Source organism: Paenibacillus sp. EKM212P (assembly GCF_011066115.1).
In the GTDB taxonomy this organism is placed as follows: Bacteria; Bacillota; Bacilli; order Paenibacillales; family Paenibacillaceae; genus Paenibacillus; species Paenibacillus polymyxa_B.
This window is the reverse complement of the sequence record NZ_JAAMNR010000003.1, coordinates 115343-173013: the sequence shown is the minus strand read 5'-3', so window position 1 is coordinate 173013 and position 57671 is coordinate 115343. Positions and strand designations below refer to the sequence as shown.

General features: G+C 41.9%; 46 protein-coding genes (2 of these 46 running past the window's edge). 43 read left to right on the top strand and 3 right to left on the bottom strand.

The genetic code is table 11. The annotated features are described in order from the left end of the window. The 10 genes from G9G54_RS09935 to metK all read left to right on the top strand — a co-directional run. Nucleotides 1-707 carry the 3' portion of a WecB/TagA/CpsF family glycosyltransferase gene (locus G9G54_RS09935; protein ID WP_165177723.1) on the top strand. The gene continues 55 nt to the left of window position 1, outside the view, so the window shows 707 of its 762 coding nt (coding positions 56-762); the start codon falls outside the window, past its left edge; its stop codon occupies nt 705-707. A gap of 137 nt (nt 708-844) precedes the next feature. After that, nucleotides 845-1975, top strand: a complete 1131-nt coding sequence (locus tag G9G54_RS09930; RefSeq protein WP_013312307.1) for a glycosyltransferase family 4 protein — start codon at nt 845-847, stop codon at nt 1973-1975. Between the two features lie 190 nt (nt 1976-2165). Next, the gene (locus G9G54_RS09925; RefSeq protein WP_165177721.1) at nt 2166-6185 is read left to right on the top strand and encodes an S-layer homology domain-containing protein; all 4020 of its coding nucleotides are present in this window, start codon (nt 2166-2168) and stop codon (nt 6183-6185) included. Between the two features lie 352 nt (nt 6186-6537). Then, nucleotides 6538-9675: an efflux RND transporter permease subunit gene (locus tag G9G54_RS09920; protein ID WP_165177719.1), complete on the top strand. Its 3138-nt coding sequence runs from the start codon at nt 6538-6540 to the stop codon at nt 9673-9675. 19 nt (nt 9676-9694) lie between these two features. Continuing rightward, a complete protein-coding gene (locus tag G9G54_RS09915; RefSeq protein WP_165177717.1) occupies nt 9695-11041 on the top strand; it encodes an efflux RND transporter periplasmic adaptor subunit in 1347 nt (448 codons plus the stop codon). A gap of 543 nt (nt 11042-11584) precedes the next feature. Beyond that, a complete protein-coding gene (locus tag G9G54_RS09910) occupies nt 11585-13951 on the top strand; it encodes a copper amine oxidase N-terminal domain-containing protein (protein WP_165177715.1) in 2367 nt (788 codons plus the stop codon). Between the two features lie 99 nt (nt 13952-14050). Next, nucleotides 14051-15592 (top strand): stalk domain-containing protein, encoded by a 1542-nt coding sequence (locus G9G54_RS09905; RefSeq protein ID WP_165177712.1) that lies wholly within the window; start codon nt 14051-14053, stop codon nt 15590-15592. A gap of 47 nt (nt 15593-15639) precedes the next feature. Beyond that, the gene (locus tag G9G54_RS09900; protein WP_165177710.1) at nt 15640-16215 is read left to right on the top strand and encodes a hypothetical protein; all 576 of its coding nucleotides are present in this window, start codon (nt 15640-15642) and stop codon (nt 16213-16215) included. 143 nt (nt 16216-16358) lie between these two features. Beyond that, nucleotides 16359-16649, top strand: a complete 291-nt coding sequence (locus G9G54_RS09895) for an alpha/beta-type small acid-soluble spore protein (protein WP_165177708.1) — start codon at nt 16359-16361, stop codon at nt 16647-16649. 334 nt (nt 16650-16983) lie between these two features. Beyond that, a complete protein-coding gene (metK, locus tag G9G54_RS09890) occupies nt 16984-18186 on the top strand; it encodes a methionine adenosyltransferase (protein ID WP_013312298.1) in 1203 nt (400 codons plus the stop codon). 129 nt (nt 18187-18315) lie between these two features. Here metK and G9G54_RS09885 read toward each other — a convergent pair whose 3' ends face one another. From G9G54_RS09885 to G9G54_RS09875, 3 genes are read right to left on the bottom strand one after another with little or no spacing between them, the layout of a single operon-like run. Further along, nucleotides 18316-19218, bottom strand: coding sequence for a TetR/AcrR family transcriptional regulator (locus G9G54_RS09885; protein WP_165177706.1), 903 nt, complete (start codon nt 19216-19218; stop codon nt 18316-18318). Nucleotides 19219-19273: 55 nt separating this feature from the next. Beyond that, nucleotides 19274-22390 (bottom strand): efflux RND transporter permease subunit, encoded by a 3117-nt coding sequence (locus G9G54_RS09880; protein ID WP_165177704.1) that lies wholly within the window; start codon nt 22388-22390, stop codon nt 19274-19276. After that, nucleotides 22387-23796, bottom strand: a complete 1410-nt coding sequence (locus tag G9G54_RS09875; protein WP_165177702.1) for an efflux RND transporter periplasmic adaptor subunit — start codon at nt 23794-23796, stop codon at nt 22387-22389. The genes G9G54_RS09880 and G9G54_RS09875 overlap by 4 nt, the downstream gene beginning before the upstream one ends. Nucleotides 23797-24062: 266 nt before the next feature. Between G9G54_RS09875 and G9G54_RS09870 the strand changes: the two genes are divergently transcribed. The 33 genes from G9G54_RS09870 to rffA all read left to right on the top strand — a co-directional run. Beyond that, nucleotides 24063-26780: a stalk domain-containing protein gene (locus G9G54_RS09870; RefSeq protein ID WP_165177700.1), complete on the top strand. Its 2718-nt coding sequence runs from the start codon at nt 24063-24065 to the stop codon at nt 26778-26780. Nucleotides 26781-26827: 47 nt separating this feature from the next. Further along, entirely contained in the window at nt 26828-27988 is a 1161-nt protein-coding gene (locus tag G9G54_RS09865; protein ID WP_013312293.1) for a sensor histidine kinase, read from the top strand. Between the two features lie 4 nt (nt 27989-27992). Beyond that, nucleotides 27993-28715: a response regulator gene (locus G9G54_RS09860; protein ID WP_007432713.1), complete on the top strand. Its 723-nt coding sequence runs from the start codon at nt 27993-27995 to the stop codon at nt 28713-28715. 169 nt (nt 28716-28884) lie between these two features. Then, complete coding sequence (locus G9G54_RS09855) at nt 28885-29325, top strand: hypothetical protein (protein ID WP_061831630.1); 441 nt, start codon at nt 28885-28887, stop codon at nt 29323-29325. Between the two features lie 200 nt (nt 29326-29525). After that, complete coding sequence (locus G9G54_RS09850) at nt 29526-31640, top strand: DEAD/DEAH box helicase (RefSeq protein WP_165177698.1); 2115 nt, start codon at nt 29526-29528, stop codon at nt 31638-31640. Nucleotides 31641-32209: 569 nt separating this feature from the next. Then, a complete protein-coding gene (locus G9G54_RS25590) occupies nt 32210-32554 on the top strand; it encodes a ComF family protein (RefSeq protein WP_238807888.1) in 345 nt (114 codons plus the stop codon). 382 nt (nt 32555-32936) lie between these two features. Continuing rightward, on the top strand, nt 32937-33395 hold the full coding sequence (locus G9G54_RS09840) for a LysM peptidoglycan-binding domain-containing protein (RefSeq protein WP_165177696.1): 459 nt from the start codon (nt 32937-32939) through the stop codon (nt 33393-33395). Between the two features lie 749 nt (nt 33396-34144). After that, nucleotides 34145-34555, top strand: coding sequence for a TIGR03826 family flagellar region protein (locus tag G9G54_RS09835; RefSeq protein WP_165177694.1), 411 nt, complete (start codon nt 34145-34147; stop codon nt 34553-34555). 196 nt (nt 34556-34751) lie between these two features. Continuing rightward, nucleotides 34752-35027 carry a flagellar biosynthesis anti-sigma factor FlgM gene (flgM, locus tag G9G54_RS09830; protein ID WP_013312286.1) on the top strand — a complete coding sequence of 92 codons (276 nt, stop codon included), beginning with the start codon at nt 34752-34754 and terminating at the stop codon, nt 35025-35027. Between the two features lie 10 nt (nt 35028-35037). Further along, nucleotides 35038-35538, top strand: coding sequence for a flagellar protein FlgN (locus G9G54_RS09825; protein WP_165177692.1), 501 nt, complete (start codon nt 35038-35040; stop codon nt 35536-35538). 15 nt (nt 35539-35553) lie between these two features. Further along, on the top strand, nt 35554-37134 hold the full coding sequence (gene flgK / locus G9G54_RS09820) for a flagellar hook-associated protein FlgK (RefSeq protein WP_165177690.1): 1581 nt from the start codon (nt 35554-35556) through the stop codon (nt 37132-37134). Between the two features lie 24 nt (nt 37135-37158). Then, nucleotides 37159-38067 carry a flagellar hook-associated protein FlgL gene (flgL, locus tag G9G54_RS09815; RefSeq protein WP_076294043.1) on the top strand — a complete coding sequence of 303 codons (909 nt, stop codon included), beginning with the start codon at nt 37159-37161 and terminating at the stop codon, nt 38065-38067. Between the two features lie 83 nt (nt 38068-38150). Beyond that, nucleotides 38151-38597, top strand: a complete 447-nt coding sequence (locus tag G9G54_RS09810; protein WP_165177688.1) for a flagellar assembly protein FliW — start codon at nt 38151-38153, stop codon at nt 38595-38597. Beyond that, complete coding sequence (gene csrA, locus G9G54_RS09805; RefSeq protein ID WP_165177686.1) at nt 38597-38830, top strand: carbon storage regulator CsrA; 234 nt, start codon at nt 38597-38599, stop codon at nt 38828-38830. Before G9G54_RS09810 ends, csrA begins: the two co-directional genes overlap by 1 nt. Before the next feature lie 420 nt (nt 38831-39250). Continuing rightward, nucleotides 39251-40024 carry a flagellin N-terminal helical domain-containing protein gene (locus G9G54_RS09800; RefSeq protein WP_104497781.1) on the top strand — a complete coding sequence of 258 codons (774 nt, stop codon included), beginning with the start codon at nt 39251-39253 and terminating at the stop codon, nt 40022-40024. A gap of 173 nt (nt 40025-40197) precedes the next feature. Then, nucleotides 40198-40581 (top strand): flagellar protein FlaG, encoded by a 384-nt coding sequence (locus G9G54_RS09795; protein ID WP_104497782.1) that lies wholly within the window; start codon nt 40198-40200, stop codon nt 40579-40581. 14 nt (nt 40582-40595) lie between these two features. Beyond that, nucleotides 40596-42065 (top strand): flagellar filament capping protein FliD, encoded by a 1470-nt coding sequence (fliD, locus tag G9G54_RS09790; RefSeq protein ID WP_165177684.1) that lies wholly within the window; start codon nt 40596-40598, stop codon nt 42063-42065. Between the two features lie 14 nt (nt 42066-42079). After that, entirely contained in the window at nt 42080-42463 is a 384-nt protein-coding gene (gene fliS, locus G9G54_RS09785; RefSeq protein WP_028542149.1) for a flagellar export chaperone FliS, read from the top strand. Between the two features lie 134 nt (nt 42464-42597). After that, nucleotides 42598-42807 (top strand): hypothetical protein, encoded by a 210-nt coding sequence (locus G9G54_RS25585; protein ID WP_238807886.1) that lies wholly within the window; start codon nt 42598-42600, stop codon nt 42805-42807. A 227-nt stretch (nt 42808-43034) separates the two neighbouring features. Further along, nucleotides 43035-44744, top strand: coding sequence for a motility associated factor glycosyltransferase family protein (locus G9G54_RS09775; protein WP_238807884.1), 1710 nt, complete (start codon nt 43035-43037; stop codon nt 44742-44744). 29 nt (nt 44745-44773) lie between these two features. After that, nucleotides 44774-45793, top strand: a complete 1020-nt coding sequence (locus G9G54_RS09770) for a UDP-N-acetylglucosamine 4,6-dehydratase family protein (RefSeq protein WP_165177678.1) — start codon at nt 44774-44776, stop codon at nt 45791-45793. Then, nucleotides 45793-46509, top strand: a complete 717-nt coding sequence (locus tag G9G54_RS09765) for an acylneuraminate cytidylyltransferase family protein (protein ID WP_165177676.1) — start codon at nt 45793-45795, stop codon at nt 46507-46509. Before G9G54_RS09770 ends, G9G54_RS09765 begins: the two co-directional genes overlap by 1 nt. A 16-nt stretch (nt 46510-46525) precedes the next feature. Continuing rightward, nucleotides 46526-47554 (top strand): N-acetylneuraminate synthase, encoded by a 1029-nt coding sequence (gene neuB, locus G9G54_RS09760; protein WP_165177674.1) that lies wholly within the window; start codon nt 46526-46528, stop codon nt 47552-47554. After that, complete coding sequence (neuC, locus tag G9G54_RS09755; RefSeq protein WP_165177672.1) at nt 47551-48690, top strand: UDP-N-acetylglucosamine 2-epimerase; 1140 nt, start codon at nt 47551-47553, stop codon at nt 48688-48690. Before neuB ends, neuC begins: the two co-directional genes overlap by 4 nt. Nucleotides 48691-48702: 12 nt before the next feature. Further along, nucleotides 48703-49341: an acetyltransferase gene (locus G9G54_RS09750; RefSeq protein WP_165177670.1), complete on the top strand. Its 639-nt coding sequence runs from the start codon at nt 48703-48705 to the stop codon at nt 49339-49341. A 6-nt stretch (nt 49342-49347) separates the two neighbouring features. Then, on the top strand, nt 49348-50493 hold the full coding sequence (locus G9G54_RS09745) for a DegT/DnrJ/EryC1/StrS family aminotransferase (protein WP_165177668.1): 1146 nt from the start codon (nt 49348-49350) through the stop codon (nt 50491-50493). Nucleotides 50494-50593: 100 nt separating this feature from the next. Then, nucleotides 50594-51439: a TylF/MycF/NovP-related O-methyltransferase gene (locus tag G9G54_RS09740; protein WP_165177666.1), complete on the top strand. Its 846-nt coding sequence runs from the start codon at nt 50594-50596 to the stop codon at nt 51437-51439. A gap of 31 nt (nt 51440-51470) precedes the next feature. Next, complete coding sequence (locus G9G54_RS09735; RefSeq protein WP_028542140.1) at nt 51471-53138, top strand: HAD-IIIC family phosphatase; 1668 nt, start codon at nt 51471-51473, stop codon at nt 53136-53138. Next, on the top strand, nt 53135-53368 hold the full coding sequence (locus G9G54_RS09730; protein WP_028542139.1) for an acyl carrier protein: 234 nt from the start codon (nt 53135-53137) through the stop codon (nt 53366-53368). Before G9G54_RS09735 ends, G9G54_RS09730 begins: the two co-directional genes overlap by 4 nt. A gap of 59 nt (nt 53369-53427) precedes the next feature. Then, nucleotides 53428-54570 carry a GNAT family N-acetyltransferase gene (locus tag G9G54_RS09725; RefSeq protein ID WP_028542138.1) on the top strand — a complete coding sequence of 381 codons (1143 nt, stop codon included), beginning with the start codon at nt 53428-53430 and terminating at the stop codon, nt 54568-54570. Nucleotides 54571-54572: 2 nt separating this feature from the next. After that, the gene (locus G9G54_RS09720; protein WP_165177664.1) at nt 54573-55472 is read left to right on the top strand and encodes a polysaccharide deacetylase family protein; all 900 of its coding nucleotides are present in this window, start codon (nt 54573-54575) and stop codon (nt 55470-55472) included. 167 nt (nt 55473-55639) lie between these two features. Continuing rightward, entirely contained in the window at nt 55640-57190 is a 1551-nt protein-coding gene (locus tag G9G54_RS09715; protein ID WP_165177662.1) for a glycosyltransferase, read from the top strand. Nucleotides 57191-57235: 45 nt separating this feature from the next. After that, on the top strand, nt 57236-57671 hold the 5' end (the start) of the coding sequence (rffA, locus tag G9G54_RS09710) for a dTDP-4-amino-4,6-dideoxygalactose transaminase (RefSeq protein ID WP_165177660.1). Its footprint extends 719 nt past the window's final position; 436 of the gene's 1155 nt are visible here — the first part of the coding sequence; its start codon is at nt 57236-57238; its stop codon lies beyond the right edge, outside the window.

The window sequence follows — 57671 nt, the reverse complement described above, 5'->3', positions numbered from 1 at the left end:
TATCAAGGCTTAATATGAAAGATACATTAAATGTATTAATTCAAGCAGTGGAGTCTCGCCGGCCCCATCAAGTGATCACTGCCAATCCGATTATGGTAATGGCTGCATTGGAAGATCCAGTGTACATGGACGTGATGAAACAGGCAGAGTTGATTGTTCCAGATGGGACTGGCGTGGTCTGGGCTGCAAACTATGTAGGACATCCTGTACCTGAGCGGGTAGCGGGCTTTGACTTGTTACATGAATTACTTGCAGCTGGAGAAAACTATCATTGGAAGGTTTATTTACTGGGATCAACATCTGAGGTGATTCAAGCGACCGCAAAGCGGGTACATGAGCTTTATCCCCGGATTACGGTTTGTGGCAAGCGTGATGGCTTTTTTGGACCTAAAGAGGATGAAGCGGTGATTGCAGCCATTCGTGAAGCAAATCCCGATTTGTTGTTTGTAGCACGTGGAGCGGACACACAGGAACCCTGGATTGGTAAATATAAGGAACAACTGGGTGTACCGGTGATGATGGGGGTTGGCGGTAGCTTCGATGTTATATCAGGCAGAACCAAACGCGCACCTAAATTGTTCCAAAAGCTACGGGCTGAATGGTTATATAGACTCCTCAAAGAGCCAAGCCGATACAAAAGAATGCTTGCGCTGCCGAAATTCGCCGCGAAAGTGATGCGCGAAAAAGAAAACGTCACAAAAGTGTGATAAATAGCTTGAATCTGCCTTCAAAACCCGCTAATTTGCCAGAATATGAAGCTTGGTATTTATTTTTGATCAGAGTATAATTCAATGCGGTTACATCTGAAAAGGGATTGCTTTAAAATTGGGGGTCGAATGATCAAATGTTATTGATCTATATTATTGGGTTCATCATGGCACTAGGACTTGCGCTGTTACTGACACCGCTCGTCAAGAAATTCGCTGTGAAGGTTGGAGCCGTCGATGTACCGAATGCCCGAAAAGTACATACCCGAATTATGCCGCGTCTTGGCGGACTGGGGATTTTCTTGGCATTTCTGTTGTCCTTATTAGCGGTGTTACCTTTTGTGCCTGACGGAATGCTGTCCTCTCGGGATATTAACTTTATCGCAGCCTTTCTGATTGGCGGCACGCTGATTACACTGATTGGTGCTCTCGATGATCGTTTTGATCTCAATGCAAAATTGAAATTTTTGGCTCAAATTGCCGTTGCGTGTATGGTCGTGTTTGCTTTTGATATTCGTGTAGATTTTGTAAATGTACCTTTTCAGGATGCATACTCATCTTTGGAAAGCTGGATTTCCATTCCGCTTACGATTTTCTGGATCGTAGGTGTAACGAATGCCATCAATTTGATTGACGGTCTGGATGGACTGGCTGCAGGTGTCTCAGGAATTGCGATTGGGACTATCTTTGTGATGTCGGTATTGATGGGCAATTACATGGTAGCTATGCTTTGTCTTGTACTGCTGGGCAGTATTATCGGATTTTTATTTTTCAACTTTCATCCTGCGAAAATATTTATGGGTGATACAGGGTCATTATTTTTAGGTTTCTGTCTGGCCATGCTATCCATGCTTGGTTTCAAGCAAATTGCTATCGTATCTTTTATTACGCCATTGATTATTATCGGTGTACCTTTGTCAGATACATTCTTTGCTATCATTCGTCGCAAGTTGCAGAAAAAACCGATTTTCTCTCCGGATAAAGGTCATTTGCATCACTGCTTACGCGAACTAGGTTTCAGTCACAGACAGACGGTGTTGATTATCTACGGTATTGCGGCATTTTTCGGTGTATTGGCCGTGATTCAATCGTCTGCTGCGCTTAATGAAGCGAACTGGGTCACCTTTGTCGTGATTTGTATTATGATGTTCTTCCTACAGATTGGTGCAGAGGTTATTGGTCTTGTTGGCAAAACCAAACGCCCAGTTATAAACACACTGATTCGCTTGCTGGCTAAGCCAGATTCCCAAACGCGTTCGAAATTATAATTTTAATTTAAAAGTAAGCCTTCAAGCTTGGCGGTATACCGCGGGTTTGAAGGCTTTTTTGATGTTTGCTGTAAAAAAACTCCCTCCTTTTTTGAGAATTTACTAATTTTTTGTATGTTTACTACCGATAAAAAAAGTATTGAATGATTACGTACCCCAAGGTGCGACAGAATCAAAGGAGGACAATGATTTGAAACGATTGCTATCCATGTTGCTGACGGTTGGTCTCATCATTGGCTTGGTGCCGGCGGCCCTGGTAGGTACGGCTCATGCTGCGACGGGAACTTATTTTATTTTTCCAAGTGAAAAATATGATGTGGATTCGGCTAGAATGGTAAACACTGACCGAGTTACAGTTAACGGTACGATTAACGGAGTGAACGGAAGTACTATATCTTATAGTGTATTCCAACTCTCTAAAAATGGAACAAACCTTAACGTGGTTAATAAGAACGAGAGTCAAAAAGGCGGAATTACAGTCAGTGGCTCTACGCTTAAAGTTACAGACATTAAACTGTTTCCTGGTTTGAACCGGATTACATTTCAAAGTAGCCAAAATTCGGCTGATATGAAGGACTCCATTTACATTGAGTATCAGGATGGGCCTAAGCTTTATGATCTATCTGCTACGTTGAATGGTGAAACCGAGCAGTTGCTTGAGAATCAGACAGCGGTGCTGACAGACGCACGCAATAGCGGTACGGATGATGTGAAAGTAGTCATTCAAGGTACGGCTCCTAATGCTGACAGTGTAACGCTCACGTCTGCAAAAAGCAGTAATACGTATACAGTTAACTCTTACACTGGCTACAAACTAACGGGTAGTGTTGTACTGAGTCCGGGTAAAAATATAGTGACCATTAAAGTGAATAACGGAACTCAGGCTCTTACAGTTACACGTGAAATTACGATTTATACGGGTAAACCGGAATTTTCTGATTTGACCCTGAATAAGGATGGGAATGTTTCTGCTGATTTGGCCACTTCGCCTGACTTTACCGTATCGTCTACAAGTGGTGTGGTTTTAAAAGGTAATGTTTTGGTGCCAGGCGGTGCAACTGATCCAGGAGTGGCCACAATCAATGCACGTTTTACCGATGTGAGTAACAATGGTAGTGCTGTGGGTAGTGCGACTGGGGTTGATGCCACAATTGATACTGCAAATGTAGTTACATCAAATGGTTATAAAGTATATCCGTTTCAGGTGACTGTACCTTCGGAAGCTGTACTTGATCATTTGACCAGAGCATCCCTGGGCATAACTTATACGGATAGCAGTACACCACCGGCTCCATCGGCTGTCCAATTTACATTGCGCAGCAGCACTCAGCCGTATATTGATGATGTTAACTATCTTCCTGATTTTAATACTCAATTGTTGAACAGAACTAATGGAAGCGGGTCTGATCAGGCAGCTGCCCTAGATGAAGCTATGAAATTAACAGGTAGCTCTATGAAGAACAAGACTACAGATGCTGCATCTGTACCTGTAGGTATGGAGTTTATCGTTGTTAATGGCGCACCTTCTTCAATTAGTGAGCTTTCTGGAGTATCGGTTCATATTGTAGGATCGCCTCAAGATGTGATTCGTACAATCAATGGTAAGTCAACGCAAGTGAAGAAAATTGTTGCTTATGTAGACACTTTGCCTAAAGAAGGACAAAATGTACTGAATTTTTATCTGAATGGTGACTCGACCAAGTTAATTAAAGCAACGGTGAATCTGTTGCAGGGTCCGTTCATGAAGTACGATACGATTTATGATGGGCAACAAATTCCGTTGAATACATCCAGCTCAAACTTGAATACCTATAAATTGACTCAACTGGGCTACTTTAAAGGTAAATTGCTTGATGTGAGCAATGCAGCAGATATTCATTACACTGGAAGTAACCGAAATGTCTTCCTGTATATTAATAATGTATTGGTTGATTTGGATGGTTCAGGTGCGGACTTCAAGCTTGCTGCTTCCTCGGAGACAGCCGCAGCCAATGCCTTGGCGAACGGAAATAATGAAATCAAGTTTGTATACAAGCCAGGTATTGAGTACAGCAATACGGTAAAAGTAAACTTTACACAGACGAATATTCCAGTAATTCCTGTTCCCAACACACAAGGAATCATCCCTTTTACACCAGTTAGCGGCTTGAGCAATACGCCGAAATATAGCGAAATTGCTCCGAAATCAAAAGATGCTAATTTCACCAAAGTGGATGATACCAACTACAATACATCTCTGAAAAATATCAATGTATTTGGTACTTTCAGTATTGCTGATTTGGGTAAAGCAGATCAGGTAAATGGTTCGTTAAGTGATATTGCTAATAAAGATCAATATATTTTGGAGATTAAGGGATCGGATGACAGTGAAGTTAACTGGACACTGAGTAACGAGTTTTTCTCAGCAGAAGATGCTAAGACAACATACAATTCCGGTTCTACTACAGACAAATTTACAAATAAAGATTTAAAAGACCTGCTTGTGTACTACCATCCGGACAAAAAGTATTTCAGCTTTGTGTTGAAAAACCAAACTATTTCGCAAGATGGAACACCGGTAGCTTATAACATTACCTTGTTCAATAGCGGCAAGAGCGGACCATTTGCTACTTTCCGACTGCAAGTATCCGGTCAATCCACATCTTTTGATATTTTGCGTCCGCTCCCTGAAAAGAGAATCGTGAATCAAAACTTTGTGCAAGTTGTTGTAAATGCAGGTAATGCAGATAGTGTTACGGTAGGTAAAGAAACAGCAGTTCAAGAGGGTTTCGACTCTGATTATGATGGCACCATTGATTATCCATCAACTTACAAAGCCATCGTTACAGGTCTAAAAGCCAACAAAGATAATAAAATTGACGTAGTGGTTACTGTAGGTAAAGAAAAACTGAAACAGACCATTACTGTTAAATATGTGCCTACTAATATTCCTGGCGAGCAGTACATGGAAGCGATGAAAACATCGCACAAAGTGTTCGATGGTAATCTTACACTTGCTTTTGCAAAGGGAACGAGTCTGATTCGTCGGGACTACGATCAACCGCAACAGTTCAAAAACCAGGTTTTCTCTGGTCACAATTTGTACTTTGCAATAGCAAATAGCGAAGATGGTGTGGTTGACCGTCATGAATTTGAAACTGAAAAAGCATTGTCCGATATGCAGAGCTTGATTGCAGATGGAAGTAGATACTTCAACAGAGATTTTCCGGCCCGCTTTAATATGTCGAGTCCGGTATTCTGGATTGATCCAGGTACAGCAGATGACATTAAAACGGATGATTACGATCCAGTAACTTATGGTGCTGATCCTTATCAATTGGCTAACAAGTCGCAAAATGACAGTAGCAAGATCAAAAACTTCTACTGGCGCGACCCATCTAACGAGTTAGTACCATCCAAGCGTGCTACATTGACGCTGACGTATGATAGCAGTATTGCTCAGGATGCAGGGAAACAAATGACAGTGTTCTATTTCGATTCTGATCTTAAAGATTGGCAGAACATTGGTGGTGTGGTGGATCCGAAAAAACATACCATTAAGGTACCGTTTGATCGTTTTGGCTACTATGTAGTTGCTAAGGTTGGAGAAACGTATAGTGATGTCATTAAGCACAAATACGCTAGAGATTACATTGAGGCTATCTTGGCCAAAGGTGTCATGAACCCAATGGATCCAATTAATAGCTTTGGACCTGACAGCTACATTAAAAGAGGCGAATTCACGTCTATGATTGTCAAAGGTCTGCAAATTCCGCTTAATTTCAGTGGAGCGAAGCATTTCGACGACGTGTCTATTCCAAATACGATATCAGCAGATGCTCTATACGATTATCGTTATATTGAAACAGCTGCGCGTGCCGGTATTGTCAAAGGTTCACAACCAAGAATCTTTATGCCGGAAGATGTAATCACGCGTCAAGATGCAGCAGTCATTATTGCCAAGGCATTGAATTTGAAGCTGGAAACAGATCATGACAAAATCATGAAGAACCTGTCTAAGACCTTTAAAGATGCGGACAAGATTGATTACTATGCGCAAGCATCTATATTGGCTATCGCCAAGAAAGGCTTTATCACAGGGTCACCTGTGGATGCAAGTGATCTGAAAAAAGGATATATGTTTAATCCTACTTCCTTGACCTTGCGCGGAGATGCAGCGATTATTGTAGCTAAAGTTATGGCTGATAAAAAACTGCTTCCTAAAATCTAATCAACAAAACACCTGAATTTATTAAACATCCCTCCATGCGAAATGGTAATTCCCTTTCATATACATGTGAGGGATGTTTTTTATAAATCAGCTATTTGACTGGGATTAAGGGCCTATGCCATAATATCAATGAGATGAAAACTTTGGCTAAGCATTACAACGTTTTTTATTTTCGATTCACATTAAACGTATGTAATTAACTGTTTTTTTTTAAGCGTTTATCTCAAAATGTGTTTATTATTTTTTTATATGTTTTTTTTGCACATTTATCTGAAACTTTACGCCTATTTCATCGTAGTAGTGGATGAGTGTGCTTAAATATTACATAGAGAAGTGAGTGGGGAGTGATGAGATGTCTCAGTTTTCAATACGCCGTCCTGTAACAGTATTTATGTTAATTATTGCTTTGTTAATCGGGGGCGGTATTTTTGCGTTAAGACTTCCTGTAGAGCAAATGCCGGATATGAAGCTGCCATTCGCTGCAGTGGTGACTAGTATTCCAAATGCAACGCCTACAGAAGTTGAGGAATTGGTTACTAAACCTATTGAGAAAAGTCTGGCTTCTATTGAGAACGTGGATAAAGTCATGTCCGAGTCTTCAGAAGGAACATCTATGGTCATGATTCAATTTAACTGGGGAGTAGATATCAATCAAGCAACCCTCGACATGCGAGATAAAGTTGATGGGGTTAAAGGGTCTCTTCCCAAGGCGGCTAATTCGCCGCGTGTCCTTAAGGTGGATCTCAACGCAACGCCGGTTATTACGCTCTCTCTTACAGGAGACCAGGATATTAACAAGTTGAAGCCTATTGCTGAAGATATTATTGAGCCGCGGCTTGAAAGAATTGCGGGAGTAGCTGCAGCCAACATGTCAGGTGGGCAAGCTCGGCTTGTGAAGATTACCGTAGATCAAGCCAAACTTCAAAGCTATGGCATTACGCTAGATCAAATCAGCCAAGCGCTATCGTCTAATAACGTAGCGGGTTCTGCTGGTTCGGTGTACCGAGGCAATACAGAAATCCAACTTCGGGTTCAAGGTGAATACAAAGCTGTTTCAGAAATGGGTGAAACGCCAATTCCAGTAGGGAAGGGAAGCATTAAGCTAAAGGACATCGCGAAAGTTGAAGATTCCTTGGATGATGTTACAACCATTTCTACCTATAACGGAAAGCCAAGTATCAATATTTCTGTTACTAAAGCTACAGGGGGGAATACCCTTTCAATCGCCGATTCTGTAAAGGATAGTTTAGATTCGATACGGAAGGAATTGCCTCCGGGAACTCAATTGGAGATGGTAACAGATGCATCCAAACCCATTAGCGACTCCGTACACTCATTAGTAGAGCATGCTATATTGGGACTTATTATCGCAGCTATTGTGTTGCTATTATTTTTGAATAGTATACGTTCTACCATTATTGCTACTATCGTTATTCCAATTTCCTTCGTAGCTACGTTTATGATGATGTATTTCACCGGACAAACCATTAATATTATTTCACTGAGCGGTTTGCTTCTGGGGTTAGGATCCTTTGTCGATTTTGCGGTTGTTATTATTGAGAATATTTTTAGACAGCGACATGAAGGGAAAAGCATGCTACAAGGGGCTATTGATGGCTCCAAGCAGGTGGGTAATGCCGTTATGGCATCTGCACTTGCGCAGATCGTAGTATTTTTACCAGTTGTTTTTGTTGACGGAATTGCGGGAGTTCTATTTAAACCGTTGGCGTTAACAGTTATTTTCTCTCACATTGCAGCCTTGCTTGTATCCCTTATGATTGTGCCGATGCTGGGCTCACGTTGGCTACCTACCGTGCCAGATGAATCCATTTATTCTTCAGGTACTTATAAGGGTGTTAACCCTATTGTGTGGTTTAATATTGGCTTCGAGAAATTTAAGAGTGGGTATCGCCGTATACTGAAGTGGGGAATTAACCATAGAAAATCTGTGTTAATTATTACTTTATTAATGTTTGTGGCAGCTGGGGCTCTAGTTCCTTTCGTTAAGGCTGAATTTATCCCAGCATCCGATACTGGGGAATTCACAATTAACGTGAAACTTCCTAATGGAACGGTCTTGGAAGAAACGGAAAAGGTTGTTCAAGATATAGAAAAAGAAATTTTGAAAGTTCCGGATCTAGATAAAATGACAGTGACTGTTGGTTCTGGTGGCAATTCTGGTTATTCAGGGGCAGCTCCAACCAACTCAGCAGATCTAAGTGTAACACTGAAGGATGGACATCAGGCAACAGATGCTATAGTTGAGGGTCTTCGTAAAAAATTTGATAGCATTCCGGATGCAGAGATTACAATGGCGTCTACAACAGGCCTTTCAAGCGGAGCGGCTGTTAATATTAACTTAAAAGGTGACGATATTGACGTCCTGAGAGAACTCTCGGACAATCTCGTTGCGGACGTAAAAAACATACCAGGTACGGTCAATGTGAAAAGTACCTTGAGTGCGGTTCGCGAAGAATATGAGATTACCGTTAATCGGGAGCTTGCGAGTCGATATGGCTTATCAGCAACTCAAATTTTATCAGCAGTGAATACTTCTTTTAATGGATCAGTCGCCACAAGCTATCGTACAGGTGAGGATCAGATTGATGTGAAGATATCGTTGCCAGAGCAAAACCGCCATGATTTGTCAAATCTAAAAGCCTTACGGATTACCACTTCGCAAGGTATTGATGTACCTTTGTCTTCCGTAGTAAGTATTGATAAACGGACTGTACCCGATACTGTTACTCGTGAAGACCAAACGCGTCAAGTGCAGATTACAGCTGATATTGATGGAACAGGGGATATTCTTACTATTAATCAAAAAATAGATGCTCTTTTGAAGAGTACTCACTTCCCTGAAGGCTACAGTGCAGATACGGGTGGTGGACAAAATGAACAAATGCTGGAGTCCTTTACGAACTTGGCGATAGCTATTTTACTATCTGTCGTGCTCATTTATATGGTTATGGCAGGACAGTTCGAATCGTTGCTCACACCGTTTGTTATTATGTTTTCCGTTCCACCTACGGTAATTGGTGTGCTTATCGGTTTAGCTGTAACCGGGGCGAGTCTCAGCGTTTCAGCTTTGACGGGTTATATCATGCTCGTCGGTTTGGTCGTTAACAATGCCATAGTTATGATTGACTTTATAATTCAGCTCCGAAAAGACGGCCAAGATCGGGATGAAGCTATTATTCATGGAGCGTCTGAGCGGTTGCGTCCTATTTTGATGACCACGCTGGCTACTGTACTAGCTTTGCTCCCAATGGCATTCGCTACAGGAGAGGGTAACGAAACACAAGCACCGATGGCAGTAGTTGTTGTATTCGGGTTATCCTTCGCAGCTGTTATTACATTGATTCTAATTCCGGTAGTCTACGTCATCATGGATAATATGATACAAAAACGTAAGAATCGGAAATTAAAAAGACAAGCGAAGAGAGAATTAAAAAAAGAAGCGAAACTACAAAAAAGTGTTCATATATAAGGTGAGGTGGAGAAACATAATGAATAAAAAAAGTGCTCTGATTGCTACAACTTTGCTTTTATCAGTTGCATTAGCGGGTTGCGGTGGGGGGGAGGCCCCTGCCGCTTCAACTGCGGCGCAGCAAGCCATTCCGGTCCAAGTGGCCAAAGTGACCAAAGGTAGTATTAACGATTCAACAGGTATCATTGGTAGCTTTGCTCCTAAAGAGACGGCTCAGGTGTCTCCGAAAATTAGTGGCAAAATTCAAAGCATTAACCTCACAGTGGGGCAAAAAGTAAATAAGGGCGACACATTGTTTACTATAGACCAAAAGGACTTGCGGGACTCAATTAAGCAATCTCAGGAGTCGTACCAGGTTGCCCTGGCCAATTTAAAGCAGGCAGAGTCAGGTGCAGCGCAATCGGTGCAGCAGGCAGAATCCAGCGTGGATCAAGCCAAAAGTGCGCTTATCCAGCAAGACAACACGATCACTCAAGCTCAAACCAGTCTGGTAGATGCTCAGAGTTCTGTGCGTGATGCTCAAAATACGCTCAATCGCAACCAACAGCTGTTTAGTGCGGGTGCTCTTTCTCAATCCGAGTTAGAGCAGTCTCAAATAGCGCATAGAAGGGCTGTAACTGCGGTGGAGAATGCACAGATCACACTTCATAATGCACAAACGTCTAAGGAAAGTGCGCAAACAACATATAATAATGCTCAAAAATCATTACGTCTTGCACAACAGAAAACGGGCATTGACGTAGCTCGTGCTTCTGTCAATCAGGCTAAGTCCAGTTTAGACACAGCTCGTAGTCAATTGGTGGATACTGTAGTCAAAGCTCCAATTTCCGGCACGATATCGGTAGTAACAGGAACCCAGGGGCAAATGGTTAGTGCACAATCTGCGGTTGCTACAATAGCGAATACCAATCCTATTATTGCCAAAGTTAACGTTTCTGAATCTGAGCTTCTTAAGTTGCAGGTGGGTTCATCTGTGACTGTAGGTGTGGACTCGTTAAATAAGCGAATTGAGGCCAGAGTATCGGCCGTCAATCCGGTAATGGATAATGATCTCAAGGCATATCCTGTCGAGATTTCGGTTCCTAATGGTTCTGGTGAATTAAAATCAGGGATGGTTGTAACTGTATACATGAAATCAGAAGCTCCTAAAAACATTTTGGTATCGCAGGATGCCATTACGGAGCAGGCAGGGAAGAAGTATGCTTATGTAGTGGAGGGAACTGTTGCTAAGCGGGTAGAAGTGCAAACAGGCCAGGAAAGTGCCAAACAGGTTGAGGTAACCAAGGGGCTTGCTGAAGGACAAAATGTTGTCGTTAAGGGCGTTAGTCTGCTTACGGATGGCGCGAAGATTAATGTAGTGAAGTAATTTGTCTCGGTTATATATACCGTAAATCACTGTTACTCCGTCATTCCTACTACTTAAAGTGTATTAGAGCATTAGATTTCAAGGGAATCTATAAGACTTTATGTACTTTATATATTCTATGGATAATTCTTAACGAATATAATCCATTAAAGACCGACTTAAATGTACGAAAATGATCCTTGTACATTTAAGGTTGATAAGGTAAAAGTTGTAGGATGACGGAGGAACAGGTTCAATAGTATAATTATGACTGTTGGAAGCGGAATACATAATCAAAAAAAATAAAAATTTTTTTTGAAACGGACGCAACTTTTTGAACCCATGCTACGTCTAATTGGGTGAGTATGAAACAAAGGGGTACAAAAGCGTAAAGACAAAATTCGCTAAAAAAAATCTTTACTGCATTGTTATCACATTGTATAATACTGGAGTACGTCATAAATGGACGCTTTCTTTCAACTAGATTCCAAGCTTCTGTGATATTGTCACAGATATCATTTTATAAGGGTTCTCATAAAGCTCGGAAAGGAGGTGTAACGACTGATGAGTGACAAGATCCGACAAAAAGACAAAAATAATATTTCTGGTTATATTCAAGGAGGAGAAAAAAAGGTTATGACAAAGTTTAATAAAAAAATGATCAACGTGCTGGCAACAGCAACATTGGTTGCTGGTGTAGCAGCTCCAATCGCAGCATTGACTGCACCAACTGCAATCCATGCAGCTTCTAGCTTTACAAACCTGAACAATCCTAGTATTGGTTCTAGTGCACAATCCAATGTTGAATTGGGTAGAGCGAAAGTTAGTATTAGCCAAGCTTCCATCAGACCTGGTGCATCGTTTACAGTAACATTGCCAAAAGGTTTTGAATTTTCTGGCGCTGGAAACGGTGTTAGTCGCGTAAAAACTGCTACTGACGCTACTTATGGTTTGGGTGTATATCTTGATGCAAAAGATAACGACGACGCTGAAAACCTTGAATCTACTGGTTATAAAGATGCAGATGCAGTTGTAGTTACTAAACTGACTAACAAGTCTGCAAAAGTTGAATTGAATTTCAGTAACTCTGCTGATGCTGCTGATCTTTATCTGAACTTTGGTAAAATCAATGTTACTGGACCTAGCAATGGACCTATCAAAGTTGCTATTGATGCTGCTTCTGCAAGCGGTTTGACTAGTGGCGAAGTAGTGATTGGTAACGTGGTTTCTTCCGGTCAAATTTCTTTGAGCGCTGCTGATACTGTTTCCAGTGAAGAAAACTTTACTGCAACTTTGAAAGTTAAAGAAGAAACAGCTGGTTCATTGGGTAACAACAACATTAAGTTGAAATTGCCTAGCGGCTTTAAATGGGATTCTGCTCCTAAATCCGCAGCTACTATTCTGTTTGGTACTGATATCAAACCAGAAAATGTAAAATATTCTACTGACGGCGATACTTTGACTTTGTCTTTGGATAAAGTGAGTGGTGAGCAAACATCTTTCCAATTGCCTGTAGGATTCTATGTAGATGATGAAAACAGTGCTAAAGAAGGCGACGTAACAGTTAGTATCTCTGGTAATGCAACAACTGATGTTAGCTCCCTCGTAGTAGGTAGCTATGGCCAAATCGGTGGTGGCGTTTCCGTTGCTACTCCAACAACAATTCTTGCTGGTCATGATGAGCAAAAAATTGGTGATGTAACAATTAAAGAAACTGTTGCTGGTTCTTTCGTAAAAGGACGTACTGTAACTTTGCGTCTGCCTGAAGGTGCTCGTTGGCAGTCAACTTTTGAAAGCAATACCCCAGGAAGCAACTTCTCCGGTTCTATGGAGAACACTAACGGTTTGGGCGGAGCAGAAGTTTCCTATACTGACTCTGACAAACGTACTTTGAAATTGACTTTCAACAGCGCTAACAGCACAACTGATGCTGGTACTTTGAAACTGAAAAACGTTGAAGTTGCTACGCAACCAGGTTTCTCCGGCGATCTGAACGTTGATGTTGCTGGTAGCCAAGGTCTGAGCGGTACTGTTAAGGTTGCAACTGTGAAACAAGCAGTTACTCTGGCTGCTGCTTCCAAACCAACCCTGACAATCGGTCTGGGCGATCAACAAGTTGGCGATATCACAATCACTGAAGCTGCTAAAGAAGCTTTCGTTAAGAAAGACGGTAGCCGTGAAGTAATCTTGGAATTGCCAACAGGCGTACGTTTTGCTTCTACTCCAGAAGTAAAAGTTACAGCTGGTGACGTTAAAGTGAAGAGCGTATCTACTGATACTTACGGAGAAAGCAACAAAGGCCGTCTGAGCTTCTACATCGACAGCGAAAGTGCTACTCCAAGTACAATCACAATCTCGGCTCCTAAGTTGACTGTTGACCGTACTGTAGCTCAAGGTGACATCGTTGCTAAGCTGAAAGGTAGCGCAGTTTCTTACACTGCATACAAAGGCGCAACTGACAACACTCAAAACTGGAAAGACAACAACACTGCAGCTGCTGAAGTAGCAATCGCAACTGTTGGAACTCCAGCTCCAGGTGCTACTAAAACTAAAGCTGTCTTCACACTGGGAAGCACTTCCTACACTGTGAACGGCGAAAGTAAAACTTCTGATGTAGCTGCTTATGCTGAAAACGGACGCACTTACTTGCCAGTACGTTATGCAGCTGAAGCTTTGGGTGTATCCCCACAAAACATCCTGTTTGACAAAGCAACTTCCACAGTTACCCTGATTAAAGGTGACCGCGTTGCTCAAATCAAACTGAACACAAACCTGTTGACTATTAACGGTTCTGTGGTTCGTATGGACGTTAAAGCTGTAACTAACAAAAACCGTACTGTACTGCCTATCTTCTGGGTGAGCAGAGCGCTGGATGCATCCATCAACTATGATGCAACTGCTAAAACAGTAACTGTTGAAAACAACAACTAATTTAAGAGCAACTCTTTTGAGTTAACTGAATTAGATGAGAAGAGGGTTCCTTTTGGAGCCCTTTTCTTTTATTAGTCTTATTGACAAAGGAGAGAAATTATGAAACGTTTTGGAGTGGCAGTACTGTCCACATTGGTTCTTTTTTCTGCGTTCGCCAGTCTTGCAGGAGCTCAACCAGGTGATATAAAGGTTATTATTAACGGTGTAACTCAGCAATATACCCAGTCCCCGGTTGTTAGTCAAAATACAACCTTAGTGCCTCTCCGTGGTGTTTTTGAAAGCTTGGGTGCGAAAGTCGATTGGGACAGCAAAGCTAAAAAAGTGACAGCATCTAAAAATGACGATACGTTAACTTTAAATGTTGGTTCTAAACTTGCTTATAAAAATAGTAATCCTGTACAGCTCGATGCAGCAACTCAAATTCAAAAGGGTCAAGTACTTGTTCCTTTACGTTTTGTGAGCCAATCATTAGGCGCCAAAGTAAATTGGGATCAGGCTACACGAACAGTGACCATTTCCAATCAAGCTAATGGTAATACTACTACTGTTGATCAAACCAATAGTTTATCCAGTAAGCCTCTCACAGCTCCTGTGACCAAAGTTACTTATGATACCTATTATAATGATTCTTTGACTTATGATGATGCAGTTAAACTGGCCATAGCTGATAGTACTTCAGTTAAAACAGCAGCAACGAATATCGACCAGGCTGGGAAAATAATGAAAGAAGCTGGCAAGGATATTAACTTTGTTCCAGCAGAAGCAGGTGATGAAGGTCAAGATAAAGCTTTTAAAGGTTATGCCCAAACGAACCTTAACTATGAGGCTGCTAAAAAAAACCTAGATATGACCAAAGAAGGTATTGAGTACAATGTGAAGGATCTTTATAATAAGCTTCTTCAAAAGCAAAATGCCGTTAAGCTGGCTGCTTTGAATATTGAAGATGCAGAGCGCAAGCTTAAAGTTGCACAAATTAAAAGAGATAATCAAATGTCGAGTGATTATGAGGTCACGCAAGCAACTAATCAGTTGACTCAAAATCAAGCTGCTTTAGAGAAGGCAAAAAAAGATTTAGATAGTGCATATGTATCTTTGAACCAAGTGATTGGTTACAAACCAGAGCAACGTTATGAACTGAAGGATAAGCCTGTCTATTCTGAATTTAAAGATAATGTAGAGACAAAAGTAAGCCAAGTACTTACTAGCAGTACTGCTATTTGGTTGAGTGAGCAAAAAGTGGATTTGGCTGAATTGAGCTTGAAGCTTTACAACTTCAATACTCCAGGAAATACCCCTTATGAAGCTGAACAACTTAATGTTGAAAAAGCTCAATATGCTACAGAAGGCACAAAGAGACAACTCGAAGAAGCTGTAAGAACAATTTATAACAATATCAAAGCATTGGAAAGTCAATATTCACAGATCCAAGCTGGTTTGGTGAGTGCAAGAAGTGCGGCCGATATGGCTAAAAAGCAATTTGATGTTGGATTGGCTACAGAGCTACAGGTTTACGAAGCTAATTTGAAAGTGACTACCGCTGAACAACAAGCGGAAGATATAGTTTCAAGTATTGATACTTTGAAGCTGGCTTTCAATAAGCCTTGGGCTATGCAAGGTTCCGCTGGAGCAAGCGCGCAATAATTTATGCCTAACCTATACTTGTTATAACCTTGCAGTAGGAGGATTTCATGAAATCACGCTATAAAGTATCGCTGGCTGCTGTTTTACTTGGAGGAGGAATTGTGGCTGGCTCTTTGATGAACAATTCAGTAAATGGAGCCTCCTCCAGTTCTGGACAACCTGGAACAGCTGATGATCCAGTCGTAACCAAAAGCTATGTCGACCAAAAAATTGCTCAGGCAATTAAGGGTGGAGTACCGGCAAGTAACACAAGTAGTAAAACTTCGAATGCTCCAGCAACAAATGCTACTTCTAACACAACGGCGTCAGGAGCTTCTAGTGCAGGAAAAGCTTCCGCATCAGAGCAGACAGAGGCTTTAAAGGTTGTTGATGTAAAGCCTGGACAAAAACTGATTGCCAAAGCAGGGTCAGAGTTTATTTTACGAAATGGTTATGCTGTTGTGTATAGTATGGATACCAGTGGTGCTATTGATATTACTTCTGGAACGGAAATTTTCCATAATCAGGCTGTCGAAAAAAATCATTTATTATCCTTTCCTAGAGAAGGAAGAGGTATTCAAGTAAAAGAAGGTCAGAAGTTTGGTCTGGTCGTTATGGTACGAGGCGGTTACACTGTTCAGTAAACTTTTTTTGTATATAAGCTGCTTTCGGTGGGCTCTTTTTCTTAAATACTGCTTGGGATAGTAAATTGTTCTTGGCTAAATTGAACCTAATCGCTGCACACTAACCCCATGAAAGACAATATGTTTAGTGGAGGGTGTATACGATGGCGTCAAGAGGTCAAAGACGATTAATTCCCGAGAGCCGTGCCAGGTTAGATGATTTGAAGTATGAGATCGCTGCTGAGTTTGGGCTACCAGTTTATAATCCTCAATATACTCACATACATCCCAATGCTGACAGTGAATTTGCTGCAGAATTGGGGGAGTTTGCGGGGGGCGGGAATGTAGCATGGCGTGATTTAACTTCAAGACAGAACGGTTCGGTTGGTGGTGAAATTACTAAGCGACTGATACAATCTGCTGAACGTAGCTTATCTGAATATGGTACATTGTAAGTTGCAATAATTTCTACAATTTTTGAACATATAGTAGCGTAAAATCTGGGGTAATTTACATGTGAATCAAAAATGGTTTGCATGTAGACTTACCCTAATTTCGAATGTTGTCATTGGGTGACATGAATTGACACCTTGTTTTAAATAGGATATCATGGCATTTGAGGCTTGTACGCAACCTTTTCCTACCGGAGAAGGTTCATTTTTTATTAATCAGGTGTAACAAGATACCTCCCGCCATTTGATGGCTTGAAGGTATCTGAACAATGCCATTACCATGTCAGGATTTTTTTATTAAATCCTCATGTATTTTAATTGTGGGAGGTTGAAATTCATGTCTGTAAAAGGCCGTCATTTGTTCACGTCCGAGTCTGTAACAGAAGGCCATCCGGATAAAATCTGTGATCAGATATCCGATGCTGTATTGGACGCCTTTCTGGCTAATGACCCTAATGCACGGGTAGCATGTGAAGTTTCGGTAGCTACTGGTCTCGTTCTCGTCATTGGTGAAATCAGCTCCAAATCGGAATACGTGGATATTCCATCCATTGTACGTAATACGATTAAGGAAATTGGCTATACACGTGCGAAATACGGTTTCGACTATAATACTTGCGCTGTATTGACTTCTTTGAATGAACAGTCGCCGGACATTGCTCAAGGGGTTAATGCTGCCTTGGAAAGTCGTGATCCTGCTGAAGTAGATAAAGAAACGGAAAACATTGGGGCTGGGGATCAAGGATTGATGTTTGGTTTTGCTACGAACGAGACACCTGAGTTGATGCCTTTACCTATCGCTATGTCTCACCGTATTGCACGACGCTTGTCTGAAGTACGTAAGGATGGAACACTGAATTATCTTCGTCCAGACGGTAAAACTCAAGTAACGGTAGAGTATGAAAATGGTAAACCTGTTCGTATTGATGCTATTGTGGTTTCTACGCAGCATGCGGAGGATACTACTTTGGAGCAAATTCAAGCAGATATCAAAGAAAAGGTTATTTTGCCAGTTGTTCCTGCCGAATTACTGGATGAGCAAACCAAATATTACATTAATCCAACAGGACGCTTTGTTATCGGTGGCCCTCAAGGAGATGCAGGTCTGACAGGCCGTAAAATTATTGTGGACACGTATGGTGGTTATGCGCGTCACGGCGGGGGAGCATTCTCCGGTAAAGATCCGACCAAGGTGGACCGTTCCGCTGCTTACGCTGCTCGTTATGTAGCGAAAAACCTCGTGGCAGCTGGATTGGCAGACAAAGTGGAAATTCAGCTTGCTTATGCCATTGGTGTAGCTACGCCTGTTTCGATTAACGTCGATACATACGGTACGGGTAAAGTAAGCGATGAGAAGCTAGTTGAATTGATCCGAAATAACTTTGATCTGCGCCCAACAGGCATCATTCGCATGTTGGATCTGCGTCGTCCAATTTATAAGCAAACTGCTGCCTACGGTCACTTTGGCCGTACAGATTTGGATGTACCATGGGAGAGCGTAGATAAAGCTGAAATTCTAAAAGAACAAGCGGGGCTGTAATTCCTCGTATATTATCAAAATAAAAGCAATAACCCAAAAAGACTGTTTCATGCTTTGCATGAACAGTCTTTTTTTGATGTGTTTCGCTGTTAAGTATGAATTTGCACCGAAGTACCGAATACTGAGTGACTACTCGGATATCGGTGCATGGTCCAATAAATTTTTAAGTAAACGACAAACCTTTTGCAGTTCCTTGTACTGCTCCAAATACGCAAAAAGGGCTTTCAGGAGGCCTTTTTGAGGGTTCGATTTCAGAGCCTCTTCCTTTAAATGAGCGTAGATTTGCTGACACTCCTGTTTCTCCTCTGAACTCCACGAAGACAGCAGTATACTGTCTTCCAAGGAGTGGAGAAGGCTGTTAATTTGACGGCCTTGGTCAAAGGGGTTACTTAGAGCACTTTCAGGTAACCAGCCTTGCTTGCTCCAGAACAAATGTGGAGCTGAATCAGCATTGTTCAGGCTGGTTGCCAAGGAACTGGATAAGAAGATAATAAACTGTGTTAGATGTTCAATCGTTTCATCATTCATCCGATCGGCAAAGAAGCGAATATATTCAAACACAATGCTTTTAAGTACAAAGGTCATATCCCATGCATGATCTTCAATGCTCGGTCCAAAAATATCAATCAGGCAGTCGCGAACCCATTTGTACAATTTGTATTCATGATTCTCGAATGCGTAATTGAGTTGTTCATTCTGAAAAATAAGCATGGAAGGCTCAGGAAGATCCATCATGAGATACACTTTGTTTTCAACGAGATTTTTCAAGTAAAGTACAATAAAACCGTGCAGTTTATCGTGCTTAGAAAGATTAGGTTTGCTGTAGAGAGCCCGGATGTCTTGTTCAATGTTATTTTCCAGAATGATACACATTTCTAGAGGGAGTTCTTCTTTTCCTTGAAAATATTTATAGAAGGATGCTTTCGCCATCCCACTTTCTTTGGCTATTTCTTCAACAGATGTTGAATAATAGCCTTTTCTGGAGAACAGCCGAATGGCCGCCTGTAAAATATCATTTTTTTTACTTTCCATACATACTTCCCCCTAGGGACCGGCCAACTCGACAGCATCGAATTCACTTCATACATCACAAAGGTTGGTCACGTGTGATAACTGTGTGCTGCTGTTTTTTGAGTTGACGGCGCATCTTGTACTTGGCCATGATCATATACAAGGACGGTACGACAAACAAGGTTAACAAGGTCGAGAATAACAAACCGAAAATGACGGTAAACGCCAGTGGCTTAAAGAGCAGGCTTCCCAATAGTGCTAATGGAATCATACCTACAATAGCTGCCAAAGATGTCAATAAAATCGGTCTGAAGCGAGCAGCGGCCGCCTGTATTACGGCTTCCTTTAATTCCATTCCTTCATGTCGTGCATCCTCGATAAATTCAATTAACACAATCCCATTCCGCACAACAATGCCCGCGAGTGCAATAATTCCCATGATGCTCATAAAACCAATAGGCATACCGGTCAAGAAAATACCAATAATCCCGCCGGCTGCTGCCAGGTACACGGTCGTCATAATAATAATAGGAATGGAGAGGGAATAAAATTGCATAGTAATCAAGAGTAAAATGAGCAAGACTACAACGATCGCCAGCTGTCCTAAGTCCTTGAATATGGTCGATTGGTCAGAGGTTTCCCCACCAACCTCCCATTTGTAGCCTTCTGGGAACTTCATTTGTGCCAGCTTACTTTCAACATCAACCATCGCTTCGCTTGCAGTTCGTCCGTTCAAATCGGCTTCCACCGTAATCGTCCGCTCCATATTGTAATGCTTGATTTGCTGAATAGCAAATGACGGCTTAATCTGGACAAGCTGGTTTAATGGAATTTGCTTACCAGCTGCATTAACTACACTTAATTGTTGGAAAAGCTTACTTGGCTCCTCGTCGCTGTGATTCAAATACATTTTAATATCTACCAGACTGTTTCCAGTATCAAATTGGCTGACTTGGGCTCCTTCTTTTAATAGAAGCAGGGTGCGAGTCAAATCTGTGTAACTTACCAGGTATTGATCCATCGCTTGTTTGTTGACCTCAAGCTCCAGTGCATATCGTTCAATTCCTATATCATCCACGATGCCTGTTGTGCCCTCTACTGTCGCGATCTGCTCCTTTGCTTTTTGGGCAAGAGTTTGCAGTTCATTCAGATCCTGACCTGAGATACGAATAGAAACGGGCTTACCCACTGGAATCCCGAGACGAGGAACATACATCGTAACTGTAACTCCAGGGTAGGATTTCTTAACATGTTGCTCCCAAGCATCAACTGTCGTATTGAGATCGAATACGTTTTCTTTGCCGACGACAGCAATCTGCCCCACCGTTTCGTTATAACTAATATTTCCACCCATACTATTAATGTCACTAAACAGTTGTGGGGCAGTTCCTCCAGCGCTGTAGACGACCTTGGAAGTTTCAGGTTGCTTTTTCACCCAGCCTGCAAGGTCTTTAACGACCTGGTCGGTTTCCGCAATTGAAGTGCCTACAGGCATTTTTACATTTAGTGCGACATGAGGATCTTCCGACTCAGGAAAAAGTTCAACTGAGGTAAAGGGAACTAATCCATAGGCGGCTGTTCCAAGCATGAGTCCGACCATGGCTGTCAACAAGGGACGCTGAATGACCTTAGGCATCAGTTTTTGTGAATAGAGCTTGTTTAAAGAATGAATCTGCTGGCCGAGCAAGCCTGCTGGTTTAGACTTACCCTGAGGGTGACGAGCCTGTCTGCGCTTCTCATACCATTCTCGAAAAATAGGGATGATGGTGAGCGACATGATCATAGAGGCAAGCATGGTCAGGGAGACAATAGCAGGAATAGGTTTAATAAAGGCACCTACATTTCCAGGAAGAAACAACAATGGCGCGAAAGCTGAGATGGTAGCCAGAGTTGCAACCAAAATAGAAAGCATGACCTCTTTGGTACCTTTTACAGCTGCGACTGAGGGTGATTCTCCTAATTCCGTAAGTCTACGCTCAATATTATCATTTACAACTACGGCATCATCCACGAGTATGCCGAGTACGATGATCAGACCGACAACGGAAATCTGATTTAGAGTGATGCCGAACATAGGCAAAAAGATAATGGCAATCGAAACCGAAATAGGAATGGCCAGTGCAACAAATGCAGAGGTGAGCAAATTCAGCCCCAACATACAAACGAGAATAACGGCCGCAATCGCAAGAATCGTTTCACGCTTTAAGTCGTCAAAGATATGGCTTACCTGATCCTTTTGTGCAAAAAGAGTTTGAAAGTGAACACCTGCGGGAAGTGTTTTCTCCAGTTCTTTGAGCTTGGTATTGACCTTTTCGCTCATAGAAGGGATGTCTGTGCCTGTTTCTGCTCCAATAGTTAGCGTAATGGCCGGTTTACCCTCTACATAGGCAAAGTATTCTGTATTAGGATGTGCCAGCTCCGTTGTGCCGACATCTCTCAAATATACAGGATTACCTTCTTTGGTGCGTGTCAAAAGGACCTGATTCAATTCATCAGCTTTTTCGGTTTCGCGAACAATAAGTTGATAGGTACGTCCGTTGTATTCAATATTACCAGTAGGAACCCGGTCAATTTGAGACTGGATCGCTTGAGCTACTTGTCCCCATGACAGCTGGTATTGCTGAAGCTTCTGGTTGTCAATATGAACACGTACTTCTTGATCAGGGAGACCATTGAATTTGACGCTAGATACGCCAGAAATGGTATTGAGCTGATCTTTCCAAGTTGTTGTTAAATCATTTAGTTTATACAGTGGTGCGGAAGAGTCAGCTGTTAGGGCATAGGAGCCGATAAAAGAGCTGGTTAGCTTGTCATTTACAACAGGCACTTCAGCGCCTTGAGGAAGATCAGCTTGTGCATCCTGCACTTTTTTACGCATATTATCCCAAACCGTTTGAGGATCAACTCCGTTTTTGGATTCGATTAAAATAGAGGAGAATCCGTTACCAGAAGTCGAACTAATCGTTTTAACACCTTCAACTTCCTTAATGCGTTTCTCCAGCTCTTTAGTTACGGTTTGTTCTACTTTTTGTGGTGAAGCACCGGGGTAGACTGTTGTTACCATAGCATTCTGTATGGTGACATCCGGCATTTCCTGCTGTGGTAACTGGAAAAAGCCGAAGATTCCGACCAAAATCAGCATGACAAAAAACAGCAATGTAATTTTTCGTTTTTTTACGATGTACTCAATCATGGGCGTCCGCCTTCCTCCGACTGAATCGCATTTCCATCAAACAGGTTTTCTGCCCCTTTAACGATAATACGTTCGCCTTCACGAAGTCCCGATACGATTTGCAACTGATTATCTACAACCTGATTACCAAGTTCCACAGGGGTTTTAACAGCTTTTCCTTGAATGTCTTTGAAAATAAAAGGCTTGCTTCCCGTGTTAATGACTGCTTCGGCAGGAACGAGAATCCCATTCTTGTCGGTCACCTGTTGAGCAGCTTTAATGACCTGACCGGGTAACCAGTCTCGCTGTGGATTGTTTATAACAATCTCTACGTTAACCCTTCCCGTGTCGGTGCTGGTTGAAGGATAGACGTTAGACACCGTACCTTGACGAGTCTCTTCATAGAGCGCCACTTCTACTTGTTGACCCTTTTTCCAATCCTTAATTTCACTGTCTGGTACAGGAAGCAGTACTTTGAGGCGGTCGATGGAGCCTATGCGATAGACGGCTTGCCCTGACGCGACCAAATCACCTGTATTCACGATTTTGTCTAAGATTACACCGTTCACAGGAGAGATTAGACGTGTGCGTGAAAGTGCCAGTTCTGCCTGCCCCTTGGCAACAAGGGCTTTTTCGTAGTTGGCATGGGCTTGTTTTTGGGAAGCTGCAGCCTGTTCACTGGTCGCAAGGGCTTTGCTTTTACCTGCAAGCGCATCTTGAAAGGAAGCTTGGGCGGATTGATGATCTTCGGCTGTGGCTCCTTCCAGCAAAAGGGACAGGGATTCCTTGGCTTGTTCCAGGTCTTTCAGGGCTGCGGTAGCATTCAGGCGAGCATTTTCATTATCTGATGCGTTAGCAGCGCCTGCCTCAAACAGCTTCTGTGTACGCTCGCTATCCGTCTTGGCCTTGTTATAAGCGCTTTGTGCCTTATCTACAGTAGCTTGCGCTTGTTGTTTCTCTTGAGCACGTGCGCCTTTATTGACCTTGTTAACATTCGCGCGAGCTCCTGTAATGCCGGCATCGGCGGATTGAATCGCGGAGGTAGCAGCCTGTAAATTAGCCTGTGCGTTATCAATACCAGCCTGTGCTTCCAAGATGGAGGCTGTCGCCTGTGCCACCTGAAGCTTGTAGTCAGCGTCATCCAGACTAGCAATAACGGCGCCCTTCTGTACAGCAGTACCGACAGTGAGATATGCACTGGCTACAGTGCCTCCATTTTGGAAAGCCAGTGTGTTCTCCTCATAAGCCTGAAGAGTGCCTGACAAGTTATAGGCCGTATGAAGTGGCGTGGATTTGACGATTGCGGTGCGCACAACGGTTGGCTGTGCAGATGAACCTAGAGTGGTATCTTTTTTTTCTGTAGAACATCCGGTCATTGCGATGCTCAGGGATAAAGTGAATATGATGATGGCCCGTTGTTTATTCATGATTATCAATCCTTCCGATAGGGTCATAATTGGAGTTGTGAACTAATCAGTATTATTTGAACTAATAAGTTCAAATGTATTATAGTGCGCCGATATTGCATTCGTCAATTCATCGTTTTAGATTTTATGAATTAGTTGACGGGGTTTTCGTAACTTTTGCCTATATAATAAGTCTATTAACATAAGAGGATTTTTTTGTTTATTGATAGAGTACACGTGCGGAATAAAACCGTTTGAATACACTGGAGATGGGAGCTATTATCCAAATGTTTTTAAGTAATAAGAAACAGAGTGAAGTGAAAGTAAATGGCAGAGGAATTGCTAAAAGATGGGCTGTGTTAACACTGGCAGGGGTATTATGGGTCGGTCCGGTTGCTGGAACTGGGGCTCTAATGCCCTTGAATGGTTGGATGTCTGCTCCAATCGCAAGTGCAGCCTCTGGTTCAACTGTAAAATTGGGCGAAGAGATCATTACTTCGGGTGCAACATTATTGAAATATCGTTTTAAAGGGTCCAAAGGAACAGCGCTGGCTGATATCATTCGAGTGGACTTACAAAATCCGTACGTCAAGCTGGATGTCATGACGGGGAAGAATGGACAGTTTACGACCCGTCAGAGTACAGGTGGCATGGCAAAAGAGACCGGGGCGGTTGCTGGTGTAAACGGAGATTATTTTAATACCTCCAGCGAGGGAGCGCCGATCGGTGGACAAGTATCCAAGGGTGTGTTGATGTCTACTCCGTCTGATTTAACGGGTATGTATGCCTTTGCTGTAACCAAGGATGGTTCTCCCATGGTGGAGCAGTTTACTTTTGAAGGTACAGTAAACGCTGGAGATGGGTCGTCCTTCTCTTTGGCGGGGATGAACAAGGCTTCGTATTCGCCTGAGACGAGTGGGGGCGGCTATAGCCACTCTAATGCTATGTATATTTATACATCTGCTTGGAAAGCGATTGAGCGGCCCAAAAACAGTTCGACAACGCCCACCGAGATATTGGTACAAAATGGTGTGGTTACACAAGTCTCCGACAATGCTACGTTGAATATGACCGTTCCGCAGGATGGCTATATTTTACGTACTCATGGTAAAGCTGCTGATTATGCCAAAGCGCATCTGACCGTGGGACAGACGGTAGAAACAAGTTATCACCTTCGGGTTAAATCGACAGGGAGCGAAGTAGATCCTTCTAACCTTCAAATGATGATTGGTGGACATACCATATTAGTAAATGACGGTCAGAAAACCTCTTTTTCTCGAAGCACAACAAGCATAGGCGGGACGCGTGCGCGTACAGCTCTGGGATATTCTCGTGACAAGCGTTACGCTTATGTCATTGCTGTTGAGAAGAATGGGAACAGCGTTGGTGTATCCCTGAGCGAGTTGCAAACGCTGATGAAAGATATTGGCGTCTGGAAGGGTATGAACCTTGACGGGGGCGGCTCTACCACCATGGTGACTCGTGATTTGGGAGATACGACAGCGGGGCTTACGTTCAATACAGAATATGGCACAGAGCAACGTAGTATTGTAAATGGAGTGGGGGTATATACCAATGCTCCTAAAGGAACGCTCAAAGGCTTCACCATCAAGGGCAATAAAACGTTGCTGATTGGTCAGACCGGAAGCTATTCCTTCAAAGGTTATGACAACTACTACAATCCATTCGATACCTCGAAAGTACAAGTGACGTGGAAATCCAGCAATCCGGCTGTTGTGTCAGTGAGCGGCGGCGTTGTAAAGGGAGCCAAACCGGGAACTGCTACTTTAACGGCATCTAGTGGCTCAGCCAGCGCTACAACCAAGGTCACGGTGCTTGGAGCAGATGAAATTTCATCACTTACCGCAGGCACTGGAACTGGCTCGTTTACCGCTGGAGCTAAAATCGCTGTACCGGTAACGGCAAAGACAAAAGATGGACAGAGTGTCAGCATTACGTCAGATGCGCTCAAATGGGAGTTCATCGGCTTTAAGGGCAGTGTCAAGGACAATCAGCTTACAGTAAATACGGTGGATGCAGGCGTGAAAACGGGCTATGCCATCGGTCGCTATGATGGTTTCAGCGCTGTCGTCTTCCTGTCTGCTGGCGGAGCAAGTACAAACAACTGGGAGAACTTCGAAAATGTTTCGTATCCGGTTGATTTTACTTCGAATGTGGAAGGTGTTACCGGCACAGCGGCTGTTGTACAAGGAGATGGCGACCATGCCAATTCCAAAGTGCTAGAGCTGAACTACGATATGACGAACGGCAGTGGTAAAATGTATGCTTACGCTCAATTGAACGGCACATCCGGGAAAACGCTTGAACAGGCGGCTACTTCCATCTCGATTGATGTCAGAGGGGATAAGAGTCTGAACTGGCTGCGCGCAGAGCTAGAGGATGCTCAAGGCAAAACAGCATATATTGATCTCGCTAAAGTGATCGACTGGAACGGCTGGAAAACCATTAACGCAGATATGAGCGGTTTGAATATTTCGTATCCGGCGAAGCTGAAGCGTCTTTATGTGGTCAATGTGGCAGAGGGTCAGGACGAGCGCGCTAAAACAGGCAATGTTGCTTTTGATAATATTTCTTTTAATACACCGGGAACGGTCGGTACAGAAGGACTCAAAAAAGGAACAGCTCAAATGACGATCGGGCAAAAATCAATGACGGTGAACGGAACGCCGACCACGATTGATGCCGCTCCGATGACTCGCGATGGTTCAACATATGTTCCGATCAAGTATGTACTGGACGCATTTGGCGGACAAGCCAAATGGAATGCGGGCGATCAGCGGATCACCATTATGCGCGGCGGTGTGCTGATGGATTTGACCGTAGGGAAAAAAGAAGTTGTTCTGAACGGGAAGCGTCAAAGCACTGATGTTGCACCCATTGTGCTAGGAGGTAGGACTTTAGTCCCATTAAGACTCGTGTCTGAGCAGTTAGGAATGACTGTAAAATGGGAACAAGAAACGAAGACCATCACCCTCCAGTCATGATATGGTATGATATATACTTGAAATGCTAGGATTGGAGTAGAACATTTGTGGACTTTCAAGCCGATATCATAGACCGAGTCATTAAAAACGCCATCCAGGTGATGGAGAACAGCAAATATCAGATGTTCGAAATATTGGACACGGCCCGGACCGAGCTGGTCACGTTAAATCAGGAGCTCCAGAGCGTCTTGAAGGAAACAGCAGAAACGATCGAAAAGGTGGACCAGCTGGAAATGAACTATCGGCGGTCCCGCATTCGGTTGACTGAGGTCAGCCGCGACTTCGTTCGCTATTCGGAAGAGGATATCAAGCAGGCTTATGAGAAGGCAACACAGCTTCAACTCGATGTGATGATTTTCCGCGAGAAGGAAATGTATCTCAAAGCCAGAAGAGATGATCTTCAAAAGCGGGCCAAAAGTGTCGAGGCTTCTGTCGAGCGTGCCGAAACCATCGGTTCGCAGATGGGGGTCGTGCTGGAATATTTGTCAGGTGAATTGGGGCAAGTGACGCGGATCATCGAATCGGCCAAAAACCGGCAGTTTATTGGTCTGAAAATTATTTTGGCTCAGGAAGAGGAGCGCAAACGTATATCCCGTGAAATTCACGATGGACCTGCGCAGCTCCTTGCGCATCTAGTGCTTAGGACGGAAATTGTGGAAAGAATGATCGCCAAGCAGGAATTTAAGATGGTTCAGGACGAAATAGTAGACTTGAAGAAACAGGTTCGCTCCAGTCTTGAGGAAATGCGAAAGGTCATTTTCAATCTGCGTCCTATGGCCCTGGATGACCTGGGGCTTATTCCGACGCTCCGGAAATATGTGCAGGATTTTGAAGAAAAAACGAAAATTAGATCGCTTTTTGAAACAAGGGGCAAGGAACACCGTCTCTCTTCCGCGATGGAAGCAGCCATTTACCGTCTGATCCAGGAAGCTTTGACCAACGCTGCCAAGCATGCTTATCCTACCTATGTGCTTGTTGAGATTACCTATCAGGCGCAGCTTGTAAAAATCGTGGTGCAGGATAATGGTTTGGGCTTTAAGCCAGAGCTTTTTCAGCAAAAAAGCAAAGATCATGGGCATTTTGGTCTGATTGGTATGCGGGAAAGGGTTGAACTGCTCGAGGGGAGAATGGAGATCGAATCAGCTGAGAATCAAGGCACCAAGATAGTGATTCATATCCCAACCAACGTGGAAAAGGGAAAGGAGTAACAACATGGAAAATCAGGAAATTAGCAATGCACCCATTAAAGTTCTCTTAGCGGACGATCATCAGTTGTTCCGTGAAGGACTTAAACGTATTTTGAATATGGAGGACGACATTGAGGTCATCGGAGAATGTGGCGATGGTATTCAAGTGTTGGAATTCTGTAACGTAGAGAAACCAGATATTGTTCTGATGGACATTAATATGCCAATTGAAAATGGTGTAGAGGCAACCGAAAAACTGCGTGAGATGTTCCCGGATGTCAAAGTTATCATTTTATCCATTCATGATGATGAAAGCTATGTATTCGAGACGTTGCGCAAGGGAGCCAATGGTTATCTGTTAAAAGATATGGAGGCCGAGTCCCTCATTAATGCAATTCGTTCGGTTCATGAAGGATATGCGTTTATCCATCCGAAGGTAACGGGTAAGCTCATTCAGCAGCTTCGCCGGATGACCTACCTGAATGAAACAGGGGCTATGGCTGAAGGTCATACGAAGGAAGCCGGCGTGAAGTTTGTCGCAGGTGAAAATAATCCATTGACCCGTCGTGAAGCTGAAGTGCTGCGTCTGATGGCTGAAGGTAAGAGCAACAAGATGATCGGTGAATATTTATTCATTAGTGAGAAAACGGTCAAAAACCATGTCAGCAGCATTCTGCAAAAAATGGAAGTTGATGACCGTACACAAGCAGTTATTAACTCAATTAAATATGGATGGGTTACGCTGTAAAGTGTAGTCTTTCCATGCATTAGTCCATGCAGCTGCTAATAGATATGAATGCTGTACCGCCTTTCTTTGGGAGCGATATGTCCGCTCATACGGAAACCCAGTACATAACCGTGACACCTCTTCCTGTTATACGGCATATATTGTCGCTATAGGAGGAGGTGGAACCCTCGTGACGGCTCACTTGGTTTGGATATTGCTTATATACGGTGTGGGAGCCGCAGTCGTTCATCTTATGTATATACGACAGGCGGTTCAGGCTTATCACAATGGTGAAGATTCACGCGCAATATCTCCGGGTCATCGCGCGACTCGCTATATTGTGATTACGTCCAATGACGGAGATCGTGTGGAATGGGTGATGCGTTCGCTGAACATACTTGCCTGGCTACACCGGAGGCCGCTACATGTGACGGTACTGGATGATGAATCTATGGACGATACGCTACCGATTCTGACACGGCTACTACGCTATAGTCATATGGATGTTTCAGTCATTTCAAGTCGTTTTTCACCGGGGAACCCGGTCTTACCGAAGTCAGGCGGTGAAAAGCAGGTTGTTATTGATCTTAGAACGGTCAAGTCGTTGGCGGACGCCCCATTTGTTCCTTAGCGATAGGGGATTGTGGACATCGTGGTTAAAATCGGATATAAATGTTTTAAAACAGTTGCATAGGCAAGACGACAGGGATTTCGTTGAGATCTACTTGATGTGAAGCACACTTCAGGCTATTAGCCATAGGAGTGTGCTTTTTTGCTGTTCTCTGGGGTAACAAGAACCGCAAAAATCATGAATGGGAGGAGCAGGGGAAGGTGAAGATTTCAGTATATGCAGTGAGGTATAAAGGGAATTGGACTCTCCGATTATCTGTGGATATTCGAGTAGATATGACATGGTGGATGAATCAAGATGAGGGGCAGGAGAATGTTGTCGAAAGATGGGTGTTATTAGGAGATGAGCTTCCCTTGTCCTGGGGGACAAAGTTGTGCGAAACATTTAAGGGATTGGCAGATATGGAGCGATGGGGAAAAGGAAAGTGGTGGGCTTATATTCTCGCACAGCTAAAAAGTGAACTGGCTCTTGAGCCTTTTGATGGAGAACGAATTTTATCTGGAGGAGTAGAAAATATATGCATTTGGGATCATGTACAAGGGTGGACTTCCTGCACAAAAGGTGGGGATGAGGGACGGGAAACAAACGGAATTTTACGTTCTATTCAAAAAAGAAGTCTCATCACGGGAATTGATGGATTGGATAGGGAGTGTTTAACACGACAAGCGAATGAACTGGCTAATTTGTTGTCAGGACGCCAGTTACTCGTTCCGGAAGTCGAAGCGCTGCTGGCAGAGGCAGCGCCAGGTTTGGAGCATACTTGGCGATCCGCTGCACAACTTGCATATCTGCAAGGCCGACTCTGCTTTGCTGCTGGCCTCGCTCCAGCACCACGTACGCGCTGGTCTGCCGCGCGTACGCATGAACTTCGCTGCAATCGTTGTGGCAGCGGGGTAGTGCACCGCACGAGCTGCGCATCGTGCGGACGTAAGGCGTGCGCTTACTGCGAGACATGTCTCTCACTGGGGCGCAGCCGTGAATGCTCGCTGCTGTTGCGCGGTGCAGCGAAACCCGTCCTGCCGTGCACAGCAGGCAGTGCCCTGGCGACGGAACTCGACCGCTGGGGGCTGAGCCCTGCACAACGTGCCGCCGCTGAAGCGGCGCTGCGCTTTTTGGCCGCACCGCACGGCGAAGTGCGGGGGCGTTTTCGCCCGGAAGGCCGTGGGCTCCGGGCGTTGTTCCGGCGCGATAAGGTTGCGCGCCGGGGATCAGATGCTGCCGCTTCGCAGGGCAGCACCCTTGCCCGCAGCAGGCAACCTTCGCCAAAACCTGGCGAAGGTGCGAGGCATAACGCTGATCGGCAGGTACCTGATACCACGGTAGAACGTTTTCTGCTCTGGGCTGTAACAGGCGCAGGCAAGACGGAAATGATGTTTCCGCTATTGCAATATGTGTTGGACCACGGAGGAACGGCACTTGTGGCAACACCACGCCGTGATGTGGTACTGGAGTTAGCGCCTCGTTTGGCCATTGCTTTTCCCGATGTGAGCATGGTGACGCTCTACGGGGGGAGCGCAGAACGGTGGCAAAGGGGACAGCTTACACTGGCAACGACACATCAGCTATTGCGTTATCGTCAAGCCTTTGATTTGGTTGTGATTGACGAGATTGACGCGTTCCCTTATCACAATGATCCTATGCTTGCCTTTGCTGCACGAGCAGTATGTAAGCCGAAGGGAAAGTTTATCTATTTGTCTGCTACACCACCGCAATCCTTGCAGAAAGAGGCTGCACGCGGTCTACTGCCACACGCCAAGGTTCCCGTTCGTTTTCATCGTCATCCCTTACCTGTCCCATTTCGCCTGGGGGCTGCTTCAGTGCAACATTGGCTGCAAAAAGGTCGGCTTCCCCTATCCTTTATTCAACGCCTACGCGTATCTATACAACGTGGGGCACAGGTTTTCCTGTTTGTGACACGAATCTCACATATTCAGGGACTTGTGAAGCTGCTGATTAAACAATTACCTGATGTACCTATTGCAGGCACCTCCTCACAGGATGAAGAAAGAACCGCTAAAGTGCGCTTATTTCGAGCTACTGAAATACGTGTTCTGGTTACAACGACTATTTTGGAGCGAGGGGTAACTGTTCCACGGAGTGATGTGTACGTATTAGACGCGGACAGCAGTCTTTTTGATGAAGCCTCTCTTGTCCAAATGGCGGGTCGTGCAGGAAGGTCCAAGGATGACCCATGTGGAGGTGTTATTTTTACATCCCCCCAATGGACTCGAGGTCAAAAGAGAGCAATTAGACAGATTAAACGTATGAATGCACTGGCTCGGAAAAGAGGATACCTGAAGGGGGCGAAGCACTAAATGCATTAAATAAAAAAAGTTTTTTTGGAAATGTGAAACCTGAAACAATGTCGGTACGTAAACTACCAAGAAAGGTGCATTCTGGTATGGGGATGATTCCAACAACCCGTCTATTTTTGAATTGGCTATTCCATCGCCAGTCCCAAACATGTATGGCTTGCGGCACTCTCACAGGGCGTTTTTCCGAATTTCCCGGAATTTGTACTTCTTGTTCGCTTCAAATTCCTTGGGTTTACAATATTCGTTGTGTTTATTGTGGACGTCCGACGTCTTGCCCGGATTGCGTAAGGCTTGACCGATTAGTACGTTACTATGTGTGCAATCGGAGTGCAACCAGCTATACACCGATGATGAGAGAATGGATTGGGCAGTTCAAATATCGTGGAAATGAAAAGTATGGTTCCTTGCTGGGCGAGATCATGAATCGAGCCTATCAGGCGATGAGGTATGAGTTTGCAAGTCTTAAACATTCTCGTTTCAAGCGATCTTTGTGGAGTGTGGATGTAGTGACCTGTGTCCCGGTAAGTGAGAAGAGGCTGACAGAGCGAGGCTTCAATCAGGCTCAGATCTTGGCAGAAGAGATTGCTAGGCGGAATAAGCTCCCCTTCCTATCTTTACTTGCTCGTCCACAAGATACAGGCAAACAAAGCTTTAAATCCAAAAAGGAACGCATGAACACCATGAATAATGCGTTTTCTGTCCATCCCAATATGACAAATTTGCTGAAGTCTTTTATTTTAAAAGCTGAATCTCAATGTGTTACGGAGAATAAGCTTTCCGTTACCGTTTTGCTTGTAGATGATATTTATACAACGGGGAGCACATTGCAGGCGTGTGCACGTGCTTTGAGAGAAAAGGCATTAGAGCAAGGAATGCATTTGACTATTTTTTGCCTGACCTTAGCAAGATCATAAGTCTAAATATCTAGTATTTTCCATGAAATTTTGCTTGAAACTATGAAAAAGAGGTTATAACTCTCTAGAAAAAAGGATTAAATGATAGAGCAAAAGTCTTTTAAGCCGTACAATCAGCAGGATTTGACAACGAGCTAGAGAGAGGTATATAATAAAAATATAGAGACAAACAAAAAGTAAGGAAGTGAGGGATGAAAACAGAATATTTCAATTTAGAGGTTGATTTTTTTGGAAAAGAGGAGTACAATTTCTATCTGTTGATAGCTAACATGATTGGTAATAAGTGATTAGCTAATGACTAAAGAGCGGACATTGGGAGTGTCTCGCTCAGTAGTAAAGCAGTTAATTAAAATTTAAAGCTAAAAAGAGGAGAGAAAAAATCATGAAAAACGTAATGAAAAAAGTAGTAGTATCTAGCATGTTAGCAGTTAGTTTAGGTGCAGTATCTTTGCTGAGTCCACTTGCAACAGGTCAAGTAATGGCGAAATCCAGCTCCGATGATGAAATTCAGCAATTGGAAGACCAACTCGTAAGAGAGCAGCAAGAAGCAGCACAAAAAGCATTTGAAGCTAAGTACTTCAAAACTGAAACTACAACAACTACAACACCGACTCAAACGACAACTGAGAACAACAGCCAAGCAACAACCACAAAACCAGCAACGACTACAACTGAAACACCAGCAACTGTAAATACAATCACAGTAAATGTTCAAGATGGCGATACACTGACTTCTATTGCTGAAAAATACGGTGTAACTGTTGAAGAACTGGTTAAAATCAACAACCTGGTTAAAGCAGGCCAAGAGCTGCAAGTACCACAAACAAACACAAATAAATAAATATCATTATAAATGTATAATGAAATGTGTTTTTTAAACCAAGTGTTTGACTATAGTATACGGGAAGGCCTCTATTAAAACAATGCTTTTTTGAATAATTATTTGTGAAATAGCTTGTTTTTTTGGGCTGCAAATTTTCACTGATGCATCTAGCTTGATTTCAGATAGGTTATAAGTTGAAATGATGTTAGGTCCATGAGATTTATGAATACCCACACTCCATGTGCGGAGCATTCGTATGGGCGCCGTCCCCCCGGATTTACAGGATTTCCTTGATGTCATTCGGGGCACAGGTGAACATGAATTCTTCTGAGGATTGTTTCGCCCGGTTTTTCCCTCATCTTGATAATTAATTTCTACATTTACTCATATTCATATATAGCTATTTTAATTGTATAATGAAGCGCTATTCCCGAAAATAACTGGAATGGCGCTTATTTTATTTTCTATCTAAAGTACGGTGTAATGTTTGACGATAAATAGATACATGCACTAGGCTGAGCTATTAGCTTTCATGGGCTTTCTTTATTTTTATGTCATTGCATATTGATGCATATAAATATAGAGAAACTTTTGCTGATGGATCATTCTCTCTTATACTTTTAAATATGATAACTTATAAAATGTGCAATTGTGTAAAATCTGAAAATCTTTTTTTGAAATATTTGCTAGACGAGGCTCTTCATTATAAGTTAATGTAAGGATAAAAGTAATTAAAGATCGGAAATTGGAAAGGGGCGCTACAGAGGATGAATTTGGATAACTGTCCTCGCTGTGGAAAGCTGTTTATTAAGAACGTCAGGGGAATCTGTCAGAACTGTATTAAAGAAATTGAAATTGAATACGAACTCTGTGTCAAACATATACGTGAAAATAAGGGCATTCATATGCATGAGCTTTCAGAGGCTACTGAGGTATCTGTAAAGCAAATCACGACATTTATACGTGAGGGACGTATTTCCATTGCTAATGCGCCCAATATGACGTATCCTTGCGAGGTATGCGGGATACCGATTCGTGAAGGGCATATGTGCGATTCTTGTCGAACACGTCTGACTAAAGACCTGCATCAGGCTGTACGCGAAAGTAGTAATCAGGATCAAAGTAATAATATGGGCTCAGGTACCTACAGCGCGATTGATAAACTTCGTGGAAAGTAGTACAGGGGAATTAAAAACGCATTCAGCTATTCAAAAAGTTTCAAATACCGCCGATAATCTTTATAGAGCTTATCGGTTTTTTTATTTTTAGCAACCATGCACAAAATAAAGAAGTGAGGCATAATACGAACCATGTTCGACGCTATGTCGTCTGATACATTCTGACCATATCAAATAACTAAGGAAGGTGGAAGTTATGAAAATTAACGAGACCAACCGCATCGGAGCTATTAATCCATACCAACGAAATATTGAAACAGGACGTCAAGAGGAGCAAAAGAAATCCCGCCGCAAGGACGAGGTTTCCATTTCTCCGGAAGCGATGGAAATGCTGAACCGCAGCAGTGATGCAGATCGTGTTAAGAAAATTCAGGAGCTTAAGCAGCAAGTAGCTTCTGGTACCTATCGTGTGGATGCCGATAAAATTGCAGAGAAGCTGTTACCTTACTTCAAGCAGTCTTCTGAAAGCTAGGTGAAGGAATATGCCTTTAGAGCGATTGATTGATGTGCTAGAGCAGCTTAGAGAGGCTCACGAGCAGTTGATTGCATTAGGAAATCAAAAAAAAGAAGCACTGATATCAAATAAGGTAGATCAGCTCATTCTAGTCATGAACCAGGAATCGAAGATGTCCAGACACATTGAACAGCTGGATGAGCGACGCCTGCAGGCAGCATATGAATTTTTGCAGGAACGTGGTATTAAGTCTAAGTTGAATCTCAATATTACGGAGTTGTCTCGTCTTGTGTTTGATGTAGAAGACAAGCAGCGCCTCCTTCAAATTCAAAAAAAACTAGCGGATACACTTGTAGAATTGAAAAAATTAAATGAGTTGAATCAACAGCTTATACAACAGGCGCTTTCCTATATTGATTTTTCCATTGAGAGTATGTCATATTATGCGGAATCTGAAGCGGTTTATCAGCGTCCAGCTGACAAAAGCACCTCTACTGTACGAGCGGGACTATTTGATACACGCGCCTAATTGAAGGAGGAAAATATGGTCTCAACATTTCATGGTATAGAAACAGCGAAGAGAAGCTTAAACACACAAACGGCAGCACTTAATACAACCGGACACAATATCTCAAATGCCAACACAGCTGGTTACTCCAGACAAGTGGTTAGTATGAAGGCCTCGGATTCTATGGAAGCCTACGGTTTGAATCGTTCCGTTGTACGAGGTCAAATGGGTACAGGGGTTGAATTCACTGCTATTGAACGCGTCCGTCAGACGTTTTTGGACGATCAGTATCGTAATGAAAGTTCTTCTCAAGGTGGATGGGACATTCGCTATGACACACTGAACAAGCTGGAGACCATTATGAATGAGCCTTCGGATACAGGTATCCGTAAGGTCATGGATAATTTCTGGGATGCATGGTCCGATCTGAGCCAAGACCCTCAGGATGTCACGAATCGCAAAATTGTAAAAGAGACTACACTTGCTCTGACAGATGCGATGAACCAGGCTAGCAAGCAACTGGATGCACTCAGTTCTGATTTGACTACTAACGTTACATTAAAAACAAGCGAGATGAATTCGTTATTGCAGTCTGTAGCGGACTTGAATGGTAATATTTACAAGTTAGAACAACTTGGGGATAATCCGAATGACTTGCGTGATCAGCGGGATTATGCAGTTGATAAGTTGTCCAAGCTTGCGAATGTGCAGGTAACTCAGCTGGATAACGGTTATCAGGTAACGGTGGCAGGACAGATAGCTGTAGCAGGCACAGAGGTAACTGCTATTACGGCGGCTGGCCTTGAGGCTGCATATCAAGGTGGAGCGTTAACTGGTGGCGAAGTGTACGGTATGATTTTATCTAGAGATAAATATGTAGCAGATTACAAAACCCAAATGGACCAGTTAGCTAATACTTTGACAAATGGTGATATTGAAATTACTTTACCCGCAGGTACAGTTCTACCTGAGGGAACGGTACTGAATTCAGGTGTCAACAATGCAGCAGTGACTTACTCAAATGCGAATAACAACAGAACCTTGACCGCGGATTTGAAAGTAACCGTACAAGGAATTAATGGACTCCATCAATTGGGATACACACTCAGTGGCACAACTCCAGAAAAGGGAGGAGTGTTTTTCACCTCGAAAGATGGAACTGCTATTACAGCCGGTAACATTACGCTGAATAAGGATATTCAAGATGATCCCAATAAAATTGCCAGTTCTTTGCGTGTAGATGGAACGGGAACAGCTAATGAAAAGGTAACTGTAGGTAACAATGCTTTGGCATTGTCTATGGCGAGCCTGAAAAATGTAAAGTTTGGTTTTAATACAACTCAAGCACAAACTACCACTGTAGATGACTTCTTCAGTGCAATTGTTGGGCAATTAGGTGTCCAAACTCAGGAAGCAGAGCGACAATCGCAGAATGCGCAGCTGTTGACTGAGCAAGTGGACTTGAACCGCCAATCCGTCAGCGGGGTGTCACTTGATGAAGAAATGTCAAACATGATCAAGTTCCAACATGCTTACAGTGCAGCTTCCCGGTTCATGACAACTTTTGATCAACTGCTGGACAAACTGATTAATGGTACAGGCCGCGTAGGTCTCTAGTATAATGAGAAGGTGGAGTAAGCCATGCCAATTCGAGTGACTTCAGGGATGACCAGTATGCAACTGCTCAGTAACCTGAATCGAAATAATAATAATATGGGTAAAATGGAGAATCAGATTTCGACTGGTCGTAAGTTGAATAAGCCTTCAGATGATCCAGTAGGGGTAACTTATGCCCTACGTTACAGAGCTGAGTTAGCTTCTAATGAACAATACAAGACAAACTCAGATGCGGCTGTTAGCTGGTTAGATTTCACTGATACAACCATGCAACAAGCCAGTGATGTAATGAAGCGTCTTAAAGAGCTGACAGTACAGGCTTCAAGTGAAACACTACCTCAATCCGGCTTGGATTCGATTAAGCTAGAAGTTGATCAGTTAAAAGAACAAATGATGAATATTGGTAACAGCCAGCTTCGTGGGAAGTATGTTTTTAATGGACAAAATTATGATCAGGCGCCGTATCAGCTTTCTGCTACAGTAACAAGTTATGATCAGATCAATCCGGATCAAGCCGCGGTCAGCTATGCAGTTGGAGACCAAGATGCATTTCGGGTAAATACATCCGGTAGCGATTTTTTTGGGAAATCGACAGATGCTGATAATGTTTTTAAGGTCATGGATGCTATATCTTCTGCACTAAGCAGCGGAAATAGTACAGCAATATCGAGTCAACTTTCAAGTATTGAATCCCGCTTTACTAAAATGCAGACAAGTTTGTCTGAAGTGGGCGCACGTACGAATCGGGTTGAACTGATACAATCCCGTTTGGAAGAGCGAAATTTGAATTTGACGACACTTCAAGCTAAAACGGAAGATGCGGATGTTGCTAGTTTGATGATTCAAGCTACATCTGCCCAAACCATTTATGAAGCTGCCCTGAAATCATCTGCTAAGATCATGCAGCCATCTTTGATGGACTTTATGAGCTGATTTTTATCTTTGACATTTGTAATTTGAAGCTATGGACGAGTGGTCCGTAGCTTTTTTGTTACTATATATAGGAGGAGTTACTTATGATCCCAAAACAGAAATTAGATGAAGAGAACCAGGATAAAAATACTAGTCTTTATGTGTTTCCGAAAGGAATACCAGGATTTGAACAACTTCGGGAATTTCAGCTACAGGAGCATAATGAATTATTTAGTCTTTTCAGTGCAGTAGAGCAGCCAGCTACTATTTTTATCACCGTAAATCCATTTGATTTCTTTGAAGATTATGAATTTGAGTTATCTGATGATGCTCTAGAGGATATTGGGATTACAAGTCAAGAACAGATATCAGTACGATGTATTTGTACATGGAACAGCGATCAATCCAAAACAACAGTTAATTTGCTTGCGCCTTTAATTTTTAACATTGAACAGAAGAAGGGAAAGCAAATTGTTTTGCAAAATACGAACTATACAATTAAGCATCCCTTGTGGAATGAAATAGAGTCCAGCATAGGCGGTGAGTCCTAATGCTGGTATTAACACGTAAAAAGGGTGAATCGATTGTAATTCAGAATGATATCGTCATAACAGTTCTTTCTGTTGAAGGAGATACTGTGAAAATCGGTATTTCTGCTCCTAAGGATATCGATATTTACCGAAAAGAAGTTTTTGATGCTATTCAGCAAAATAATCAAATTGCTGTTATGGATTCGAATGCTATTCAAAATGCGATGTTGGAAATGGAGAAAAGAAAGTCTTGATCCACCAATGATAGTAGTGCACATTCATTGAGAAAGGCCGACACGAGTAAAGTGTCGGCCTTTGTTTGACTAGATTTTATGCTTATTTATCTGGAACAGTAATTGATATAATCATGTATTACCGCGTTTATCGTAATACCGAAAATCTCCATCTGGGTATTGTTTGATGGCTTAAGTTAGGTATGGACAGGTTGGATTTGGGCAAGGTCATCATAGTATAAAATGTTGATTTTAAATCGAAATAACCAAGTCGTAAACTTCTAAGAAAATATTTCGAAAAAAAGCTTGAATGCTATAAACAATTCTAGCCTAAGGGTCGATATATAGTTTAGAGCGGTAATTCTTCAGGGCGGCCGACCTGTGAAGACGCTTATACCACAAGGACGTGGGAATTAAACCATTTCAGGGAGGAAATTAAAAATGATTATCAATCACAACTTACCTGCAGTAAATACACACCGTAACATGCAATTGAACAACACGGCAGCAAGCAAAAACATGGAAAAATTGTCTTCTGGTCTGCGTATCAACCGTGCAGCTGACGATGCTGCTGGTCTCTCCATTTCCGAAAAAATGCGCGGTCAAATCCGTGGTCTGGAACAAGCACAACGTAACGTTCAAGACGGTATCTCTTTCGCACAAACAGCTGAAGGTGCAATGAACGAAGTATCCTCCATGCTGACTCGTATGAAAGAACTGACTGTTCAAGGATCTAATGATACTTACAGTGCTGGCGATAAATCCAACATCAAAGCAGAGCTTGGTCAATTGGGTAGTCAAATTGACGCAATTCTGTCCAACACTAAATTCAACGGTATTGCAATTTCCGGCGGAGCAGGTGTGAAAATTCAAGCTGACGATGACAAATTTACCATTACTATTAAAGGTATTAGCTCCACTGGTTTCAGAGGTCTTACATCGGCCGTAACACTTAAAAGTGCAACTACAGCAATTGAAGCAGTTGCTAAGCAACGTGCGAACCTGGGTGCTATGCAAAACCGTCTGGAATACACTTCCAATAACTTGGGCACAACTGTAGAAAACCTGACAGCTTCCGAATCTCGTATTCGTGATACTGACATGGCAAAAGAAATGGTTGCTCTGTCCAAAAACAACATTTTGCTGCAAGCTTCGCAATCCATGTTGTCACAAGCAAACTCCGCGCCACAAGGCGTACTGTCGTTGCTTCGTTAATTTTAAACGACAGCCGTTACAAAAAAAAGATCCTGCTTCTCGCAGGATCTTTTTTTGTTTTTATTTTAGTTTTTTCATAAATATTTGCACTCATTTACCGATATATAATGTATTAGTATTTCAAATACAGAACGGTTTTATTGTGTCTAAGAACTATTAATGGAGGTTATTCTATGGACTCGATGATATCCCCTGGTAGTGGAAATCTGTTGCCGATTCAGCCATCAGCAGGAATAAAACGTGAAGCCCCTTCGGATGCCGAAACCAATTATGCTGCTACACAAGATGGCGTCCAAACAACCAATAGAGTTGGTAATGCGCAGAAACAGCCGACACATGAGGAAGCAGTTTTGGAGCTTCAGAAAGTAATTGATGCTATTCAAGGCCCACAGAAGACATTCGAGATCTCTGTGCATGAAAAGACACATGCAATCATGATAAAAGTGATGAATAAGGAAACTGGCGATCTGATTCGTGAGGTACCTCCCGAGAAAATTCTGGATATAGCGGCTAGAATGATGGAAATTGCAGGAATCATTATCGATAAAAAAGTATAGGGGGATATACAATTATGGTAACTAGAATAAGTGGCCTAGCTTCAGGTATGGATATTGATTCAATGGTCAAAAAGCTGATGACAGCTGAGCGTGTACCGCTCGACAAAATGAATCAGCAAAAACAATTGATGGAATGGAAAAGGGAAAATTATCGCGAAAGCAGCACTAAGATAGTTTCATTTCAAGATAAAATGACTACATTAAGCCGCACCGCTGCAATAAATCCACAGAAAGTTACAGTAACTGGTAATAGTGATGCGCTATCTGCAACGGCTTCTTCGTTGGCTAGTGGAGTGTTGGATATTTCGGTGACGAGCTTGGCCACTGCGGCAAGATCAGTCTCAAACAGTACATGGACTGAAAAGGCCAGTACTGAATTGGCATTCGCAGATGGGGCAGCTCGTACGGTCCAGGTTGGTAGTTCTACCATTAATGTGGATGCGAATGAAACCATTGAATCGTTTGTCAAAAAGATCAACGATAACAGTAAGACAGGAGTAACTGCCCTATATGATGCTAAATCCGGTTTGTCATTAACAAGTAAGACCACCGGTTCGCAAACATTCAATATTGATTCTCAAATTAGTAGTGAATTTAAACTATCTTCAACGAACGGAACCGATGCTGTATTAAAGGTAAATGGGTTAGACGTAACAAAGTCTTCCAATAACTTTACAATAAATGGTGTTGACATTACACTTAAAACAGCAGGCGGTGCTGCAACACGAATAGAAGCTACCAAAGATACGGATAAGATCGTCGAAAATATTCAAAGCTTTGTCGATGCGTATAATGATGTTCTTGCCACACTCAATAGCAAGGTTAGTGAGGAGAGATATAAAAAATACGCTCCGCTTACAACGGAACAAAAAGCGGATATGAGTGATGATGAAGTCAAGTTATGGACAACGAAGGCCAAGAGCGGCATGCTTAGAAACGATCCTATCCTGCAGGATACATTATCTGAAATGCGTAATGCTATGATCCAAGGTGTAGATATCGGTAGAGTTGACGCGGATGGTAAAAATAAGCCCTTAATGATGTCTGAGCTAGGAATCACTACGGGTACGTATGATACCAAGGGCAAGCTTATTCTAGATGCAGACAAATTGCGTGCAGCGGTTGAAAAAGATCCAGATGTTATCTCGAATTTTTTTGGAAAACAGGATCCAAGCACGGCGTTAACTAATAAATATACGCAACAAGACGGTATTCTTGCTAAACTAAAGAAAATTTCGAATGCATCACTTCAAAGGATGGCGGATACTGCGGGTACATCCAAGGTTAGCTCTGATCTAACCGCTTCATTTCTTTCTACAAGCTCAATGGGAGAGCAATTATTGAGCCTAGACCGCCGGATCAGTGACATGACAAGTCGTCTAACTAGGATTGAAACCAATTATTTCAAAAAATTCACCGCGATGGAAACATCCATTAACAGATACAATAGCACATCTTCCAGTCTTACAAGTATGTTGTCATAAAGGAGGTTTTATAATTGATCAATACACCCTATCAGAAATACCGGCAGACTCAAGCGCAAACTGCATCCAAGCCTAAACTGCTGATTATGTTGTACGATGGGGCTATTCGTTTCGTTCGTGCGGGGATTGAGGGAATAGAGAATAAGGATAACGAGAAAGCAAATAATAATTTGTGTAAAGCGCAAGCGATTGTACACGAGCTGATATCTGCGTTGAATTTTGAGTATCCAATATCCCATGACTTATTGCGAGTGTATGAATATATGCTGCATGAGCTGATCGAGGCGAATGTCCACAAAATAGCCTCTCCGGCACAAGAGGTGCTGGAACATTTGACTGACCTACGGGAAGCTTGGTTGGAAGCCATGAAAATGCCTGGTGTAGTTGGTAGTGTGTGATGGCAGATCCTAATATACAAGTACTCCTTGAAGAGTTGCAACATAGGACAGAAGCAGTATTATCTAACCTTCTAAATTTAAGTGAAGAAGAATTCGAACAGTTTGCTAATCAAAGACAGCGCATTGTAGAACAGATGCAGCCCTATCAGCCATCGTTAACGGAAAATGATAAACAGAAAATTCGTGGCATACTAAGTAATGATTCTGTAATTTTGCAGCGTATGCATGTACTAAAGGATGAGGCTGGCCACTGGATGGAGAAACGCGGAGCCATTCGTGTGCAGCAGCATGCATACCAGCAGGCTTATTCTGTAGACAGTTTGTTTATTGATCATCGCAAATAAAGAAATGCTTTATGGAGCGTACCCCCTATTCGATTTGAATGGGGGTATTTTTGTGAAAAGGTTCATTCCATTAAGAGTAAATCCGATATACTAATTAACAAATATTAATGTGAAACGGTGGTATGACCTTGTCTCATTTAGAATCAAACTATACAATTTTAGAGCAGAGGTTTCCTCATGTTACAAGCAAATTAAATAAATTACCAGACAATGAATTAGCTATACATTTGTTTCAAGAGCCCTTTGAAAAGGATACTGCTTGGCTTAATGCGGTTGAGGGATCTATTGGAGACGGAAAGATCATTTTTGTATATGGGTTTGAGAGGGGACTCAGTATTGCTGACCTCCTCGAATTGTATCCGAATCATTGGTTGTTTGTGTACGAGCCGGATGAGCAGCTGTTTCGAAAAGCTGTGACAGAGTATGATCTCAGTCTTTTGTTGGGACATCCCAATTTGTATTGGCTATCCGTTGGTGATTCTCAGCTCAATATGATGTTTCATATGTTAAGTAGTTATATGATAGAAGATTTGGTGTTTATCGCACTGCGTAAGTATTTATCAGACGATATGGATATGTTACGTGAAGTAAAAAAGAAATTTCAGGATTATCACCAGACCTTTTTGGTAGATAAATATACAGAGAATCGTTTTCGAGAAGAATGGACTCGGAATTTTCTATATCATCTATCTGATGTACTATACACTCCTTCCATTGAGCGGCTTTTTTATGCTCTTGAGGGTGCAACGGTGGTGGTTGTATCATCGGGACCATCGTTACAGGAGGATATCGAATGGCTGAAAAAATTGCGTCCTCATGTACTGATTATTTCAGCAGGCTCCAGCATTCAGGCTTTAGTAAAGCATGGAGTACGGCCTCACCTTGCTGTCATTATGGATGGACATCCAGTCAATAAGAAGATCTTTGCTTCTTCTGTAACAAGGGAACAACCTTTATTGTTTACCTCTTCATCTTATTATGAGATTTCCGATCAGAACTGCGCAGAAAAAATTCATAGTATTATGAAAAGTGATGATGTATCCCAGTATTTCTTTGGACTCAGTCAAGAGGAACTCTTTATCTCCCCTACAGAAACAGTTGCAGGAACGGCTATTCAAGCAGCAGCCTGTCTGGGGGCCAAACGGATCATACTTGCAGGCCAGGATTTGTCGTTCCCTGATAACAAATTTTACGCAGATGGAATTGAACATTTTGCAACTGAAACTACAGATAAGAAAGTGCAGGAGGCACCTAAAAAAGTGCTAAATGTAAAGGGGACGTACAACACTACAGACGGAAGTTTCTCCCTGATGAAGGATGGACTCGAAAACCTCATTACGGCCCTTCCGAAAATCGAATTCGTCAATTCAAGCCGCAATGGTGCAGTGATTGAGGGGGCTCCTTTCAAGCCCATGGAAGAGATCTTTGAATGGTTGGCTTCAGAAACTGTTTCCCCTGATGCAATTGCTGATTTGATAAACAAAAAAAATCTTGCTGTTGATATGAATAAGGTGCAGGACGTCAGAGACAAGCTGATAGTGACACTTGAGGACTTCTCTAATGTACGCTCTGAGATTGTAGCCATTCAGAAGCTTATGAATAAATTACGCGAGTTTAGTCGAACTAAACCGGCAAAGGCCCAGAATATGGTGGAATCCATAGAGCAGATGTGGGGGTTGATTGCCAACAGGGAATGGTTCTCACCTATATTTGAGTCCATTATGCCTATCGAAATTGCGCGTTTTGATCAGATGCTCCCTGTGATTGTTACAGAACATCAGTTGACTCGTAAGTCTGATCTAATCTATGAGCATCTAGGTAAGCTGCTACAGGATATCACAGCACAAATCCCAATACTTGAAGAAATGTTTTCGGAATCGATTCGCCGTTTAGATAAAAAAACAGATAGCAATGCAGTGATCCATAAAGATATATAAATTAATCGTTTTACACTCCGGAGGTCATTATGTTTACCAACAAGATTGTACTGGTTACGGGCGGCACAGGTTCGATTGGAAGCGAAATTGTACGTAATATTTTATCGTATAACCCTAAAGCCTTACGGATTTTTAGCAGGGATGAGAGCAAGCAGTTTGATCTGCAGCAGGAATTAAAAGAATATACGAATATCCGCTATCTGATCGGTGATATCAGGGACAAGCAAAGATTGAGTTATGCTATGGAGGATGTGGATTATATTTTTCATGCTGCTGCTCTCAAACATGTGCCTGCATGTGAGTATAACCCTATGGAAGCAGTGAAAACGAATGTTATTGGCGTACAAAATCTGATAGAGACGGCTATTGAGCATAATGTAGAAAAAGTAGTAGCCATCAGCACAGATAAAGTGGTAAATCCAACGAATACGATGGGAGCTACGAAGCTGCTATCAGAACGTTTAATTTCTGCCGCCAACTTGTATAAAGGGAGCAAACGTACCATCTTTTCTTGTGTCCGCTTTGGAAATGTTATGGGATCCAGGGGCTCTGTTATTCCTTTATTCCGTGACCAGATTGCTAAAGGGGTACCGGTGACGGTCACACATGCAGAGATGACTCGGTTTATGATGTCTATTCCTCAAGCCGCTCAATTGGTCATAGATGCGGCGCACTATTCGCAAGGCGGAGAAGTATTTGTACTAAAAATGCCGATTCTCAAAATTACGGATTTGGCCCAATGCTTGGTTGATTCGTATGAAGAGGCAGTCGGTAAACCCTATCGTGGAGAAATCATTGAGACCGGAATACGGCCGGGTGAGAAGCTATATGAGGAACTCATGACGCTTGAGGAATCGGAAAGAGCATTGGAGAATGGACAGATGTATATCATTCCTTCGTTATTTCATACCGCAGAGCAGGATTATGAAGGTTTTAAAAAGGCTATTCGTCAAGAATATTCTTCGATGACTGCACCACAGATTTTCCCGAAAGCCATTCGGGAGCTTATTGAACAGAACGGATTGGGCTTCACAAAGGGTGTTGTATGATGAGCAATCACAAATGTTTGGCGATTATTCCTGCACGGGGTGGATCAAAAGGTTTACCTGGTAAAAACGTAAGATTGTTACATGATAAGCCGCTCATTCAATATAGCATTGAAGCTGCACTAAATAGTGGTTGTGTGGACGAAGTTATAGTTTCAACGGATTGTAAAGAGATTGCTCGTGTGTCGGGCCAAGCCGGAGCGGCTGTTCCGTTTATAAGGCCCGATGAACTGGCTACCGATGAGGCCAAAAGCATTGATGTATTGAAGCATGCAGTTGAATTTTATGAGCAGACGCAAAATCAATTTTTTGATGTTATTATGCTTCTGCAGCCCACATCTCCACTGCGAAATGCTATGGACATTAAAGAAGCATATAAAATATTTTTAGATCATCAGGCTGATTCACTTCAAAGTGTCACTTTGTCTGGAGTGCAACCCTATCTACTAAGGGAAATGGATAACGGAAGGCTTACGCCCTACCAGAAAGGTGAAAGGGAGCATTTGAGGAGACAAGATCTGAAAGAACTACATGCTCTAAATGGAGCCATCTATATCGTAAAAAGAGATCTGTTGATGAATAGTGACACTCTGGTTGGGCCTAATAATTGTGGCTATATTATGCCTAAAGAACGATCTATTGACATAGATGACGAGTTTGATTTAAAAATGGCAGAGTTTTTTTGGAGAGAATCCAATCACAAGGAATCCTTGCAGTAGGAGTGAGGAATATAACATGAAAAACCTCTTATCAAATAATGAAAACCACCCTATCTATATTATCGCGGAGGTAGGAGTCAATCATAACGGATCATTGGAGCTTGCATTCGAGTGTATTGATCAAGCGATTTTATGCGGTGCAGATGCAGTGAAATTCCAAACCTTTAAAAGTGAAAAACTAGTAACCAAGTACGCCCAGAAGGCTAATTATCAGACAGAAAATACGAACTCAGCTGAAAGCCAACTAGATATGTTAAAACAGTTGGAATTGAGCTTTGAGGATTTTGTTCTTTTGAAAAGGTACTGTGAAGATAAAGGGATAGATTTCCTTTCCACACCCTTTGATGAAGAAAGTGCTGAGTTTCTGAATTCAATTCATATTGACGCATTCAAGGTAGGATCAGGAGATATGAACAATATCCCCTTTCTTCAGAAGCTTGATAGCTATGGGCGTCCGATTATTCTATCGACCGGGATGTCTAATTTAGATGAAATTGGAGAATCGTTACAAGCATTTAAAAAAAGTGAAGTACTATTACTACACTGTACTTCTGACTATCCGGCGCCTTTAGAAGATGTGAATCTGCTAGCTATGAAGACAATATCTACAGCCTTTAATAAGGTCACAGGTTACTCAGATCATACGGCTGGAATTGAGATCGCTATAGCGGCTTCAGCACTGGGAGCGAGAATTATTGAAAAGCATTTTACATTGGATCGAAATCTTCCAGGTCCTGACCATAAGGCTTCACTGGAGCCTGCTGACTTTTCAAAGATGGTTCTTGCGATTCGAAATGTGGAGCAGGCTTTAGGGGATGGTGTTAAAAGATGTATGCCTTCCGAGGAAAGCACCAGAGCCGTTGCAAGAAAAAGTATTGTGATGGCAACACCTAAAAAAACAGGCCAGTTGCTAACACTAGAAGATCTAGTTATCAAGCGTCCGGGCACTGGAATAGAGCCTAAATATATTGATGATTTGGTTGGTAAGCAGCTTTTAAAGGGTGTACATGAAGACTATTTGTTATCATGGGATGATGTGCAATGAAAAAAGTATTGGTGATTACCGGAACACGAGCTGATTATGGGATATATTACCCGGTTTTGCGGGCTCTTGAGGAAGAACATGCTCTGGAGCTCCACCTGTTGGTTACAGGCATGCATTTATCTCCACAGCATGGGTATACATTGGACGCTATCCAAAAGGACGGATTTCGTGTATCTGCTAAGGTAGACTGTCTGCTGCAAGGATCTACTCATGCTAATATGTCTCGCTCTATTGGAATAGCAATCATGGGCATGACACAAGCCGTAGAAGCTTTGGAACCAGATTTCGTTGTTGTATTAGGAGATCGGGGAGAAATGCTTGCAGCTGCGATTGTGTCCTCTCACATGAACATTCCGCTTGTTCATTTGCATGGTGGAGAAGTCTCCGGCACGATTGATGAGTCTGTACGGCATGCGATTAGTAAGTTGGCCCACATTCACTTTGTGGCTACAAATGGAAGCAGAGAGCGCCTAATTAGGCTTGGCGAAGAACCTTGGAGAATTCATGTAGTAGGTGCTCCGAGAATTGAAACGATGATGAACACTTCCCTGCCTGAGCTAGAGAGGACGAAACGTAAATACGATCTGAATATAGATAACGATTATGTGCTGTTTGCTTATCATCCTGTCACCACGGAAGAAGCGGATATGCACATCCTTGGTAAGATGATGGAAGTTCTCTTGGCTGGGGAGAATGAGGTAATTTGTGTGATGCCCAATTCGGATGCTGGAGCTGATGCGATCGTTGATGTATATAATCGGTTTTCTGCAAGAAAAGGGATGCATCTTATAACCAGTTTTGAGCAACTTGATTATCTGACGATGTTGAAAAATGCAAAAATATTAATTGGAAATTCTTCATCGGGGATTATTGAGGCTGCCTCCTTTCATGTTCCAGTCATTAATATCGGAACTCGCCAGACAGGCAGAGAACGTTCTGTGAACACAATAGATATTGCAGCTGACGAGCTCGAATTGACTTCTGCAATGGAGTACGCAATGTCTGAGCCTTTCCAACAAATTGTTAAAGCAGCCGACAATATTTACAGTAGAGATAACACAAGCTCTCGCATCGTAGATATATTGAACCGAACATCCAAGTCAGAGCAGCTTATACAAAAGACAATTACCTATTAAGGAGGATCGGCCTTGAGCTATATTGTTTTTGGAGCAGGAGGACATGCCAAGGTTATTGTGGATATTTTACGGTCCTGTGGTGAAGAAATCATTGGTATTCTGGATGACCATTGTAAAGAAGAAGCATGGAACGGATTGCCGATCTTGGGGGGCCGTAATCAGATTGCTCAACTATTATCTCTGTATCCAGAGGCGCTGTTCGTTGTGGCAATCGGAGATAATACAACCAGAAGGAAGATTGTAAGTCAATTAAAAGCTGCTTCAGTCCAATTTGGTACTGCTGTTCACCCAAGTGCTGTAGTCGCACCCAGCGCATTCATTGGGGAGGGGACGGTTGTCATGCCTAATGCTGTAATTAACGCTGATGCGTATGTTGGCGAGCACGTCATTGTTAATACAGCAGCTACTATAGATCACGATTGTCGAATAGAAGACTTCGCACACATTTCCCCAGGTGTACATATGGCAGGCGGAGTTCAGATCGGACGCTGTGCTCATATCGGAATAGGTGCAAGTCTCATACCAGGTATCCGTGTAGGGGGTAATACTCTCGTCGGTGCCGGTTCGTGTGTCATCCGTGATTTACCAGGGAATGTCATAGCTGTGGGTTGTCCAGCCAGAGTAATCAAAACCGATAACGATAAGGGATGAAACGAAATGTCCAACCTAGACAGAATTTATTTATCTTCGCCGCATATGGGCGGGCTTGAACAGCAATATATCGCAGAGGCCTTTGAAACGAATTGGATTGCTCCACTAGGTAAAAATGTAGACGCTTTTGAATCAGAGGTGGCAAATTACTTAGGATGTGGAGGCGCAGTTGCCCTAAGTTCTGGAACAGCAGCAATTCACTTGTCTTTGATATTGCTTGGTGTGGAGAAGGATGATATTGTTTTTTGTTCTTCTCTTACCTTTGTTGCCAGTGCTAATCCGATCTTATATCAAGGTGCAATTCCTGTCTTTATCGATTCGGAACCAGACAGCTGGAATATGTCCCCTGAGGCACTAGAGCGAGCATTCAAGACTTATGCAGATAAGGGAAAGAAACCTAAAGCTGTAGTTATAGTCAATTTGTATGGGCAGAGTGCAGACTACGATCGGTTGAAAAAAATATGTGATTATTACGAGGTGCCAATTGTAGAAGATGCTGCGGAATCACTCGGAGCAACTTACGGCAAGCAAATGAGTGGAACGCTTGGGAAATTCGGCATTCTTTCATTTAATGGAAATAAAATTATTACTACTTCAGGTGGGGGCATGCTGGTTTCAGATGATTTAGAAGCACTAAGTAGAGCGCGACATTACGCAACTCAGGCGAGGGAAAAGGCGATACATTATCAGCATGAGGATGTAGGCTTCAATTATCGTCTCAGTAATGTCCTAGCTGGTATAGGGAGAGGGCAGCTTCGTGTGTTGGACGAACGCATTCAACAGAAACGAGAAATTTTTGAAAAGTATAGCTATGAGCTATCAGGAATTGATGGAATACAATTTATGCCGGAAAAGAGTTTTGGTAAGTCTACTCGATGGTTGACAACAATGATAATAGACCCTGAAATTATTGGTACAAGCGTTAGTGATTTAATAGGTTATTTAGGAAAAGATAATATTGAATCTCGACCAGTATGGAAGCCGCTTCATCTGCAACCACTCTTTAAAGATGCCGTGTATTATGCTCATGAAGGTGGCTTGGATATTAGCAAAATATTATTTGAAAAAGGAGTTTGTTTGCCCTCTGGAACAAATATGTCGGTGGATGAGCAGAGTTTTGTTATTAATCAAATGAAGGCCTTTTTTCGATGAATATAATATTGAACTCAATTAGCACAGCTATGTTTTGCATAAAAAGAGCATTTATTCAGTCATTATGTTTATGATGCTTATTTCGGGAGAGGTGTAGAATTTGATTGATAAAGCAAAGGTAGTTATTTTTGGTGCAGGTGACGGAGGACTTCGTGTTCATTATCTATTAAGTGATGAATTCGAGGTTATCGCATTTGCAGACAATGATGGATCTAAACAAGGTTCGAAATTTTTGTCCAAACCGGTCGTTGCTCCTAATGAAATTTGTAAGCTTGTATTCAATTATGTAATTATAGCGAATATTCATGGAGAATCAGTGTACAAACAGCTAACTGAAGAGTTGTCGATTGAAAAGGAAAAAATTATTGACTATTTTATGAGTTTGAAATTTGATACTAGGCTGGCTCTATTACGGCAAATTGCTGATGAAATAAATGAGTGCGGAGTAAAGGGAAGTGTAGCAGAGCTCGGTGTGTTTAAGGGGGAATTTTCTAAGTATATTAACCGGGTTTTTCCTGATCGTCAACTATATTTATTTGATACCTTTAGCGGTTTTGACCAGAAGGATATTGATAACGAAAATAAAGGTGATTTTTCGAACTCGGTTGCAGGAGAATTTTGCAATTCGGATGTGGACTTAGTACTGAATAAAATGATGTATAAAGAAAATTGTATTGTGAAAAAAGGGTATTTTCCAGAATCAGCAAGTGACGTGAATGAAACTTTTGCATTTGTTAGTTTGGATGTTGATTTGTATCAGCCTATTCTCGAAGGATTAAAATTTTTCTATCCTAAGATGTCAGATGGGGGATATATTATAATCCATGACTACAACAGTACTCGATTTCATGGTGTAAAACAGGCGGTTAGAGAGTATTGTAGAGAACATGGTGTTAAGTACACTCCTATAAGTGACTTATGTGGTAGTGTCGCCATTATGAAGTAAGTTGAACCTTGATTTATGGGGGAGAAAATAAATGAGAAAAAATAAACTATTAATCCTCTCTGATTCTAATCTAAATCCGATGGTTCGTTTTCTAGAGGGATCTTATCAAGATTTGACGTTAGAAGTGACAGAAGCTCCTTATAATCAAGTAAATCAGGTTCTTATGAATTCTGATCACTCCGTATGGTCGGAAAAAAAGGATATGTTGCTTTTATGGACAAGTCCTGAGAAAGTAATTCCTTCTTTTAATAAACTGCTGGAGTATAAGGAAATTAATATCGGTGATGTTCTTAATGAAGTCGATCAATTTTGCGAGCTTATTATCAGGGCTGAGGGAAAAGCAAAACATATTTTTGTTGTGTCTTGGTCCCTCCCACCTCATTACCGTTGGATACAATCGATGACATTAAAGCACAATGTAGGATTAAGCAATGTACTTATGCAAATGAATCTACGTCTTTCAGAACGACTACAAGAGCACGAGCATGTTATCATTCTTGATTCTAGCTATTGGTATGCAGCAATCCAGCAAAAAAGCTACGATGCAAAAATGTATGCACTTGGGAAAATTCAGTTCTCTCGCGATTTTTTTCTCTTTGTATCCAATGAGCTAAAATCAATCATTAGTGGTCTATACGGACAAAGTAAAAAGTTAATTATCTGTGATCTGGATAATACACTCTGGGGTGGCGTGATTGGTGACGATGGTATTGACAACATCAAACTGGGGGGGATTGATCCCGTCGGTGAGAGTTTCAAGCTTTTTCAGCAAGAATTGCACAGATTGAGTAACCGAGGTGTCATCCTGGCTATATGCAGTAAAAACAGCGAACCGATAGCACTAGAAATGATAGAACAGCATCCGGAAATGATTCTGAGAAAAAAGGACTTTTCTTCAATTCGAATCAACTGGAACGACAAGGCTGCCAATGTGGTTGAAATTGTAAAGGAGCTCAACCTAGGTCTGCAATCTGTTGTATTTCTAGACGATAATCCATCTGAAAGAGATCGTATCAAGCAGGCTCTTCCAGAAGTATATGTACCTGACCTACCTATTGATGTTACCCAATACCCTGTTTTTATTAGCCAACTGGATTGTTTCGAGACTCCTGCTATAACGTTGGAGGATCGTAAACGAACAGACTGGTTCAAACAGGAGCAAAAGCGAGAGTCGATAAAGTTAAACGTAGAATCATTGGAAGAATGGCTACATTCACTTGAAATTAAGCTGACTCCACATAAATTGAATAAATTATTGCTAACACGTGCTGTCCAGTTAATGAATAAAACGAATCAGTTTAACATGGCAACCCGCAGGTTTACGATTGAAGAGTATTGGTCCTGGAGTGAACTGCCGAATAATCATGCAATCTTATTTGAAGTGGAAGACAAATTTGGAAATGCAGGTTATACAGGACTGATTTCGGTTTCATGTGATGATGAAGGTCAGGCTGAAATCCATGATTTTGTTATGAGTTGTCGTGTCATGGGCAAGGGAATTGAGGAAGCAATGCTTTATTTAGTTACCAAGCATTTTTCCCCCCATAGTATTAAGGGTATGTATATAAAAACAGAAAAGAATAAACCTTTTTATGACTTTATTTCAAAGAAGTATAGGGATGTATCCAAAAACAATGAATTAGATCTAGGAGAGATATTCTTACCTCATCATATCTTACTTAAGGAGTGCTCTTTTTGAATAAATTTGAGTTAGTTCAATCGATAATATCTAAAATTATGAATGTGTCTGTCGAAAAAGTGACATTGGGATCGGTAAAAAGTGACTTTGAAAATTGGGATTCGCTCAATCAATTGAATTTAGTGATGGAACTTGAAGCTAATTTTAATGTGTCTATTCCCATTGATGAAATAGCTAATATAGATTCAGTGCAAAGCATTTTGCATATTTTGAATAATATTCATAATTAATAATTTATTTGAAGTGTTATGTGGAAAAATATAACGCATAAAAAGGAGGGGGAAAGCTATTGGAAATTGTAAAATATAAAGATTCTGATTATGAGTCGCTGGTTGCGTTTATGAGAATTAATTGGTCCCCAGAGCATGCTATCTATAACAAAGAATTGTTTGATTGGCAGTATCGGATTGACGAGAATGGTTTATCGGAAAGTTTACTGCTGATTGACAATGGTTGTATTGAGGGGTTCCTTGGGGTCATTCCTAGTGAGTATAGTTCTAACGGAGAACAATATAAAGGTATCAGTTTCGCCATGTGGATTGTATCAGAGAAGTATAGAAACAGTGGCTTGGGCATTATGCTTATGAAAGAAGCTGAAAAGTATAATTCGGTGTGCGTGACCTTAGGTTGTAATCTTCAAGTGGTACCTATGTATGAACGTATGGGATATTCGTATTCAGATCATTTGAACCGTTACATCATTCCGCTTGACGCCAACGGTTATGTTAACCTACTAAATGATTCATTCGATCATTCGGTTATTGGACAATGGATATCAGGTGTTGAGGAAAGATTGATACATTCATACAGCCCAATACTCAATATTACGGGTGAGGAGTTAGAGCAATTATACATTAAAAGTATTCAACATCGATTCTCACTTTCGCAGTACCGTAGCGCCTCCTTTTGGGAATGGAGATATATAAATAGTGCGGGCTATAAGTATTTATTTTTCGGTGATTCCACTGCTGAGGGGATTGTAATTGCACGTCTAGATCGAGTATATGCTCCAGAGGGGAGTACCCACGGCACAAAAGTATTAAGGATTATAGAAATCATCCCAGCTAATGCGGAGGTTTGGGAAGGAATAGCAGATCATCGTTTGATTGAGATGGTATCTGGGGTTTTGTCATGGGCTCGTGACCAAGGGTGTGTTGCGGCGGATTTTCAGTTAAGTTCAAATCGTTTAGAGCATGTTCTGGAATCCATCGGTTTTAAAAAACAAAATATAGACTACACGCCAAAGGAATGTGGATTGGCAGGCCTGTTCCAGCCTTTTCGTTATCGTGTTAATCCCATTAATTTTGTATGGAAAATTAAAAAAAATGAAGGTTACTTTCAAAATACGGAAGTGAATGACATATATCTTGTTAAAACTGACGGAGATATGGATCGTCCCAACATTTGGCCACTTCCTAAAGGGTGGAATTGATAATGGGTAATATTGCTGCGATGTACCACTATGTACGTGAGAAGAAAGGATGGGGTGGGATTGTTCCCATGCATTCCCATGACTTTGAAGAACAGCTAGATTTAATTAGCAAGACACATCGAATTATCTCGTTAGACGAGATTGATAAGTCCAACTCGGAACCATGGTGTGTACTAACGTTTGATGATGGTACAAAAGATCAGTATACAGTTGCTTTTGACATCTTGAAAAGAAAAGGAATTCCTGCATATTTTACAATCATGTCTGGTCCACACCTCACAGGTAACGTTCCATTAGTTCATTTGGTACACACGGTACTCTCCTTCAAATCCGATGAAGAGTTGTGGGAATTATTGAGTGAGGCATATGATACGAGCGGTGTGGAAGAGGAGAGCCAAATCTATAAGTATGAACAGAAGAAACTCCGCAGATACAATAAATTTATGCTTAATTTTAAATTATCTGTTACGGAAGCAACTATCTTTCTCGAGTCTATTTTTCAGTCCTTGTTTCCTGATAAGCAAAAATTTATAAATGATTTTTATATAAGTACAAAAGAAATAGTCGAAATGAGCCAGGCAGGAATGACTATAGGTGTGCATGCTCATAATCATATTCCTTACAATGGCGATCCACAGGAATTTTATGATATTGAAATCGGCCCTTGTAAAGATTGGATGAAGAGTGTTTTAGGTATAAACCCGATCTGGTATACGCCTGCTTTTGGTGGTGGAGTTAACCAAAAGTTAATGTTGAACAAACTAACTCCTGTTCTAGTACAGAATGGATTTGTTGGTGCTTTCAGTACAAGAGAAGGGGGGATTTCTGACAACAGAGAGTTTTGGATGGATAGAATAGACTGTATACGTCTACCTCCTCTAGGGACATCATCGTATTTGTGAGTGATGTGATTAGGAACGAACTACTGTGTTTGTCCCTTGTTTTTTTATATCCAAAATTAGATTTGATTTGGGGCATGAAAAGGGAGATTAGGAGGATTGTTTGGCTTTCCACGCCTAAATTCGGTTTCCTTAACAAACCCTAATGATAGAATGAAAAGAGGTTCCTAATGAGCTATTCTGAGGCAACGCTTGAAATAGAAAAAATACTGTCAAATGATAAATTGTCGAATGTGGAAGTATACAAATTACTGGATCATGAACTAACCAAATTAATTGGAAACTTTGAAAGTATAAATTCAAATAGTCGTCAAGAGATAGTAACTGAAATCGAACAAATGATATCAGATTATAAGAATTGGGGAATATATTTAACGTCATTTTTACTCACCTGTACAATGGATCAGAAGTTTTTGGATGATATTTTTGAATATATAGAAAAAGAAGTAAGAATAGATGTGCTTCATTTTATTTACTGGCAAATTACGAGCTTTCTTTTTACTACTCCTAAGTTGAAAACAGAAAAAAATACTAACAGACTGAGAAGGATATATCGAAAATATTTTGAGTATTTTAATAGTCAAATTGCAAACGAGGCGAAATGGATTCCTTATGAAGAACGCAACAAAGATTTTGTAGTTGTTGTAGCTGGACAGGTGCTTTCTATGTTACATAGCCCAACACAAGTAGCACTAGATCATTGCAAAGCTTTATATAATCTCAAAAAAAATATTTTCCTTATCAATACCGCAGACATGCCCCGCTCTATAGCTATGCCTTATTTCGGAGCTGTCCTATCTAACTATGTTGAGGGGTACAATCAAACTGACAAGCTAATGTATGAAAATTTAAGTATTCCATTCTTTCAATGTCAAAAAGAAATGCCAAGTGGTAGCCAAATAATGGAGCTTATGCAAATGATATTGCATTTAAAGCCGCTCTTTGTTTTATCCATCTCAGGCTCAAATCTAAGCTCCGACTTATTCTCTAATTTTGTGCCCGTAATTACTCTGCCATTGGCTTATGATCTCCCTATCTCTGAGAGCACATTTTCAATTTTGCCAAGAAAAATAAACACAGCAGATTTGAACACGCTAGAAGAATTAAATAGGTCTCGAGAATCAGTTATTGAGAGTGTGTTTACTTATAAATATACGCCTCCACAGACTAAAATGCATAGAGAGTATTTGGGGTTAGCCGAGGATGATTTTGTATTGGCCGTAGTAGGTAATCGCCTTGATACGGAGCTAGACGATTCTTTTTTAACAGAACTAGACGATCTATTGAAATGTAATGATCATACCCGCATTATGTTTATAGGTGAACTTGAAAATTATAAAAAGATAACCAATCAGTATGTCACTCTTGAAAAACAATCTGTCCATGTCGGAGTTCAAAGGGACTTAGCCGCTGTTTATGAAGTGTGTGACGCGTATTTAAACACAGTTCGATCTGGAGGCGGTACTTCTGCTGCCATTGCTTTACGGCAAGGACTACCCGTTTTTACATATGCCTTCGGTGATGTTGCTCACACGGCAGGAGAGTACTATCATATTAACAGTTTTGATGATGTGAAGACATTTATAAAAAATTGGGAAAATCCTGTATTTAGGGAACGCGAAAGGTCTGTAGCAATAAATAGGGCGGATGAAATTTTTGACAGTGAAAAGGTTATGAGAGAAATTATAGAGACTATGACTAAATCACAACACTTTTATTAAGCTGCATGGGCTTTACCACATAATTTGCTGAAATGAGAGATGATAATGATAAATTTCAATGTACCGGCAATCGTAGGCAAAGAAGGAGAGTATGTCGAAAAGTCATTTTCTAGTGGACATCTTTCGGGGGATGGAGAATTTACGCGTTTATGTGCAAACTGGTTTGAAAGAACTTTTGATGTAAAAAAAACACTAATAACGACTTCTTGTACACATGCTCTGGAGATGGCTGCTATTCTCTTGGATATCCAACAGGGTGATGAAATTATCATGCCATCTTATACGTTTGTATCCACTGCCAATGCCTTTGTTTTAAGAGGAGCTAAGATTGTATTCGTGGATATTCGACCTGATACTATGAACATTAATGAAGATCTTATAGAAGATGGGATCACAGATAAAACAAAAGCAATTGTCCCAGTGCATTATGCTGGAGTAGCTTGTGATATGGATAAAATTTTAGAGTTGGCGAATAGATACA

Bases quoted from the DNA above. Each gene is read 5' to 3' on its own strand.
- G9G54_RS09900 (WP_165177710.1), top strand. From the start codon at position 15,640: ATGAAATCACGCTATAAAGTATCGCTGGCTGCTGTTTTACTTGGAGGA.
- fliD (WP_165177684.1), top strand. From the start codon at position 40,596: ATGGTAACTAGAATAAGTGGCCTAGCTTCAGGTATGGATATTGATTCA.
- G9G54_RS09875 (WP_165177702.1), bottom strand. From the start codon at position 23,796: ATGAATAAACAACGGGCCATCATCATATTCACTTTATCCCTGAGCATC.
- metK (WP_013312298.1), top strand. From the start codon at position 16,984: ATGTCTGTAAAAGGCCGTCATTTGTTCACGTCCGAGTCTGTAACAGAA.
- G9G54_RS09835 (WP_165177694.1), top strand. From the start codon at position 34,145: ATGAATTTGGATAACTGTCCTCGCTGTGGAAAGCTGTTTATTAAGAAC.
- G9G54_RS09870 (WP_165177700.1), top strand. From the start codon at position 24,063: ATGTTTTTAAGTAATAAGAAACAGAGTGAAGTGAAAGTAAATGGCAGA.
- G9G54_RS09930 (WP_013312307.1), top strand. From the start codon at position 845: ATGTTATTGATCTATATTATTGGGTTCATCATGGCACTAGGACTTGCG.
- G9G54_RS09920 (WP_165177719.1), top strand. From the start codon at position 6,538: ATGTCTCAGTTTTCAATACGCCGTCCTGTAACAGTATTTATGTTAATT.
- G9G54_RS09910 (WP_165177715.1), top strand. From the start codon at position 11,585: ATGAGTGACAAGATCCGACAAAAAGACAAAAATAATATTTCTGGTTAT.
- G9G54_RS09715 (WP_165177662.1), top strand. From the start codon at position 55,640: ATGAGCTATTCTGAGGCAACGCTTGAAATAGAAAAAATACTGTCAAAT.
- G9G54_RS09765 (WP_165177676.1), top strand. From the start codon at position 45,793: ATGAGCAATCACAAATGTTTGGCGATTATTCCTGCACGGGGTGGATCA.
- G9G54_RS09905 (WP_165177712.1), top strand. From the start codon at position 14,051: ATGAAACGTTTTGGAGTGGCAGTACTGTCCACATTGGTTCTTTTTTCT.
- neuC (WP_165177672.1), top strand. From the start codon at position 47,551: ATGAAAAAAGTATTGGTGATTACCGGAACACGAGCTGATTATGGGATA.
- flgK (WP_165177690.1), top strand. From the start codon at position 35,554: ATGGTCTCAACATTTCATGGTATAGAAACAGCGAAGAGAAGCTTAAAC.
- G9G54_RS09885 (WP_165177706.1), bottom strand. From the start codon at position 19,218: ATGGAAAGTAAAAAAAATGATATTTTACAGGCGGCCATTCGGCTGTTC.
- G9G54_RS09825 (WP_165177692.1), top strand. From the start codon at position 35,038: ATGCCTTTAGAGCGATTGATTGATGTGCTAGAGCAGCTTAGAGAGGCT.
- G9G54_RS09915 (WP_165177717.1), top strand. From the start codon at position 9,695: ATGAATAAAAAAAGTGCTCTGATTGCTACAACTTTGCTTTTATCAGTT.
- G9G54_RS09895 (WP_165177708.1), top strand. From the start codon at position 16,359: ATGGCGTCAAGAGGTCAAAGACGATTAATTCCCGAGAGCCGTGCCAGG.
- flgM (WP_013312286.1), top strand. From the start codon at position 34,752: ATGAAAATTAACGAGACCAACCGCATCGGAGCTATTAATCCATACCAA.
- G9G54_RS09745 (WP_165177668.1), top strand. From the start codon at position 49,348: ATGTCCAACCTAGACAGAATTTATTTATCTTCGCCGCATATGGGCGGG.
- G9G54_RS09840 (WP_165177696.1), top strand. From the start codon at position 32,937: ATGAAAAACGTAATGAAAAAAGTAGTAGTATCTAGCATGTTAGCAGTT.
- G9G54_RS09770 (WP_165177678.1), top strand. From the start codon at position 44,774: ATGTTTACCAACAAGATTGTACTGGTTACGGGCGGCACAGGTTCGATT.
- G9G54_RS09880 (WP_165177704.1), bottom strand. From the start codon at position 22,390: ATGATTGAGTACATCGTAAAAAAACGAAAAATTACATTGCTGTTTTTT.
- G9G54_RS09735 (WP_028542140.1), top strand. From the start codon at position 51,471: ATGAGAAAAAATAAACTATTAATCCTCTCTGATTCTAATCTAAATCCG.
- G9G54_RS09800 (WP_104497781.1), top strand. From the start codon at position 39,251: ATGATTATCAATCACAACTTACCTGCAGTAAATACACACCGTAACATG.
- G9G54_RS09810 (WP_165177688.1), top strand. From the start codon at position 38,151: ATGATCCCAAAACAGAAATTAGATGAAGAGAACCAGGATAAAAATACT.
- csrA (WP_165177686.1), top strand. From the start codon at position 38,597: ATGCTGGTATTAACACGTAAAAAGGGTGAATCGATTGTAATTCAGAAT.
- G9G54_RS09860 (WP_007432713.1), top strand. From the start codon at position 27,993: ATGGAAAATCAGGAAATTAGCAATGCACCCATTAAAGTTCTCTTAGCG.
- neuB (WP_165177674.1), top strand. From the start codon at position 46,526: ATGAAAAACCTCTTATCAAATAATGAAAACCACCCTATCTATATTATC.
- G9G54_RS09720 (WP_165177664.1), top strand. From the start codon at position 54,573: ATGGGTAATATTGCTGCGATGTACCACTATGTACGTGAGAAGAAAGGA.
- G9G54_RS09795 (WP_104497782.1), top strand. From the start codon at position 40,198: ATGGACTCGATGATATCCCCTGGTAGTGGAAATCTGTTGCCGATTCAG.
- G9G54_RS25585 (WP_238807886.1), top strand. From the start codon at position 42,598: ATGCAGCCCTATCAGCCATCGTTAACGGAAAATGATAAACAGAAAATT.
- flgL (WP_076294043.1), top strand. From the start codon at position 37,159: ATGCCAATTCGAGTGACTTCAGGGATGACCAGTATGCAACTGCTCAGT.